The following is a 56,834-nucleotide window of genomic DNA, read 5'->3' as shown; positions in this document are numbered from 1 at the left end:
TTCATCGGGCCGGTCTTGCCTTGCTCGTCCGGAACGATGCCGTCACGGGCCATTTTCAGCATGGCCAGGGCGTGCAGCGGGATGTCGGGACGCGACCAGGCGTCTGGAGCAGGGGACAGGTCGTCGGTGTTGGTTTCGCCGGTTACCTTGAACACACGCAGGCTGATCTTGTCGGCCAGCACCGGGCGCTTCTTGAACCATTCGCCGTCAGCCCAGGACTGCAGCACGGCCTTGGCGTGAACGTTGCCGTTCTTGGCTTTTTCAGCCACGTCGTGGAAGGCATCGAACATCAGCAGGGTGTGCTTGAGTTCTTCGGCGGCTACCGGCGCCAGCTCGGCGTCGTCCAGCAGTTCCACCAGGGTCACGATGTTATAGCCGCCCTGCATGGTGCCGAGCAGTTCAACGGCACGCTTCTTGTCCAGCAGAGGGGATTGGGCCTGGCCCTTGGCCAGGGCGGACAGGAAGCCGGCCTTGACGTAGGCAGCCTCGTCGACTCCAGGCGGAACGCGATTGGTGATCAGGTCAACGAGGAAAGCTTCTTCGCCAGCCGGAGGATTTTTCAGCAGCTCGATCAGGCCTGCGGTTTGTTCGGCGTTAAGCGGCTGGGGAACGATACCCAGGGCTGCGCGCTCTTCGATATGTTTGCGGTAGGCTTCAAGCACAGTTATTACCCTCATCAGTGGTCCCAAATGGGTGTCCGGGACGCTCATCCAGGAACCCACGGTACTCATGCGCGTCGACGGCTTTTTGAGCCATCACGCCAGAGTTTCCGCACGTTCCTCACAGAAGCTGCTTTCAAAGTTTTACGCCTGCAGAACGGGAGCTGATGAGGGTTGGCGTTGGGCTTTCCCCGCTGGAAAGACCCTTCGCCAACACCGCTCTGAAGGAACGACTGTGCTCGTGACGCTTTGAAAACAGCTTCTAACGGACATTGGCGCCTTAAAAGGCTGGCTGATTCTACGGGAAAAAAAAATTAAAGGTAAGTTGGGCCTGGAAGTTTGAGGGGTGATCAATCTTAGACAAAGGGCTAACATGCCGGCCTGTCCTGCTTTTGCGTGTGCGTTTCCTTATGCCCAACCAGCTCATCAAGACCCCCTGCGTCGGCCTTTGCTCCACTGTCTACGGTGACCTGGTGTGCCGTGGCTGCAAGCGATTCCACCATGAAGTGATTCACTGGAACGGCTACAACGAGGACGAAAAGCGCGCGGTGTGGATGCGGCTCGAGCAACTGTTGGTGCAGGTGATGGTGGCCAAGTTGGAGGTTTTCGACCCGGTATTGCTGCGCCAGCAACTGGAGTCGCGCAAGATCCGCTTTGTGCCGCACCAGTCGGAATATTGCTGGGCCTATCAGTTGATCGCCAGGGGGGCGCGGGTGATCAACAACCTGGAAGCCTACGGCATGGTGCTGATGCCGGAGTTTCGCGACTGGGACCTGCCAGACCTGCGCGACGCCATTGATCGGGAATTTTTCCTCCTGTCCGAAGCCCACTACCAGCGCTACATCGCGCCGGGGTTCTTGAAGGATGCGATTGGCGGCTGACTCCCCAGCCATTTATGCAAAGGCGTTTTTGTGCCCGGGAGCTTTTGTGGCGAGGGAGCTTGCTCCCGCTCGGCTGCGCAGCAGACGCCTGGATTTTTCAGGACCGGAAATTTTTAAGATCAAGAGCGAGGGGCGCTTCGCAACCCAGCGGGAGCAAGCTCCCTCGCCACAAAAAGCCCATTTGATCGTTCCCACGCGCAGCAAAGGAATGCATCCCGTGACGCTCTGCGTCACTTTGCAGAAGCGGAACGCGGAGCGTCCCTGGCGGCGTTCCCACGCGGGAGCGTGGGAACGATCGCATCAAGAGCGAGGGTCGCTTCGCAACCCAGCGGGAGCAAGCTCCCTCGCCACAAAAAGCCCATTCGCTTTATTCCTTGACCGCCAACTCCACCAGATGGTCCTCGACCTCCTGCGGCTTGAGCACCAGCACATCGCTTTCCAGCGTATCGAGCACGGCCTCGGCGGTGTTGCCGATCAGCACCCCGGACAACCCCGAACGGGCCACGGTGCCGATCACCGTCACCGCCGCCTGCAGCTTGCGCGCCATGTACGGAATCAATACGTCCGCTGGGCCTTCTTCGATGTGCAGATGCTGGTCGTCGATGTCGAACTCGGCCTGGAATGCCCGGCATTGTTCGCGATAGCGGGCCTCGATGGTTTCCTTGAGCTGGAACGTCGGGTCGGCGGACGAAAGCATCGGTGTGGGGTGGGCACTGATCACGTGCAAGTGGGCCTTGGCGAGGAGGGCGATGTCATAGCCATGATCGATGATGGTGGAGTGCAGGTGGCGATGCTCGCCGTCGGCATTGCCAACGTCGACGGCGGCCAGGATCACCTTGTCTTTCCAGGAACCGGCGGTTTTCACCAGCAGCACCGGGGTTGGGCAGTGGCGGAGCAGCTTCCAGTCCGCCGGGGTCAGCAGGGCTTTTTTCAGCGGGCTGTCGGGGAAGTGCTGCTTGATCACCAGACCGCAACCTTCCGCCTGCTGCACGTCGATGATGGTGTCGTGGAGGCTTTCGTTCCAGGCCTGCTCGGTGGTGACGCTGTAGCCGTCGGCCAGCAGTGCGGCCTTGAGCACGCTGAGCAGGCCGGCATGGTCATGCTTTTTGTCACACACCAGCAGGTGCAGGTGGGCCTGGGTCACTCCGGCGATCAGTTTGGCGCGCTTGAGCGCCAGGCTTTCCGAATGTTCGGGCTCAATAACCACCAGGATGCTGCGAATGGCTTGCATGATCGGCGTTCTCCTGCAATGAAAAGGCTGGCGTTGCTCAACTATAGTTGTTGTGGGGCAGTCTAGTTGCTGTAGGTGAGTCTTTGACTTGATGCATATCAACGGCGGTGGCTGGTGGTCTGGGGGCAGGCCGGTATAATCGGCGCCCTTCGCTCGACTACCTTTTCCCGTGAGCCCCATGAATCTTCCCGAAATTCACGAATTCCTTGGTTGCCGCACCCCCGATGCCTGGGTCCAGGCCGCGTTGGCTGACCAGGAAACGTTGCTGATCGACCACAAGAACTGCGAGTTCAAGGCGGCCAGCACTGCCCTGAGCCTGATCGCCAAATACCATTCCCACGTCGACCTGATCAATCTGATGTCGCGCCTGGCCCGGGAAGAGCTGGTGCATCACGAGCAGGTCATGCGCTTGATGAAAAAGCGCAAGATCGGTTTGCGTCAGCTCTCCGCCGGGCGTTATGCCTCGGGGCTGCGCAAGGTGGTACGCAGCCACGAACCGGTCAAGCTGGTGGACACCCTGGTGGTTGGCGCCTTCATCGAGGCCCGCAGTTGCGAGCGTTTCGAGGCCTTGGTGCCGCATCTGGATGAAGAACTGGGCAAGTTCTATTTCGGTTTGCTGAAAAGCGAAGCCCGGCATTTCCAGGGCTACCTGAAACTGGCTTACCAGTACGGTGACGCCAAGGATATTGCCCAGGTGATCGACAAGGTCCGTGAGGCCGAGCGGGAGCTGATCGAATCGCCGGATGTGGAGTTTCGTTTCCACAGTGGTGTGCCGGCTCGATAGTTCAAAGGGATAGTTCAGAGGGATAGTGCAGAGATGCCGGTCCTGACGTCCTCGCGAGCAAGCTCGCTTCCGCAGGGGATTTGTGAATTTCCCAAGTCCAATGTGGGAGCTTGCTCGCGATGGGGCCTTATGCAGCACTGCATCTCTAAGTGACCAGCCCCAGGCGCTCGTGCCACTGGGCAATGGACTCCTCGGGATAAACCTCGAACTGCCGATCGTCCGGATGCGCCTCGACTTCCACCCACGACGCCCTGGAACCCAGCATCAGGTGGGTGTGCTCCGGCGGTACCGGCAGCGGTGTGTCGATGGCCGAGGCAAAGGGGTGAACCAGCTCCGGCCATTCGGGGCTGAACAGCCATAGCCCCGAACCGCACAAGGAACAGAAATGCCGTTCGGCACTGCTGCGGTGGGCGCGTTTATCGCCTTCGTCCTTGAGTCGTGCGTGGTAGATCGAGATGTGCTTGCGACCGCGCACCTTCAGGCTCTGGGCATCGCCCCCCAGGTTGATCGCAAAACCGCCGCCGCCCTGGGTCTTGCGGCAGATCGAGCAGTAGCAGCGCTGATAAGGGTAGGGGTGGGCGCTGTCGAGGGTGAACGACACGGCGCCGCAGTGGCAGGATCCTTCGAGCTGCATGGGAACCTCCGATTGGGGACTGTAATGACTCTGGACAGCCTGGGCGGCCCGATGTTCTGGGCAGTGAAACGCATGGCTGACATGCGGACGCTATCGCGAGCAAGCTCGCGATGAACGAAGACACGGTCTAACGACCGGGCACTCGCCACAAATACCACGCCGCCACCGTCCGATAAGGGCTCCACGCCAGGCCGATCTCAATCATCTGCTTGCGGCTGGGCTGTCGTTCCAACCCCTTTAGCCGTCGATAACCTTCGCGTACGCCAAAGTCATCGGCCGGCAGGATGTCGGGGCGTTCCAGGCTGTAGATTAGTAGCATTTCCACGGTCCAACGCCCGACGCCGCGCAAGCTGACCAGGCGTTCGATCAACGCTTCATCCTCCATCGCCCGCGCTGTGGCGTAATCCGGCACGATTCCGTCCAGCGTCGCCTGGGCGATGCCCTGGATCGTCGCGATCTTGCTGGCTGAAAACCCGCAGCCGCGCAATTGCGCAACGTCTGTCGCCAGGATCTGTCCGGGATGGGGGAATGTCTGCGCCGGGAACAACGCCAGCAGCCGACCGAGGATGGCATCGCCTGCCTTGGCGTGCAGTTGCTGGTAGGCAATCGCCCGCACCAAGGCTTCATAGGGATCGCGGGCCGGCTTGGGTTGCAGCAGGCAAGGGCCGATCGCCTCGACGTGACGTCGCCAGTCTTCGTCGAGACTTGCCAGCAACGCGCTGGCGTCGTGGTAGGGCACAGGCATCGGGTATTTGTTCTCCGGGGCGCTCAAAACGCCAGGGGCAGCGAAACCTGCACCGCGGCTTTCTCCAGCCGTAGCAGAAATGCCTTGCGCGGCTGTCCGCCACCATAGCCGGTCAACGAGCCATCCGCACCGATCACTCGATGGCAGGGAATGACGATGGCCAAGCGATTCTGCCCGTTGGCCAGGCCCACGGCGCGGCTGGCGCCCGGGCTGCCCAGCGCCGTGGCGATGCCGCCGTAGCTGCGGGTTTCGCCGTAGGGAATCTTTTGCAGTTCAGCCCAGACCCGTACGGCGAAGGCGCTGCCCGGCATGTGCAGCGGAACGTTGAATGCCGTGAGCTTGCCGGCGAAATATTCGGCCAGTTCGGTTTCGATCTGTTGCAAATGAGCGTTGTGCCCCGGCGCAACCGTGTAGCCGTAGCGTAGCTGCAGCTCTTCCAGCTCCTTGGTCAGGGCCGGGCGGTCGAGGAATTCCAGCAGCACCAGGCCTCGTCGTTCGGCCATGGCCAGCATGGGGCCCAACGGTGTGGTCAGGCGGGTGAACAGCAAAGGTTCGCTGAGGGCTGCGCGGCCCGGCGTGATGTGAAAGGATTTCACGAAGGCGTCACGAAAACCGCTCAATGACTCATAACCGGAGTCGAATGCGGCGTTGTCGATGGAGTTGCCGTCCTTGATGCCGCCCAAGGCGATGCCCAGGCGGCGGGTGCGCAGATAGGCGTGAAAGGTCATGCCGAAATGTTGCTTGAACCAGCGGCGCAATTTCAGTGGCTCGATACCTTGTTCCAGCAACAAGGCATCGGTCCAGCGCAGGTCGGGTTCGGCGTCCACGGTTTTGAGCAGGGCCTGGATCCAGTCTGGCGCGATGGCGGCGGCGTCCAGGGGCTTGCAGCGCAGGCAGGCCCGGTAACCGGCCGACATGGCTTCGTCGGCATGGGCGAAGAACTCCACGTTCTCCGGTTTCGGCTTGCGCGCGGTGCAACTGGGGCGACAGAAAATACCGGTGGTCTTGACCGCAGTGAAGAACACCCCCTCGTAGGCGGTGTCTCGTTCGAGCATGGCGCGGACCATCTCGGCATGGGGCGGGAGCAGCGAGTCGTGTAGGTTCATGGGCCTGAGCATAGAGCCGTGCCTGGAACGACTCCACCGAAAAATCGACAGTGAATTTCCGTTCACTTGGTCGGACGGTCACGAACAAAAATTGAACCTGAGAGTCTTAAAGGTTCAACCGTTGTTTTTGTCTTTCGGAGACATCATGTCCAAACATAAGAAATCTCTCATCGCCGTTGCTGTCTGTGCCTTGGCGTTCGGTGCCTCGGCCTTGCTGCCTGCTGAGTTGTCGCCTATCGGTTCGAGCTATGCCGCAGGCAATGGCGGCGGTGGTGGCAATGGTGGGGGTGGCGGTCACGGTGGAGGAAATGGCGGTGGTCACGGTGGTGGCCAGGGCCATGACAAGTCTGGTGATTCCAGCGGCCTTGGCAAAGGATTGGCTAGCGACCACACCGGTACCCGCACCCGCGATCATGGCCTGAGCGGCAAGCACACCGGCACCACCCGCACCGATCGCACCAGCAAGTCCTCGCTGACTTCGACCATCGCCAAGGACCGTGATACCCGTGGCCTGACCAAGGCATCGGCGATTTCCACCGCTACGCCAGGTACCCACAACACCAAGGGCCTGACCAACGCGACCAGCTCTTCGATCAAGAACGACCGCTGATCGCTTGAAAAAAGCCGCGACGCCTGTTCAGGGCATCGCGGCTTTTTTTTGTCTTGTGTCCGATGTCTTCAATACTTCCAGAACACCGGCGTGAACAACACCAGTACCGTCAGGATCTCCAGCCGACCCAGCAGCATGCCTATGGTCAGCAGCCACTTCGCCGCATCCGGCAAGGTCGAGAAGTTGCCGGCTGGCCCGATGATCGTGCCCAGCCCGGGCCCCACGTTGCACACGGCGGTGGCCGCGCCGGTCAGGGCGGTGGTCCAGTCCAGACCGATCAGCGCCAGCCCCAGGGCGATAGCGCCAATGGTGATGGTGAAGAAGAACGAGAAGGTCAGCAGCGAGCGGACGATCTCTTCGTCGATGGGGTGATCGTTGTATTTTTTCTGGATCACCGCCCGGGGATGGATCAGTTGTTTCAGGCTGCCCATCAATAACTCGCCGGCTACCTGGAAGCGGAAGATCTTCAGTCCGCCGGCCGTCGATCCCGAGCAACCGCCAACGAACGTCAAATAGAAGAACAGCAGCAAGGCAAAGCTGCCCCATAGGGTGTAGTCGCCCAGCGCCACGCCCGTGGTGGTGACCACCGACGTCACGTTGACGGCCACGATACGGACAGCATCCCACCAGCTGTAGTCACTGTTCAGGCTCAGCCAGGTCCCCACGATGAGCCAGGTGATGACCAGGAATCCGACGAATCCCTTGACTTGCTGGTCCTTGAGCAACGCGCGTTTGTGGCCGCGCAAGGTGGCGACGTACAAAGTGAAGGGCAGCGCGCCTGCCATCATGACGACCACCGACACCCAGTGAATGGCCGGTTGGGGCCAATGCCCCAGGGAAGCATCCGATGTGGAAAAGCCACCCGTGGAAATCAACGACATCGCATGGTTGATCGCTTCGAAGGGCGTCATGCCGGCCAGCCACAAGGCCAGGGTGGCGAGAGCGGTCAAGCCGACATAGATCCACAGGATGTAGTTCGCCGCGACATGGGAGCGCGGCGTGACTTTCTCTGACCAGTCCGACGACTCGGTCTGGAACAGCCGCATGCCGCCGACCCGCAGCAATGGCAGGATCGCCACCGCCATGCCGATAAAGCCGATCCCGCCGAGCCAGTGCAACATCGAGCGCCAGATCAACAGGCCGGGAGAGGCCGTGTCCAGGCCGGTCAGGATGGTTGAGCCGGTGGTGGTGATGCCCGACATGGTCTCGAAAAAGGCATCGGTGTAGCTGATGTGCTGGATGAACACCATGGGCAGGGCGGCGAAGCTGCAAACGATGACCCAACTGGCGGTGGTCAACAGGTACATGTCCCGCGGGCGCATCTGGGTGTGTGCTGGCCGACCACGCGCCACTAACGCGATGCCGCAGACGAAGGTGATCAGGCTCGACCACAAAAACGCCGAGAGGTCATCGTTGCGCTCGTATATCACCAGCGTCAAAAGCGGGATTGCCATGCTGGCAGCCAGGGTGATCAGGAAAATACCGAGGATGAAGCCAATAAACCGCACTACCGCAATGGACATAGAACACGCCTGGATGAATGAGCCGCACAGTATTGTTTTTGTGAAGGGCTGATGGGTAGCCCCCTTGGGCAGTTTTGTTCAATACCGCCTGCGATTGGCAATTTACCTTGATCGTCCCCTCACAGATATAAAGAAGGTATGCGATGAGTTTGATTCTTTCCATGGCGGCGTTTGCCCTGGTCGCCTCCATTACACCTGGCCCGGTCAATATCGTCGCCCTCAGCTCCGGGGCGCGGTACGGGTTTCGTGCGACGTTGCGCCATGTGGGCGGTGCAACCCTGGGGTTTGTCTTGCTGCTGGTGCTGATGGGGTTGGGATTGCATGAAGTGTTGCAACGCTGGCCTGGCCTCACACGGGTGGTGCAACTGGGCGGCGTGGCGTTCCTGTTGTTCATGGCCTGGAAACTGGTGATGGATAACGGGCACCTGGGAGGCGAGGACGAGGGACGGGCGCCTTCGATGTTCTATGGCGCGTTGATGCAATGGCTCAACCCCAAGGCGTGGCTGGCCTGCGTGGCGGGAATGGGGGCATTCGTGGCCGATGGCGAGGCGCGGCTGGTGTGGCAGTTTGCGGCGATCTACCTGGTGATCTGCTACGTCTCGGTGGGCTGCTGGGCTTACGCCGGGAGTTTTCTGCGCAGCTGGCTGGGTAATCCGGCGACCATGCGCCTGTTCAATCGGACGATGGCGGTGTTATTGGTGGCCAGTGCGGTGTATTTATTGTTGCCGTGAGCAGAAGTGGCGGGCAATCCGGGCTTTTGAGACGAGTGCTATTGTGGCCCTAATCCGCATTTTCGAGGCGGGGATGCTGTTGTGGCGAGGGAGCTTGCTCCCGCTCGACTGCGCAGCAGTCGCCCAGAATCGAGGGCTACTGCGTAGCCCAGCGGGAGCAAGCTCCCTCGCCACAGAGGTCCACCTGTTTTTGGTCCAAACAAGGTGGTGGGGCAGTATCAGCCGCGATACTGGCCGGGCGTGGCCGCCAGGTGTTGCTTGAAGGCACGCTGGAAATGCGCCTGGTCGGCAAACCCGCTGTCCAGCGCCACGTCGGCGATCAGCTTGCCTTCGCGCAATTGGCGCCGGGCAAACTGGATTCGGCGGTTGACCAGGAAGGCGTGGGGCGTCATCCCGTAATGGCGCTTGAAGGCTCGGCTCAGGTAGGACGGCGACAGTTGCGCGGCGGTGCAGATGTCTTCCAGCTTCAAGGCTTCGCTGCAATGGTCGTGGATAAACTGTGCCGCACGCATCAGGCTCGGATGGCTGCCACGATCCGGGCGACCGGCAGGGTTGAGCCGTTGTTGCAGGTCAATGAAAAATGCCTCGGCGGCGGCGTGCTTGTCGCCAGCGTCGAGTTGCTCGTCTACCAATTGTCCATACAGTTTTTCCAACGCGGTAAACAGTTCCACGTCGCGGCTGTGGGTGGTGGCGAAACCCTGGAAATCCAGGCTTTCGTCAAAGCCGACACGGCGCTGCAAGTCTCTGAGCCATTGGGTGTCGACGTACAACATCACGTAGGACCAAGGCTGATCGTCGATTGGGTTGCACGCGTGAACGTCGCCCGGGTTCATCAGCACCACCGTGCCACTTTCCACCTGGAATTTCGATCGTTCGTGAAGGTAGGTGCTGCGCCCAGCGGTGATCGCGCCGATGGAAAAGTGGTCATGGGAGTGGCGCGAATAGCAGACCTTGCGCCCATCGCCGATGGCCCGGGCTTCGATGAAGGGCAGGGCCGCGTCGCGCCAGAAGCGTGGGGCGTCGTCATGGGGGGCGTGCTTCATCGGTCAGCGTCCTCGTCTTGAACTTGAGTGGCAGTGTATTAGTCCTGACCGGCAAATGCCCGTCGGATTTAGCCCGTTCGGTTTGAAGGGCTGGGGTCCTGGGCTAGACTTCATGAAGTCCTGCCAATGGAGTTTCCGATGCTTGCGCCACGCAAACCGGACGACGAAGCCGCTCGCCTCAAAAATCTGCACTCGCTCAAGCTGCTTGATACCGCACCTGAAGAACGGTTTGACCGCCTGACCCGTCTTGCCCGACGTCTGTTTGACGTGCCCATCGCCCTGGTGTCCCTGGTGGACGCCAACCGGCAGTGGTTCAAGTCCAGCGCCGGCCTGGACGCCAGCGAAACCCCGCGGGAAGTTTCCTTTTGCGGACATGCGATCTTGCAGGATCAGATCCTGGAAATCTGCGACGCGGAGCAGGACGAGCGCTTTCACGACAATCCGTTGGTCACGGACAAGCCTGGCATTCGTTTCTACGCCGGGCATCCGCTGGGGCTGGAGGACGGTAGCAAACTCGGTACGTTGTGCCTGCTCGACACCCGGCCGCGCAAACTCAATGATGAGGAGCGCGAACTGCTGCGCGACTTGGCGCGCATGGCCGAGCAGGAAATGGTCGCGGTGCAGATGGCGAGCATGGACGAGCTCACGCTGCTATCCAATCGACGGGGCTTCAGGACGTTGGCCCAGCATGCGCTGAATGTGTGTGATCGCTTGTCGCGACCGGCGACGTTGCTGTTTTTCGATCTCAACGACTTCAAGCCGATCAACGACCGTTATGGCCACGCCGAGGGCGACAACGCGCTGAAAACCTTCGCCGATGTGCTGCGTATCGCCTTTCGCGAAAGTGACGTGATCGGTCGCCTGGGCGGTGATGAGTTCGTGGCGTTGCTCACCGGTTCTTCCCATGTCGAGATAGCGGCAATCATGGCGCGCCTCAAGGAAATCCTCGATGAGCGCAATGCGATGTTGCAGCGTGGCTATGACATTCGTTTCAGCGTCGGCCAGATCGAGTACGACGCCCAGCGTCATCAGTTGATCGACAATCTATTGGCTGACGCGGACGCGGCGATGTATGCGCAGAAACAGGCGCTACGCAGCTAGCACAAGCCAACCCCCGATCACACAGGGATTTATGTTGGTCGAAGAACCGAGACTCCCCCCTCATTCAATGGCGAGGGAGCTTGCTCCCGCTGGGGCACGCAGCGGCCCTGGAGCCCGGCGACGCGGTGGATCAGGTTGATTGAGTGAGCTTGAGAGGGGCTGCTGCGCAGCCCAGCGGGAGCAAGCTCCCTCGCCACAAAAGCTCAAAAGCACAAAAGCACAAAAGCACAAAAGCACAAAAGCTCAAAAACTCAAAAACTCAAAAACTCAAAAACTCAAAAACTCAAAAACTCAAAAACTCAAAAACATCCCGGTCGACCAACCGACTTGCTCTTGAAATTGACACTGATTCGAGGCATTCCCTTAACCCACGCCGTGCCCAATCCCCGTGGCGAGGGAGCTTGCTCCCGCTGGGGCGCGCAGCGGCCCTAGAATCCGGCGACGCGGTGGATCAGGTTGATTGAGTGAGCTTGAGAGGGGGCTGCTGCGCAGCCCAGCGGGAGCAAGCTCCCTCGCCACAAAAGCTCAAAAGCTCAAAAGCTCAAAAGCTCAAAAGCTCAAAAGCACAAAAGCACAAAAGCACAAAAGCACAAAAGCACAAAAGCACAAAAGCACAAAAGCACAAAAGCACAAAAGCACAAAAGCTCAAAAGCATCCCGGTCGATCAACCGATTTGCTCTTGAAATTGAAACTGATTCGAGGCATTCCCTTAACCCACGCCGTGCCCAATTCCCGGGGTGGGAGCTTGCTCGCGAAGGCGTCGGTACATTCATATCAATGCCAGCAGACTCACCGCCATCGCGAGCAAGCTCGCTCCCACAAGGTATTGCGGTGTAATCAGACAATCGGCAATAAAAAACGCCGCTTGGCCTTTCCAGGACGAGCGGCGTTTTTTTACGCGTGGCGCGGGTGAAGATTACTCTTCGAGGCTACCCATGGCGGTGGTGTTGAAGCCGCCGTCCACGTACATGATTTCACCGCTGATGCCCGACGCCAGGTCCGAGCACAGGAAGGCGCCGGCGTTGCCGACTTCTTCGATGGTGACGTTGCGACGCAGCGGGGTCTGCGCTTCGTTGGCGGCCAGCATCTTGCGGAAGTTCTTGATGCCGGAAGCGGCGAGGGTGCGGATCGGACCTGCCGATACGCAGTTGACGCGGGTGCCGTCCGGGCCCAGGGAGCCGGCCAGGTAACGTACGCCGGCTTCCAGGGAGGCCTTGGCCATGCCCATGACGTTGTAGTTCGGCATGGTGCGCTCGGCGCCCAGGTACGACAGGGTCAGCAGGCTGCCGTTGCGGCCTTTCATCATTTCGCGACCGGCCTTGGCCAGGGCCACGAAGCTGTAGGCGCTGATGTCGTGGGCAATGCGGAAACCTTCGCGGGTGGTGGCTTCGGTGAAGTCGCCGTCCAGTTGGTCGCCCGGGGCGAAGCCCACGGAGTGCACGATGCAGTCCAGGCCATCCCACTTCTTGCTCAGTTCTTCGAAGACCTTGGCGATTTCTTCGTCGCTGGCCACGTCGCACGGGAAGCACAGCTCAGGGCTCGAGCCCCAGCCTTGTGCGAATTCTTCGACACGACCCTTGAGTTTGTCGTTCTGATAAGTGAAGGCAAGCTCAGCGCCCTCGCGATGCATGGCGGCGGCGATGCCGGATGCGATGGACAGCTTGCTGGCGACACCGACGATCAGTACGCGCTTACCGGCGAGAAAACCCATGTGTTGCTCCTCTTTCAGGTTATTCGGCAGTTGTTGGGGCCAGGAAGGCGGCCTCCAGCAACTGCTGTGTATAGGGGTGCTGCGGCGCGGCGAATATGCTGCGGGCATCACCTTGTTCGACCACTTGGCCATGCTTGACCACCATCAACTGGTGGCTCAGCGCTTTGACGACAGCCAGGTCATGGCTGATAAACAGGTACGTCAGGTTGTACTTGGTTTGCAACGACCGCAACAGCTCCACCACTTGGCGTTGCACGGTACGGTCCAGGGCCGACGTTGGTTCATCCAGCAGAATCAACGCCGGCTTGAGCACCAGGGCCCGGGCAATGGCGATACGCTGCCGTTGCCCTCCGGAAAATTCATGGGGGTAGCGGTTCCGGGTTTCCGGGTCCAGGCCTACCTCCTTCAATGCCGCGATTATCGCTTGTTCCTGTTCGGCTTCGGTGCCGATCTTGTGGATCCGCAGGCCTTCGCCGACGATCTGGCTCACACACATCCGTGGGCTCAGGCTACCAAACGGGTCCTGAAACACCACTTGCATCTCCCGGCGTAGCGGCCGGACTTGTTGCTGCGTCAGGCTGTCCAGCTGCTTGCCTTCGAAGCGGATCCCGCCCTGGCTGCCGATCAATCGCAGGATTGCCAGCCCCAGGGTGGATTTGCCGGAACCGCTTTCGCCGACGATACCCAGGGTCTGGCCCTGGGGCAGGCTGAAGCGGATACCGTCCACGGCCTTGATGTAGTCTACCGTGCGCTTGAACAGGCCTTTCTTGATCGGGAACCAGACTTTCAGGTCCTCGACCTGCAACAGCGGCGGGCCGACGACGTTACTCGCCGGGGTGCCGCTGGGTTCGGCGCCCAGCAGTTCCCGAGTGTACGGATGCTGCGGTGCGCGGAACAACTCTTCGCACGATGCCTGTTCGACGATGCAACCGCGCTGCATGACACATACGCGATGCGCAATTCTTCGCACCAGGTTCAAATCGTGGCTGATCAGCAGCAGCGACATGCCCAATCGCGCCTGCAATTGCTTGAGTAATTCGAGGATTTTCAGCTGGACGGTGACATCCAGCGCGGTGGTCGGCTCGTCGGCGATCAGCAGTTCCGGCTCGTTGGCGAGGGCCATGGCGATCATCACCCGCTGGCGCTGGCCGCCGGACAGCTCGTGGGGCAGGGCTTTGAGGCGCTTGTGGGGCTCGGGAATGCCGACCAGTTCCAGCAACTCGAGGGTCCGGTGGGTCGCGACCTTGCCGCTCAGGCCCTTGTGGATGCCGAGCACTTCATTGATCTGTTTTTCAATGGAGTGCAGCGGGTTGAGGGATGTCATCGGCTCCTGGAAAATCATCGCGATCCGGTTGCCGCGGATATGACGGATGGTTTTTTCCTTCAAGCCCAGCAAATTCTGGCCGGCATACTGGATGGTCCCGGTGGGGTGATGGGCCAGCGGGTAGGGCAGCAACCGCAGGATCGAGTGGGCGGTGACTGATTTGCCCGAGCCGCTTTCACCCACCAGGGCCAGGGTTTCGCCGCGCTTGATATCGAAACTGACCCCCTCGACCACACGTTGGCGGCGTTCGCCAACAATGAACTCCACCGCCAGGTCACGCACTTCGATCAGATTATCCTGGTTCATTTCATTTCCTCGGATCGAAGGCATCGCGAGCGGACTCGCCGATGAACACCAGCAGGCTCAGCATCACGGCCAGCACGGCGAACGCGCTGATGCCCAGCCATGGCGCCTGGAGGTTGGATTTGCCCTGGGCCACCAGCTCCCCCAGGGACGGTGCGCCGGGCGGCAGGCCAAAGCCGAGGAAATCCAGGGCGGTGAGGGTGCCAATGGCGCCGGTGAGGATGAACGGCATGAACGTCATGGTCGAGACCATGGCGTTGGGCAGGATGTGACGGAACATGATCGCGCCGTTCTGCATGCCCAGTGCCCGCGCCGCGCGGACGTATTCCAGGTTGCGCCCGCGCAGGAATTCGGCACGGACCACGTCCACCAGGCTCATCCAGGAAAACAGCAGCATGATGCCCAGCAGCCACCAGAAGTTGGGCTGGACGAAACTGGCCAGGATGATCAGCAGGTACAGCACCGGCAGCCCGGACCAGATTTCCAGGAAGCGTTGGCCAGCCAGGTCCACCCAGCCGCCATAGAAGCCCTGCAGGGCGCCGGCGATCACGCCGATGATCGAGCTGAGCACGGTCAGCGTCAGGGCAAACAGTACCGAGATGCGGAAGCCATAGATGACCCGGGCCAGGACATCGCGGCCCTGGTCATCGGTGCCCAGCCAGTTCACGGAAGAGGGCGGTGCCGGGGCCGGGACCTTCAGGTCGTAGTTGATGCTCTGGTAGCTGAACGGAATCGGTGCCCACAGCACCCAGGCGTTCTTGGCCGCCAGCAGTTCACGGATGTACGGGCTCTTGTAGTTGGCTTCCAGCGGGAATTCGCCGCCGAACGTGGTTTCCGGGTAGCGCTTGACGGCCGGGAAGTACCAGCCGTCGTCGTAATGCACCACCAGCGGCTTGTCGTTGGCGATCAACTCGGCGCCCAGGCTCAGCCCGAACAGGATCAGGAACAGCCACAGCGACCACCAGCCACGCTTGTTGGCCTTGAACAGTTCGAAGCGGCGGCGATTGAGAGGGGACAGGTTCATCTCAATGCTCCCGGCTTTCGAAGTCGATGCGCGGATCGACAAAGGTGTAGGTCAAATCGCCGATCAGTTTCACCACCAGTCCCAGCAAGGTGAAGATGAATAGGGTGCCGAACACCACCGGGTAGTCGCGGTTGATCGCCGCTTCGAAACTCATCAGGCCCAGGCCGTCGAGGGAGAAGATCACTTCCACCAGCAGGGAGCCGGTAAAGAAGATCCCGATGAATGCCGAAGGGAAACCGGCGATCACCAGCAGCATGGCGTTGCGGAATACGTGGCCATAGAGCACCCGGTGGCGGGTCAGGCCCTTGGCCTTGGCGGTGACCACGTATTGCTTGTTGATTTCGTCGAGGAAACTGTTCTTGGTCAGCAGGGTCATGGTGGCGAAGTTACCGATCACCAGGGCGGTCACGGGCAAGGCCAGGTGCCAGAAGTAATCGAGGATCTTGCCGCCCATGCTCAATTCGTCGAAGTTGTTGGAGGTCAGTCCGCGCAAGGGGAACCAGTCGAAATAGCTGCCGCCGGCAAACACCACGATCAGCAGGATGGCGAACAGGAACGACGGGATCGCGTAGCCGACGATGATGGCCGAGCTGGTCCAGACGTCGAAATGGCTGCCGTGCCGAGTGGCCTTGGCGATCCCCAGCGGGATCGACACCAGGTACATGATCAGCGTGCTCCACAACCCGAGGGAGATGGACACCGGCATCTTTTCCTTGATCAGGTCGATGACCTTGGCATCGCGAAAAAAACTGTCGCCGAAGTCCAGGTGGGCGTAGTTCTTGATCATGATCCACAGGCGTTCGGGTGCCGACTTGTCAAAGCCGTACATACGCTCGATTTCCTTGACCAGCGCCGGGTCCAGGCCTTGGGCGCCGCGGTAGGAGGAACCGGCCACCGACACTTCGGCACCGCCGCCGGCAATGCGGCTGGTGGCGCCTTCGAAACCTTCGAGCTTGGCGATCATCTGCTCCACCGGCCCGCCGGGCGCGGCCTGGATGATGACGAAGTTGATCAGCAGAATGCCGAACAGGGTCGGGATGATCAGCAGCAGTCGCCGAAAAATGTAAGCCAGCATTTCGTTACTCCACGCTCGCAGGGGCGGCGATTTGCTGCTCGATGACCTGCTTCTCTACTTCATCGGCCGGCTTGACCTCCGGCTTGACCCACCAGGTGGTGGTGCCGATGTCATAGGTCGGCGTGATTTTCGGATGGCCGATGTGGTTCCAGTAGGCCACGCGCCAGGTCTTGATGTGCCAGTTCGGGATCACGTAGTAGCCCCATTGCAAAACCCGATCCAGCGCCCGGGCGTGAGCTACCAGGCTCTTGCGCGAATCGGCGTTGATCAGTTGTTCCACCAACTGGTCAACGGCTGGATCCTTAAGGCCCATGGTGTTGCGGCTGCCGGGTTTGTCGGCGGCGGCCGACATCCAGAACTCGCGCTGTTCGTTACCCGGTGAGCTGGATTGCGGGAAGCTGCCCACCACCAGGTCAAAGTCCCGGGAGCGTACACGGTTGACGAATTGGGAGACGTCGACCCGACGGATGATCAGCTCGATGCCCAGGTCGCTCAGGTTGCGCTTGAACGGCAGCAGTATCCGTTCGAACTCGGTCTGGGCCAGCAAAAACTCCAGCACCACCGGTTTGCCTTGGGCATCGACCATCTTGTCGTCGACGATGCGCCAGCCGGCCTCTTGCAGCAATTGGTAGGCCTTGCGCTGCTGGTCGCGGATCATGCCGCTGCCGTCACACATCGACGGCTGGAAGGCGTCGGTGAAGACCTGTTCGGGAATCTTGCCGCGCAGGGGTTCGAGGATCTTCAGCTCGTCTTCGCCGGGCAGCCCGGTGGCCGCCATCTCCGAATTCTCGAAATAGCTGCGGGTGCGGGCGTAGGCGCCGTTGAATAGCTGCTTGTTGGTCCACTCGAAGTCCAACAACAGGCTCAAGGCCTTGCGCACCCGTACGTCCTGGAAGATCGGCCGGCGCAGGTTGTAGACAAAACCCTGCATGCCGGTGGGGTTGCCGTTGGGGATCTGTTCCTTGATCAATCGGCCTTCGGTCACGGCTGGGATGTTGTAGGCGTTGGCCCAGTTCTTGGCGGTCATTTCCAGCCAGAAATCAAACTGCCCGGCTTTCAAGGCCTCGACCGCGACGGTGTTGTCGCGGTAGTAGTCGGTCGCCAGTACGTCGAAATTATAAAAGCCGCGATTGACCGGCAGGTCCTTGCCCCAATAGTCCTTCACTCGCTCATAACGGATCGAGCGTCCGGCCTTCACTTCAGCGACTTTGTAGGGGCCGCTGCCCAGGGGGATCTCCAGATTGCCCTTGCTGAAGTCGCGCTCGGCCCACCAGTGTTTCGGCAATACCGGCAGTTGGCCGAGGATCAACGGCAGTTCACGATTATTGGTGTGCTTGAACTTGAACAAAACCTTGAGCGGGTCTTCGGCGATGACGTCGGCGACGTCGTTGTAATAGCCGCGAAACATCGGCGCGCCGTCCTTGGTCAGGGTCTGGAAGCTGAAGACCACGTCTTCGGCGCGTACCGGATGGCCGTCGTTGAAACGGGCTTCGGGGCGCAGGTAAAAGCGCACCCAGCCATTGTCCGGGGCTTTCTCGATTTTTTCGGCGATCAGGCCATATTCGGTGAACGGTTCGTCCAGGCCCTGCTTGGCCAGGGTGTCGTAGATCAAGCCGATGTCATCGGCCGGCACGCCTTTGCTGATGAACGGGTTGAGGCTGTCGAAGCCCCCAAAACCGCCCTGGCGGAAGATTCCGCCTTTGGGCGCGTCCGGGTTGACGTAGTCGAAATGCTTGAAGTTGGCCGGGTACTTCGGCGGCTCGTTGTACAAGGTCACGGCATGCTGCGGCGCGGCGCAGGCCAGCCCGGTGAATAACAGGCTGCTGGCCTGCAGGAGCAGGGCGCGTAAAGGCTTCATTGATCTTTCTCCGAAGATTTCAGCCACCATGCGCTCAGGCCCAGGGTGTAGGGCGGCGTGGTGACGAAGGCGAACCGGTTTCGATAAGCCAGGCGATGATAATTGAGATACCAGTTGGGAATGCAGTAATGCTGCCACAGCAGCACGCGATCCAGCGCCTTGCCGGCGGCGACCTGTTCGTCGCGGGTCTGGGCGGCGAGCAGCTTTTCCAGCAGATGGTCGACCACTGGGTTGGCGATCCCGGAGTAATTCTTGCTGCCCTTGACCCCGACCTGGCTGGAGTGGAAGTACTGCCATTGCTCGAGACCCGGGCTGAGGGTCTGGCTCAAGGTCAACAGGATCATGTCGAAGTCGAACTGGTCAAGACGCTGCTTGTATTGGGCTCGGTCCACCGTGCGCAGCCGGGCCTGGATGCCGATGCTGGCGAGGTTCTCGACGTAGGGTTGCAGGATGCGCTCCAGGTTCGGGTTCACCAGCAGGATTTCGAAGCTCAGGGGCTGGCTGTCGGCGTTCAGCAGGCGTTGGCCGTTGAGGTTCCAACCTGCTTGCTTCAATAACCCCAGGGCTTTACGCAGGGTTTCCCGGGGAATGCCGCGACCGTCGGTCTTGGGCAAGCTGAAGGGTTCGGTGAGCAGTTTGGCCGGCAATTGTTCCCGGTACGGCTTGAGCAGCAGCCATTCATGGCCCACCGGCAGGCCAGTGGCGGAAAACTCGCTGTTGGGGTAATAACTGAGGGTGCGCTTGTAGGCGCCGCTGAACAGGGTGCGGTTGGTCCACTCGAAATCAAACATCAGCCCCAGGGCTTCACGTACCTTGACTTCGGCAAACGTGCCGCGCCGGGTGTTCATGAACAGGCCTTGGGTCTGGGTCGGGATCTGGTGGGGAATCTGCGCCTTGATTATGTCGCCGCGCTTGATCGCCGGAAAGTCATAGCCATTGGCCCAGTTCTTGGCCTGGTGTTCGATGTAGATATCGAACTCGCCAGCCTTGAAGGCTTCGAAGGCAACTTCGCTGTCACGATAGAACTCCACGTCCATGCGGTCGTAGTTGTACTTGCCGCGATTGACCGGCAGTTCCTTGCCCCAGTAATCCTTGACTCGTTCGAACACCAGCTGGCGGCCTGGTTGCACTTTGGTGATGCGATACGGCCCGCTGCCCAGGGGCGGTTCGAAGGTCGTCGCCTTGAAATCGCGGTCTTTCCAGTAATGTTGGGGCAACACCGGCAGTTCCCCCAGGCGCAGGATCAGCAGCGGATTGCCCGCGCGCTTGAAGACAAAGCGGATTCTCCGTGGGTTGAGAATGTCGACCCGTAGCACTTCCTGCAGGTTGGTACGGTATTGGGGGTGCCCATCCTTGAGCAGGGTCCTGTAGGAGAACGCCACGTCATAGGCGGTGATGGGCACGCCATCGTGGAAGCGCGCTTCGGGGCGCAGGTTGAACACCACCCAGCTGCGGTCCTCGCTGTACTCCACCGACTGGGCGATCAGGCCGTAGCTCGACGTCGGTTCATCACCGGACGGTGCGTACTGGCCTGTGCCGACCATCAGTGGTTCGTTCAGCTCATTGATGCCGTATTGCAGGAAATTGGGCGTGGAAACCGGGCTGCTGCCCTTGAACGTGTAGGGATTGAGCGTATCGAAGGTGCCGAATGCCATGACTCGCAAGACACCGCCCTTGGGCGCTTGCGGGTTGACCCAGTCGAAGTGGGTGAATCTGGCCGGGTACTTGAGCGTGCCGAACTGCGCATAGCCATGGCTTTCGCTGATGGTTGCGCTGGCGGGAGAGCTCAAGGCCAGGCTGATCAGGAGCAAGAGGAGGGGACGTATCAAGTCTGAGATCCGATCCAGGCGGCTTGGGCTTTTATGGCCTGTACAGTAACAGCTTGTATGGGCAGGAAAAAGGCGGGGGCTCAAAGCTTCAGGGTTTGCTTGAACTGTGGCGAGGGAGCTTGCTCCCGCTGGGTTGCGAAGCGACCCCGAATCTGGCACCTCGGTGTGACAGGTGGATTGAGTCGCTGCTTTTGGGGCTGCTGCGCAACCCAGCGGGAGCAAGCTCCCTCGCCACAGGGCCGTCAGTGCGGGGAGTAGACCGTCAGCATCTGCCCAGGCTTGAGTGCCTTGCCCATCCGCGGGTTCCAGCGCTTGAGGTGCTGCATTTCCACGTTGAAGCGCTTGGCGACGACGTACAGCGAATCACCTTGCTTGACCTTGTATTGGGTCTGCTTCTTCTGGTCCTTGCTGTTGGCGGCCACCACGGTGCTGATGCGCTTGCCACGGGCCTTGCTGGCCTTGGCGTCCTGCATCACCAGGGTCTGGCCGACCTTGAGCTTGTTGCCACTGAGCTTGTTCCAGCGTTGCAGGTCCTTGGTCTGGACGTTGTTGGCCTTGGCGATCTGAGCCAGGTTGTCGCCGCGTTTGACGCGGTAGGTGCGCCTGGCACCTTCCACTTCGCTGTCGTCGGCGGATTCGAAAACCGGCTTGAGCGCGCGCTGGCTGATCAGCTCTTCCGGGCGCATGGTCGACAGGCTGGCGGTCAGCAGCTGGGCCTTGGACGTGGGCACCAACAGGTGCTGGGGGCCGTCGATGGTGGTGCGTTGCTTGAAGGCCGGGTTGAGCTGGAACAGCTCGTCTTCGTCGATGTTGGCCACCGCCGCGACCTTGGACAGGTCCATGCGCTGGTTGATCTCGACGACCTGGAAATAGGGTTCGTTGGCGATCGGGTTGAGGTTCACGCCATAGGCATCGGGCGAGAGCACCACCTGGGACAGCGCCAGCAACTTTGGCACATAGGCCTGGGTCTCGCTGGGCAGCGGCAGGTTCCAGTAGTCGGTGGGCAGGCCAAGCTTTTCGTTGCGCTCGATGGCGCGGCTGACCGTACCCTCGCCGGCGTTGTAGGCCGCCAGCGCCAGCAACCAGTCGCCGTTGAACATGTCGTGCAGGCGCGTCAGGTAGTCCAGGGCGGCCGTGGTGGAGGCGGTGATGTCGCGACGTCCGTCATAGAAGCGGGTCTGACGCAAGTTGAAGTAACGCCCCGTGGACGGGATGAATTGCCACAGGCCCACTGCGTTGGCCCGGGAATAGGCCATGGGGTTGTAGGCACTCTCGATCACCGGCAGCAACGCCAGTTCCAGCGGCATGTTGCGCTCTTCGAGGCGTTCGACGATGTAGTGGATGTACAGGCTGCCGCGCTCACCGGCGTTTTCCATGAAGGAAGGGTTGCTGGCGAACCACAGGCGCTGTTGCTCGATACGCGGGTTGACGCCGGCCGTTTCCTGCAACTGGAAGCCCTGGCGCATGCGCTCCCAGACGTCCTGGGGGACTTGAGGGCTGGGTTTCTCGGTGAGCCATACCGGCTTCTGTTTGGCGCGAGCGGCGATATTCGGTGTGTGTGCCGCGTCGGTCTGCGGCAGCTGGCTCGTGCTCTGGCAGCCCGCCAAGGTGGCGGACACAGCCACCGCGATGGCTTGAGCCAAGCGGGTCAATGTGTCTGACTGGACGGACCTGCGTATGGATGACGACATTGGCTGGAAGTAAGTTCCGGGCAAAAATGTCGGCCGATTCTAGGAAGCGCACCCCAACAGGTCAACCTTTCAGAATTTTTGTATCAATCGATAGCTGCCTTAGAACGTATCTTTCCAAGCCCTCAAGGCCGCAAAAACCTCACTCGGCGTCTGGTTTCGCTGGCCGTTCCGTTCGTCTGCTTTTTGTTTAACGGATGTTTCAGTCGTGCGCAGGAACGGATTGGTGAGTTTTTCCAGGGCCAGGGTCGAGGGCAGGGTCATGATGCCTTCGTTGCGTTGCCGGCTGACTTTTTCCAGGCGGGCAGCGACGTCCGGATTGCCGGGCTCCACGGCGGCCGCGAACTTCAGGTTGCTGAGGGTATATTCATGGGTGCAGTAGACCAGCGTATCTTCAGGCAGGGCGGCGAGGCGACTGAGCGAATGGTGCATTTGCGCAGGCGTGCCTTCGAAGAGCCGGCCGCAACCGGCGGCGAACAGGGTGTCGCCACAGAACAGCAGGCCATGGCGGTAGTAGGCAATGTGCCCGAGGGTATGGCCAGGCACGGCGTAGACATCGAAGTCCCAGCCGAGCACGCTGACCTTGTCGTTGTCATGCAGGGCCTTGTCCCGCGCCGGGATGTTTTCGCTGGCCGGGCCGTAGACGGTGGCGTTCGTCGCATTCTTCAGCGCCTGGACGCCGCCGACATGATCATGGTGATGGTGGGTGATCAAGATGTCGCTCAGGACCCAGCCCGGATGGGTCTCGAGCCAGGCCTGCACCGGAGCGGCGTCACCTGGGTCGACCACGGCGCAGCGCAGGGTGGCGTGGTCCTGTAACAACCAGATGTAGTTATCGGTGAATGCGGGCAGGGCACTGATCTGTATCATCGTGGAATTCGCCAAGCGGAAAACAAAGGCGCATCTTAGAACTTCCTGACGCGTTGGAGAATGCAATGACCGATGAAGCGTTCGCTCAGGCTGATCCTGACTGGCTGGCGTTGATCAGCGCCGCCCGTGAATGGCTGTCCGGCCCTGTCGGGCAATTTTTGCTGGAAGAAGAACGGCGCATGCTCGAAGACGAGTTGGGCCGGTTCTTCGGCGGCTATCTGGTGCACTACGGCCCTTCGGCGCAAATGCCGCCGTCGGCACCGCAAGTCCAGCGCAACGTGCGCCTGGGGGCGCCGTTGCCCGGGGTGGAAATCGTCTGCGAGGAGCAGGCCTGGCCGTTGAGCGAACATGCCGCCGACGTGGTGGTCATGCAGCACGGCCTGGATTTCTGCCTGTCGCCCCACGGTCTGTTGCGTGAGGCCGCCAGCAGCGTGCGTCCCGGCGGCCATCTGTTGATCATCGGCATCAACCCCTGGAGCGCTTGGGGCTTGCGTCATGTGTTTGCCCACGATGCCTTGCGCCAGGCCCGCTGCATCTCGGCGTCGAGGGTCGGCGACTGGCTCAACCTGCTGGGCTTTGCGCTGGAGAAACGCCGCTTCGGGTGCTATCGTCCGCCGCTCGCGTCGCCCAAGTGGCAGGCGCGCCTGGCCGGCTGGGAGCGCAAGGCCGGTGATTGGCAGCTCTCCGGTGGTGGTTTCTACCTGCTGGTGGCACGCAAGATCGCGGTCGGTCTGCGCCCGGTGCGCCAGGCGCGACGCGAGCCGATGGGCAAGCTGATTCCTTTGCCAATGGCCAAGGTCAATCGTCGCCACATCGAGCCGTAACCTTTTTCAATGGTGCTTGCCGGCATTGGGCTGCGGGTGTTGTCGGGCCTGATCGGCGGGCCTTTGCATTTTTTCCTGGATAGATTGGCATGAGCGATAACGTAGAACTCTTCACTGATGGCGCCTGCAAGGGCAACCCCGGTCCGGGCGGCTGGGGCGCGTTGCTGGTGTGCAAGGGCGTGGAGAAGGAGCTCTGGGGCGGCGAAGCCAATACCACCAACAATCGCATGGAGCTGATGGGCGCCATCCGTGGCCTGGAGGAGCTCAAGCGGCCCTGCGATGTGCTGTTGGTGACCGACTCTCAGTACGTCATGAAAGGCATCAACGAATGGATGGCGAACTGGAAGAAACGCGGCTGGAAGACGGCGGCAAAGGAACCGGTAAAAAACGCCGACCTCTGGAAGCTGCTGGATGAACAGGTCAACCGCCACAACGTCACCTGGAAATGGGTGCGCGGCCACATCGGCCACCACGGCAACGAACGGGCGGACCAGTTGGCCAATCGTGGGGTGGATGAGGTGCGGGGCTACAAGCAGGCTTGATAGAGACGTTGTCATGATCTGGAGAGGATGACACCTGTGGCGAGGGAGCTTGCTCCCGCTCGGTTGCGCAGCGACCGCCCGAAGGGGCCTGCTTCGCAGTCCAGCGGGAGCAAGCTCCCTCGCCACAGGTGCGGCACCGCGTTCCGTGAGCGTGTTAAGATCCGCGCTTTTGCAAGACTGCCCGCTGAGAGCTGAACACTGATGGCCAACAGATCTGTAGTACTGGATACCGAAACCACCGGCATGCCGGTGACCGATGGTCACCGGATTATTGAAATCGGTTGTGTCGAGCTGATCGGCCGGCGCCTGACCGGTCGCCATTTCCACGTTTACCTGCAACCGGACCGCGAAAGCGACGAAGGCGCCATTGGCGTGCACGGCATCACCAACGAATTTCTGGTGGGCAAGCCGCGTTTCGCCGAAGTGGCCGACGAGTTCTTCGAATTCATCCAGGGCGCGCAGTTGATCATCCACAACGCGGCGTTCGACGTCGGGTTCATCAACAACGAATTCGCCCTGATGGGCCAGCACGACCGGGCTGACATTACCCAGCATTGCACCATCCTCGACACCTTGATGATGGCCAGGGAACGTCACCCCGGGCAGCGCAACAGCCTCGATGCCTTGTGCAAGCGCTATGGCGTCGACAACTCCGGTCGTGAACTGCACGGCGCCTTGCTCGACTCCGAGATCCTGGCCGACGTCTACCTGACCATGACCGGCGGCCAGACCAGCCTGTCCCTGGCCGGTAACGCCTCGGACGGCAATGGTACCGGCGAAGGCTCCGGCAACCAGGCCACGGAGATCCGGCGTTTGCCCGCTGACCGCCAGCCATCGCGGATTATCCGCGCCAGCGAAAGCGACCTGGCCGAACATGCCGCGCGTCTGGAAGCCATCGCCAAGTCTGCAGGCGCTCCGGCATTGTGGACGCAGTTGGCCGAGGCACAGGCCGCCACGCACTGATGAAACCCTGTGAGAGCCATGCTGTTCATTCAAGGTAAGTAAAGAGCCTGTGGCGAGGGAGCTTGCTCCCGCTGGGCTGCGTAGCAGCCCATTTTGTGAGCGCTTCGCACTCAAGCGGGAGCAAGCTCCCTCGCCACAATGATCCAGGCAATCCTTGTGTGAGCTACTGCATCCATCGTTCATTTCTCGCCACAATCGCCACGACCTTCTACCCTGAGGTAACGGGCAGGCTACGGATCCCGCTTGATGTGTGAAGATTTGAAAGGCAAGGGCAATGGATGGCACCACGCCGTTGGTTGTCTCAAGGAATGAGGACCTTCCCCAGTATGCAACCGGTCATGAATCCCAAGCACCCCGGGTTGTCGGTGCGCGTCGTCGATGACGGCTTTGCCGCTTATATCTGGGGCAGTGACTTCAGCTTCGAAGTCAGCGACTACGCGACGGCGCAGATCGGCCGGCCCGTCAGCCAATGGCCGGTGACGCCCATTGTTCCCTATCGCAAGTGCTATGGCATCGATCCCGAGGAATTCAGCAGCTTCCGCAATGCCCCGGACAGCGAGATTTTCATGGCCTATCTCGACGACCAGCCCGTGGGGCATCTGGTCGTCAGTACCAACTGGAACGGCTACGCCCACATCGACGAGTTGGCGGTGCACGCCCCAGCCCGTCGCCACGGGGTGGCCAAGGCATTGCTCGATGTCGCCCAGTTCTGGAGCCGCAAGAAAAAACTGCCGGGCATCATGCTCGAAACCCAGAACAACAATCTGGGTGCATGCCGGCTCTATGAACGTTGCGGCTACGTGCTCGGTGGTATCGATCACCTGCGCTATCGCGGCATTGACCGACATACCGCCGAAGTGGCGTTGTTCTGGTACCGGCTGTTCGACGATCCGCTGGGCATGTCGATCAGTGGCTCAGCAACGCCTCGGCTTGTTCCGTAACCCGTTCCAGCAGCGATTGGACAGCGGGTGAGGGCGGCGTGCCGTTCAGGCTCAAGGCATAGAGGCTAATCGCAATGGCGGGCGATACCGGGCAGACGTCCAGGCCACTGCCCTTGGCACCCGAGGCAGTGAACGGGTCGACGATGGCAAGGCCTTCGCCGGCCTCGACCATCGCGCGCATCATCTGATGGGTCTGGACGCGGATCTGGATCATCGGCGCCGGACGCAGCGCCGCCAGTTTATGCTCGAACGCCGGGCTCAGCGGGTCATGGCCATCCAGGCCTACCAACGGCTGGCCTGCCAGGTCCTGGAGCGAAATGTATTTCTGTCGTGGTTGCAGCCAGCCGTGAGGTGCCAGCAATTGCAGTTTGCCCTGGGCGATCATCTGGCAATGGATGTCGGGGTGTTCGGGGTCGTGCAAGCTCAGGCCCAGGTCACTTTCACGCAACAGCAGGCTGTGGACGATGTCGCGAGTCGGTTGGCTGAGCAGGGTGCAGGGCGCATCCGGATGGCGGCGACGCAGGGCGGCGATGCTCTGGGGCAACAACTGCTGGGCCAGCGGCGGGGTGCAGATAATGCGCAAGGGTGGCGCCTGATAGTGTTTCAGGCTGCTGGCCAGGCGCTGCACCGGTTCGAGGGTGTCGTACACCCGCGTGATGCCGTCGCGCAGTTCAAGGGTTTCCCGGGTGGCCTGCAGGCGCCCGCGCACGCTGGCAAACAGCATGAAGCCCAACTGGGCCTCGGCATCGCGCAGGATCGCCTCGACCTCCGCCACCGGCAGTTGCAGCCATTCGGCCGCCGTGCCGAGGTGACCGGTCTGCAGCAGCGCCTGGATCACTTCGATGTGGCGTAAACGCATGCAAGAAGTCCATGTTCGGCGGGTGAGCCATTGAGTGGCTGAATCCTAACCCAAGTCCGGGCACGACTTCTGCTCATAACTGCCGGTTATGAAGCTATTTGCGTTTCAGTGGGTGTTTGAGCTTGCAGTGGCGTTTCCGGTTCGCGCGTCAGTTCGATTTGAGATTGCACTAGAATAAATTTTCCGTCTTCGAGTTTGTTGACTCGATCACCGATAGCCAACTTATAGGTGGTGACAGGCTCCTTGCCGTTTCCGTCGGGCGACGGGGTCGATTCCTGAAACTCATGCACCGAATAGACGCGACCTTCGGCGTCCCGCGCATGAAATTGTCCGACAAGTACTGCTGCCATCGCTTAGAACCTCTGGAAATAAATCACTCGATTTGCGGTTCTGTAGACCCTGGTCAAGCGCGGTAAGTTTTCCTACATGAAAAAAATAGTCCAGCCGCCAGGTTTTCGTCGCTCCACTGGTCCAATTGTCACCCCGATCATCTATAACTACAGGCTCCTTTGAGCCGATAGTCGAGAAGCCTCTCATGAGTAATGTCTACACAGTGGCCGTTTTGGTGGGCAGCCTGCGCAAGGCATCGATCAACCGCAAGGTGGCGCTGGCACTGGCTGACCTGGCGCCAGCGAACCTCAAGCTGAACATCGTCGAGATCGGCGAGCTACCACTTTATAACGAAGACATTGATGTAGCGCCGCCGGCAGCCTACACCACATTCCGCCAGCAGGTGGGCGCGGCCGACGCCTTGTTGTTCGTCACGCCAGAGTACAACCGCTCGGTACCGGCACCGCTGAAAAATGCCATCGATGTCGGCTCGCGTCCCTATGGCCAGAGTTGCCTGAGTGGCAAGCCGGGCGCGGTGATCAGTGCATCGCCGGGCGCCATCGGTGGTTTTGGTGCCAACCATCATTTGCGCCAGTCCCTGGTGTTCCTCAATGTGCCTTGCATGCAGCAACCGGAAGCCTACCTGAGCGGCGCCGGGACGGCGTTCGACGAGGCGGGCAATCTCTCGGAGTCCGTGCGGCCGTTCCTGCAGACATTCATCGATGCCTATGGCAAGTGGGTCGAGCAGCACAAGAAGGTCTGATGTTCCGAGGCTCCAGATAACCCCGTGGCGAGGGAGCTTGCTCCCGCTCGGTTGCGCAGCAACCGCCCGAAGGGGCCTGCTTCGCAGTCCAGCGGGAGCAAGCTCCCTCGCCACAGGTGCAACTTCAAATCCCCGCTTTACTGGATATTCGAATTTCCATATATTCGCCCCTTCGTACCTCCAGGCCGTCCTTAGCCATGTCTGATTCCCACAATCCCGTCGATGTCTTCAAGGCGCTGGCCGACGACACCCGTACGCGCATTGCGCTGCTGGTGGCCCGTGAAGGCGAGTTGTGTGTCTGTGAGCTCACCGCCGCGCTGGACCTGAGCCAGCCGAAGATCTCCCGGCACCTGGCGCAGTTGCGTAACGCCAGCCTGCTCAGCGATCGGCGCCAGGGGCAATGGGTCTACTACCGTCTGCATCCGCAGTTGCCGGCCTGGGTCAGCAATTTGCTGGAGCAGGCGTTGGCAGCCAACACGGCGTGGCTGATGGCGGATGTCGAGCGTTTGGGGGCCATGGCTGATCGTCCGGTGGCGCGTTGCTGCTGATTTCGTCTTTTCAATCCTCCTTCCAAGGCTGTTGCGCATGCTGATCGCGTCATTGATTTTCCTGCTGACCATTACGTTGGTGATCTGGCAGCCCAAGGGGCTTGGCGTCGGCTGGAGCGCGACGCTCGGCGCGCTGCTGGCGTTGTTGAGCGGGGTGGTGCAGGTCGGTGACATTGCACTGGTCTGGCAGATTATCTGGAACGCCACCGGTACGTTTGTCGCGCTGATCATCATCAGCCTGCTGCTGGACGAGGCCGGCTTCTTTGCCTGGGCGGCCTTGCATGTGGCCCGTTGGGGAAAGGGCAGCGGGCGCAAGCTGTTTGCCTTCATGGTGCTGCTGGGGGCGTTGGTGTCGGCGTTGTTCGCCAATGACGGGGCGGCGTTGATCCTGACGCCGATCGTGATCTCGATGCTGCTGGCGCTGCGTTTTTCCCCGGCGGCGACCCTGGCATTCGTGATGGGCGCCGGTTTCATTGCCGACAGCGCGAGCCTGCCGCTGGTGGTGTCGAACCTGGTGAACATCGTCTCGGCGGACTTCTTCGGCATTGGCTTCAACCGCTACGCGGCGGTCATGGTGCCGGTGAACCTGGTCAGCGTGGCGGCCAGCCTGGCGATCTTGCTGTGGTTCTTTCGTCGCGACATCCCGGGTAACTACGACCCCGATCAACTGGACGATCCGGCGACGGCGATCCACGACAAGGCAACGTTTTATGCCGGCTGGGTGGTGCTGGTGATCCTGCTGCTGGGCTGCTTTGCGCTGGAGCCGCTGGGGATTCCCATCAGCGCGATCTCAGCGGTCTGCGCTGCGTTGCTGCTGGCGGTCGCGGCCCGCGGTCACAAGATTTCCACCCGCAAGGCGATGAAGGAAGCGCCCTGGCAGATCGTGATCTTCTCCCTCGGCATGTACCTGGTGGTCTATGGCCTGCGCAATGCCGGGCTGACCGGCTACCTGGCCCATTGGCTTGACGGCTTTGCCGAATATGGCGTGTGGGGGGCGGCCATGGGCACCGGCGTGCTGACGGCGTTGCTCTCGTCGGCCATGAACAATTTGCCGACGGTGCTGGTCGGCGCCTTGTCCATCGATGCCAGCCAGGCCACCGGGGTGGTGAAGGAGGCGATGATCTACGCCAACGTCATCGGCAGCGACCTGGGCCCGAAAATCACCCCGATCGGCAGCCTGGCGACTTTGCTGTGGTTGCATGTGCTGGAGCGCAAGAACATCCGGATCGGCTGGGGGTACTACTTCAAGGTCGGGATCGTGCTGACGGTGCCGGTGTTGCTGGTGACGTTGGCGGCGCTGGCGGTGCGGTTGTCCTTCTAGGCCAGACCGAATTGACGTCGAGCAAGCTCGCTCCCACATTGGAGTGCAACTTCCTCTAGGAATGTGACCCCTTGTGGGACAAGCGAGCTTGCTCGCGATGAGGCCCTGACAGGCAGCACAAGGCTCAGCTGTTACCCGGCACATCCGGCCAAAGATCGGCCACCAGGAATAGCCGCTCAGCTTCTTCCCACTCGCCCTCGGCATTTTCAGTCAGGCGCACCATCAGTTGCGCCGGCGCCATCGGGTCGAGGGCCATTCGCCAGGCCTCCAGTTGCTCGGTGCTCCAGGTCTGCTCCGCCGGATAATGGGCCGGGGCCAACCAGGCGGCGCGGGGCAGGGGTTGCCAGCGCCCAGGTGGACGCTGGGCGATGAATGCAGGCCAATCCCGCTGATGCAGCCAACTGCCCCGCAAATGCCGGGGGTGCGCACCGGTCGGCGGGTCGGCGTGGCCCGGCCAGGGGTAGAGCAGGTAGCCGCCGAGCCAGAGCTCGGAGCGGAATACCTCGAGGCCGGTCGGCTCAATACCCAGTGCCGCCAGGGCCTCACGGCTTTCCGGGCGGGCCGAGATCGGCAACTGGTGTTCGCGCAGATGGGCCAGCTTGCGGTCAAGCCGGTCATGGCAACCCGGACCCAGCCATTGCGCGGCGTCCCGCCCGTGACCTTGTTGCGGGCCGAGGTACAACTTGATCGCCAACTCCAGATGATGGATGCCGTCACGATCGCGTAGCAGCAGGTCCAGTTCGCCCAGGGTATGGCCTTCGTGGCGGATCGGCAGGTTCGCGGCAATCAGCTCGATGCCGGGAGCGTGCTGCACGGCGAACTGCCACAGCCTTTCGTAATACAGGCCCAGGCGTCGCGTCCGTCCCAGGGACAGGCAGTGCAGCAGCGGGTAGCTGTCGCGGTCCAGTTGTCGCAGCCAGTGTTCCAGTCGATGGGGATCCTGCACCCAGTCACTGCCGGCCAGGGGATGGCGCTGGGGCCAGGGCGTGTCGATGAGCATCGGCGGGGCGATGATCGCCCACGCGAGGTCGCGCACTTCGGGATGGCGCAGGCGGCGGGGCAAGTCCAGCAATTCAGGGAACAGGATCATTTTGCGAGCATAGCCGCTATGCGGCCAATGCTGTCAATTCAGGAAGGTAAAGACCCTGTGGCAAGGGAGCTTGCTCCCGCTGGACTGCGAAGCAGGCCCCTTGGGGCGGTTGCTGCGCAACCGAGCGGGAGCAAGCTCCCTCGCCACGGTGATTCAGGTACCCCTTGAATAACAGCATTGCGCCACGGTGAAGGCTTAAAGAATTTTGTCTATGGAGCGCTTTCGCCCATAATCGTGTTTTTCGCCCGCCGCAGACCCTCGCAGGAGCCTCATGGAGCAATTTCGCAATATCGGCATCATCGGTCGCCTGGGCAGTTCGCAGGTGTTGGACACCGTTCGCCGTCTCAAACGTTTCCTCCTGGAGCGACACCTGCATGTGATCCTCGAAGACACCATCGCCGAAGTCTTGCCGGGCCATGGCCTGCAGACGTCGTCGCGCAAGATGCTGGGCGAGGTCTGCGACATGGTCATCGTGGTCGGCGGCGACGGCAGCCTGCTGGGGGCTGCCCGGGCCCTGGCGCGGCACAACATCCCGGTGCTGGGGATCAACCGGGGCAGCCTGGGGTTCCTCACCGATATCCGCCCTGACGAGCTGGAAACCAAGGTCGCCGAGGTGCTGGACGGCCACTACCTGGTGGAAAACCGTTTCCTGCTGCAAGCCGAGGTCCGTCGTCACGCCGAGGCCATCGGCCAGGGCGATGCCCTCAATGACGTGGTGCTGCACCCCGGCAAGTCCACGCGCATGATCGAATTCGAGCTGTACATCGACGGCCAGTTCGTCTGCAGCCAGAAGGCCGACGGCCTGATCGTCGCGACCCCGACCGGTTCCACGGCCTACGCACTGTCGGCCGGCGGACCGATCATGCACCCCAAGCTCGACGCTATTGTGATTGTGCCCATGTACCCCCATACCTTGTCTGGGCGACCGATTGTGGTCGATGGCAACAGTGAGCTGAAAATCGTCGTGTCCAAGGATATGCAGATCTACCCGCAAGTGTCCTGTGACGGCCAGAACCATTTCACCTGCGCGCCGGGTGACACCATCACCGTCAGCAAAAAAGCGCAGAAGCTGCGCCTGATCCATCCGCTGGATCACAATTACTATGAAGTCTGCCGGACCAAACTCGGCTGGGGAAGTCGGTTGGGGGGTGGAGGCGACTGATGCTCGATCCTGCGCGCAGTTACGATTTGATCGGTGACGTGCACGGATGCGCCCTGACCCTGGAACACCTGCTGGACCGACTCGGTTACCACAAGCAGGGCGGGGTCTGGCGGCATCCGTCGCGCATGGCTGTGTTCCTGGGGGACATCATCGACCGTGGCCCGCGGATCCGCGAGGCGCTGCACATCGTCCACGACATGGTCGTGGCCGGCCAGGCGCTGTGCATCATGGGCAACCACGAGTTCAATGCCCTGGGCTGGAGCACACCGGCATTGCCGGGCAGTGGCCAGCGCTACGTGCGCGAACACACGCCACGCCATGCCCGCCTGCTCAACGAGACCCTGACTCAGTTCGAGCAGCATCCCGGCGACTGGCATGACTTTCTCAAGTGGTTCTATGAGCTGCCGCTGTTTGTCGACGCCGGCCGGTTCCGGGTGGTGCATGCCTGTTGGGACTCCGGCCTGATCGAACCGCTGCGTGGCCTGTTCCCGGATGGTTGTGTCGACGAACATTTCCTCCAGGCCTCGGCGCAACCGGGCAGTTTTGCCTGCACGGTATTCGATCGTTTGCTGCGCGGCACCGACATGCGCCTGCCCCATGGCCTGACGCTGACCGGTGGCGATGGCCTGACCCGTTCGTTTTTCCGCACCAAGTTCTGGGAAGACAACCCGCAGACCTACGGCGACATCGTCTTCCAGCCCGACGCCTTGCCGGAACCGGTGGCCCGTACGCCGCTGTCGCCGGATGAAAAAAACAACCTGCTGCGCTATGGCGTCCACGAACCGCTGTTGTTCGTCGGCCACTACTGGCGCAGCGGCAAACCCGCGCCGATCCGCCCGAACCTGGCCTGCCTGGATTACAGCGCGGTGCTCTACGGCAAGCTGGTCGCCTATCGCCTCGACCAGGAAACCCGCCTGGATCCGCACAAGTTCGTCTGGGTCGATGTCGAGCGGCCGGAGGTGCTGCAATGAGTGTCGTCGCGGTATTGCGCCTGCCCCTGGCAGCGGACTTGAGTGGCTTCGTCAAGCTGCTGCAACGCATGCAGGTACCCCATCGTGTCAGCGAAGAGGCCGGCGAGCAGGTGCTTTGGGTGCCGGATGAAATCAGTGAGGATGTGCGTTCGTTGTACGCACGTTTTCCCGCCGGCGATCCCGATCAGCAGTTGGAACTGCCCAACACGGGTGGCACTTCCCGGCGAGCGGGGTTCGTCCAGCAACTGACGCGCAGTCCAGTGACGGCCGTGGTGTTGTTGCTGAGCCTGAGCGTCAGCGCGGTCACCCTGCTGGGGGAGAATCTTGAGATCCTGCGCTGGCTGACCTTCCTCGAGTTCCGCGTCGTTGGCGACTACATCCAGTTCACGCCGTTGGCCGATAGCCTGGCGGCGGGGCAGTGGTGGCGCCTGGTGACGCCGATGCTGATTCACTTTGGCTTTCTGCACATCGCCATGAATGGCATGTGGTACTGGGAACTGGGACGGCGGATCGAAGCGCGCCAGGGCGGCATCAACTTGTTGGGGCTGACGCTGCTGTTCAGCCTCGTCTCCAATTTTGCCCAGTACTTTTTCAGCGGCCCGACACTGTTCGGTGGGTTGTCGGGGGTGTTGTACGGCTTGCTGGGCCATTGCTGGATCTACCAACTGCTTGCACCGAACCCGGCCTATCACTTGCCCCGCGGGGTGTTGGTGATGATGCTGGTGTGGTTGCTGCTGTGCCTGTCCGGGCTGGTTTCGCTGATCGGTTTCGGTGAAATCGCCAATGCGGCTCACGTCGGCGGGCTGCTCGTCGGGTGCTTCACGGGGTTGTTGGGCGGGCTGTTCGCTCGCCGTAAAATGGCCCTTTGACCGGCACCTGTGCCTTTTGAGAATGCGCAATTGCGCGGAGAACCCATGGCTTCCTTCAACGAAATGATCCAGAACATCACTCCCGACATCTACCGGAGCCTGAAACTGGCGGTGGAAATCGGTAAATGGGCCGATGGCAACAAGCTCACCGCCGAGCAGCGCGAGCTGTCGCTGCAGGCGATGATCGCCTGGGAAATCCAGAACCTGCCCGAAGACGAGCGCACCGGTTACATGGGGGCGCAGGAATGCCATTCGAAGTCCACTGAAGTGCCGAATATCCTGTTCAAGTCGGACGCCATCCATTGATCGAGATTGGCCGCGGTGCAATCAGCAAGATGTCGGCGCGCCTTGACGGGCCGACCGTTCAATACGCCTTTCGCCTGGGCGATGTCGAGGTGCCGGTCAACCCGTTGATCGGCAGCACGGTGCGCCTGGAGTACCTCGGTGCGATCCACTGCACCCACTGTGGACGCCGGACCAAGACCAGCTTCAGCCAGGGATATTGTTACCCCTGCATGACCAAGCTGGCCCAGTGCGACCTGTGCATCATGAGCCCCGAGCGTTGCCATTACGAGGCGGGCACCTGCCGTGATCCGGCTTGGGGCGAGCAGTTCTGCATGACCGATCATGTGGTCTACCTGGCCAATTCCTCGGGCGTGAAGGTCGGCATCACCCGTGCCACGCAATTGCCGACCCGCTGGTTGGACCAGGGGGCAAGCCAGGCGCTGCCGATCCTGCGGGTCGCCACCCGTCAGCAGTCGGGGTTTGTCGAGGACCTGTTCCGCAGCCAGGTGGCGGACAAGACCAACTGGCGCGCCTTGCTCAAGGGTGACGCCGCGGCGGTGGACCTGCCTGCGATCCGCGACGCGCTGTTCGAAAGCTGCGCCCAGGGATTGCAGGGCTTGCAGGAACGATTTGGCTTGCAAGCGATCCAGACCATAGCGGACGTCGAACCCATCGAGATCCGTTATCCGGTGGAGCAATACCCGGCCAAGATCGTCAGCTTCAACCTGGACAAGAACCCGATTGCCGAAGGCACGCTGCTGGGAATCAAGGGCCAGTACCTGATTTTTGACACCGGCGTGATCAATATTCGTAAATACACGGCCTACCAGCTCGCCGTGCATCAGTAGAAGGATTCGACCCATGCGCACCGAACAGCCGAAGATGATTTACCTGAAGGACTATCAGGCCCCTGAATACCTGATCGATGAGACGCACCTGACCTTCGAGTTGTTCGAGGACCACAGCCTGGTCCATGCGCAACTGGTGATGCGCCGCAACCCCGAGCGTGGTGCCGGGCTGCCGCCGCTGGTGCTTGATGGCCAGCCCCTGGAACTGCTCTCGCTCAAGCTCGACGACGCCGACCTGGGGCAGGGCGACTATCAGTTGGACGACAGCCACCTGACCCTGCACCCCAAGGCCCAGGCCTTCACGGTCGACACCTCCGTCCGGATCCACCCGGAAACCAACACCGCCCTGGAAGGTTTGTACAAATCCGGCAGCATGTTCTGCACCCAGTGCGAGGCCGAGGGTTTCCGCAAGATCACCTATTACCTGGACCGCCCGGATGTGATGAGCAAGTTCACCACCACCGTGGTGGCCGAGCAGCACAGCTATCCGGTGCTGCTGTCCAACGGCAACCCGATTGCCAGCGGCCCGGGCGAAGACGGTCGGCACTGGGCGACCTGGGAAGACCCGTTCAAGAAGCCGGCCTACCTGTTTGCCCTGGTGGCCGGCGACCTGTGGTGCGTCGAGGACACCTTCACCACCCTGAGCGAGCGCACCGTGGCGCTGCGTATCTATGTCGAGCCGGAAAACATCGACAAATGCCAGCACGCCATGACCAGCCTGAAGAAGTCGATGCGCTGGGACGAAGAGGTATACGGGCGTGAGTACGATCTGGACATCTTTATGATTGTCGCGGTCAACGACTTCAACATGGGCGCCATGGAGAACAAGGGCCTCAATATCTTCAACTCCAGCGCCGTGCTGGCCCGCGCCGAAACCGCCACCGATGCTGCGCACCAGCGGGTCGAGGCGATCGTGGCCCACGAATATTTCCACAACTGGTCGGGCAACCGCGTGACCTGCCGCGACTGGTTCCAACTGTCGCTCAAGGAAGGCTTCACGGTGTTCCGCGACGCCGGGTTCTCGGCCGACATGAACTCTGCCACGGTCAAGCGCATCCAGGACGTGGCATACCTGCGCACCCACCAGTTCGCCGAAGACGCCGGTCCCATGGCCCACCCGGTGCGTCCGGACAGTTTTATCGAAATTTCCAACTTCTACACCCTGACCGTGTACGAAAAGGGCTCGGAAGTGGTTGGCATGATCCACACCCTGTTGGGGCCTGAAGGTTTCCGCAAGGGCAGTGACCTGTACTTCGAACGCCACGACGGCCAGGCCGTGACCTGTGACGACTTCATCAAGGCCATGGAAGATGCCAACGGCGTCGACCTGGCCCAGTTCAAGCGCTGGTACAGCCAGGCCGGTACACCACGGCTGGCGGTGAGCGAGTCTTATGACGCCGCCGCCAAGACCTACAGCCTGACCTTCAGCCAGAGTTGCCCGCCGACCCCGGACAAGATGGAAAAGCTGCCGTTCGTGATTCCCGTGGAGCTTGGCCTGCTGGACAGCAAGGGGGCTGAAATCCCTCTGCGCCTGGTCGGTGAAGCCGCGGCAGACGGCACGTCCCGAGTGATCTCGGTGACCGAAGCCCAGCAGACCTTCACTTTCCTCGATGTCGCCGAACAGCCGCTGCCTTCGTTGCTGCGTGGTTTCTCGGCGCCAGTGAAGCTGAGCTTCCCGTACAACCGCGACCAGTTGATGTTCCTCATGCAGCACGACAGCGACGGCTTCAACCGCTGGGATGCCGGCCAGCAGTTGTCGGTGCAGGTGTTGCAGGAATTGATTGCCCAGCATCAGCAGGGTGCCAGCCTGGCACTGGATCCACGTCTGGTCAGTGCACTGCGCAGCGTGCTGTCGGACGAATCCCTGGACCAGGCCATGGTCGCCGAAATGCTCTCGCTACCAAGCGAAGCCTACCTGACGGAAATTAGCGAAGTGGCTGACGTCGAGGCGATCCATGCCGCCCGTGACTTCGCCCGTCAGCAGTTGGCCGAGAACCTGTTTGAAGCCCTGTGGCTGCGTTACGCAGCCAACCGCGACCTGTCGAAGAAAACGCCTTACGTGGCTGAGGCCGAGCATTTCGCCCGTCGCGCGTTGCAGAACATCGCGCTGTCGTACCTGATGCTCACCGGCAAGCCTGAGGTGCTGAGTGCGACTTTGGAGCAGTTCGACACCGCCGACAACATGACCGAGCGCCTGACTGCGCTGGCGGTGCTGGTCAATTCGCCATTCGAAGCCGAGAAGGCCAAGGCCCTGGAAGTCTTTGCGGAAAACTTCAAGGGCAACCCATTGGTCATGGACCAATGGTTCAGCGTCCAGGCTGGCAGCCCGCTGCCGGGTGGCCTGGCGCGGGTCAAGGCCTTGATGGAGCACCCGGCGTTCAATATCAAGAACCCGAACAAGGTGCGGGCGCTGGTGGGAGCGTTTGCCGGGCAGAACCTGATCAACTTCCACGCCGCCGACGGTTCGGGTTATCGCTTCCTGGCGGACCTGGTCATTCAGCTCAATGGCCTCAATCCGCAAATCGCTTCGCGGCAACTGGCACCGTTGACCCGCTGGCGCAAATACGACAGCGCCCGCCAGGCGTTGATGAAAGGCGAACTGGAACGCATCCTGGCGTCCGGCGGGCTGTCGGCCGATGTGTTCGAAGTGGTGAGCAAGAGCCTGGCGTAAACCGGCACTGCCTTACCTTTGTGGCGAGGGAGCTTGCTCCCGCTGGCCTGCGAAGCAGGCCTGATCCTGGTTCACTTTTGCTGCGAATGGCGGGTGGACCAAGCTCAGGGAGTCCTTCGGCCTCCAGCGGGAGCAAGCTCCCTCGCCACATTCATCACCCTCACGAATGTCTTCTTATTCGCCGTTGGCCTATATCCCCCTGGTTAACAAAAGATAACGCGGCGTCGATTGTCAGACCTTTCGAAAGCCCGATAGGATAGGTCAGCTTCCGAAGTGGCTCTAGATTGCAGGTTTCAGGACTATGCTCCAGGACTGGCAACCTTCCAGAGCCTGCTTACGGCGCCCTGAAAGGTTGAATGACCTAACAATAATAATGGGGGAAAGGTCTATGAATGAGCCTGTCATGGCTGTGGGCCGCAGCCGGCCGCCGATGCTGCGCAGAGTGGCGTTGCTGGCTTCGGCGCTCTCGCTGCTGGGCTCTGCGGTGTTGTCGGCACCGGTGATGGCTGTTGCGGCGTCGACGTCCGATGTCATCTATTCCGTCGAATCGGCCAAGGCCAGCAAAACCCTGATGCTCGATGTGGTCCACGCCGGCCAGCGCCTGGTGGCGGTCGGTGATCGGGGGCACATTGTCTATTCAGACGACCAGGGCAAGTCCTGGACCCAGGCCAAGGTGCCGACTCGTCAACTGCTCACGGCGGTATTTTTCGTCGATGACAAACACGGCTGGGCCGTGGGGCACGACGCGCAGATCCTCGCCAGCGATGACGGTGGCAGCACCTGGACCAAGCAATTCGAAGACCTTACCCGCGAAGCACCGCTGCTGGACGTCTGGTTCAAGGATGCCAGCAACGGTTTCGCCGTGGGTGCCTACGGCGCATTGCTGGAAACCACCGACGGCGGCAAGCACTGGGAAGACGCCAGCGACCGCCTCGAAAACGAAGACCAGTTCCACCTCAATGCGATAGCCGCCGTGAAAGATGCCGGGCTGTTCATTGTCGGCGAGGCTGGCAGCATGTTCCGTTCCGCCGACTGGGGCCAGACCTGGGAAAAGGTCGAAGGCCCTTATGAAGGCTCGCTGTTCGGGGTCATCGGCACCGCCCAGCCTTCGACGCTGCTGGCCTATGGCTTGCGCGGCAACCTTTATCGTTCCACTGATTTCGGCGGCACTTGGGATCAGATCGAGCTCAAGGCCGCGCGCGGTGCCCTGGAGTTCGGCCTGTCAGGCGCCACGCTGCTGGCGGACGGTTCCATCGTGATTGTCGGCAACGGCGGCAGCGTCGTGCGCAGTACCGACGACGGCGAGACCTTCAGCGTGTTCAATCGCCCGGATCGAATTTCCGTGGCAGCCGTCACGACCGCCGGCAACGGCAACCTGATCCTGGCGGGGCAAGGCGGCGTACGCGCCACCACGTCCACCGGCGCCGAACTGAGCAAATGAGTCACGCCTGCAAGACGGGCACAAAAACAAGAAGGCGGACCCCATGAGCAGTCATCACCAAGACAAGGCGACGTTCCTCGAGCGCCTGATTTTCAACAACCGCCCGGCAGTGATCATCATTTGCCTGCTGGTCAGCATTTTCCTGTTTTGGCAGGCCACGCTGATTCGGCCGTCCACCAGTTTCGAAAAAATGATCCCCCTCGAGCACCCCTTCATCCAGAAGATGCTCGAGCACCGCAATGACCTAGCGAACCTGGGCAACACGGTGCGCATTTCCGTGGAGGCCACCAACGGCGATATTTTCTCCAAGGAATACATGGAGACCCTGCGCCAGATCCATGACGAAGTCTTCTACATCTCCGGCGTCGACCGTTCTGGACTGAAGTCGTTGTGGAGCCCGAGCGTGCGCTGGACCGAAGTGACGGAGGAGGGCTTCGCTGGCGGTGAGGTGATTCCCCAGAGCTATAACGGTTCGGCCGACAGCCTCGACCTGCTGCGCAACAATGTGCTCAAGTCCGGCCAGGTCGGGCGCCTGGTGGCCAACGATTTCAAGTCGAGCATCATCGATATCCCGCTGCTGGAGTCCTATCCCGACCCGCAGGACCAAGGCAAATTGCTCGCCCTCGACTACCGGAAATTTTCCCACGAGCTTGAAGACAAGATCCGCAACAAGTTCGAAGCCCAGAACCCCAACGTGCAGATCCATATCGTCGGTTTCGCCAAGAAAGTCGGCGACCTGATCGACGGCCTGGTCATGGTGGTGCTGTTCTTCGGCGTGGCCTTCGTCATCACCCTGATCCTGCTTTACTGGTTCACCAACTGCATGCGCAGTACCGTTGCGGTGTTGACCACCACCCTGGTGGCCGTGGTCTGGCAACTGGGGCTGATGCATGCGGCCGGTTTCGGCCTCGATCCGTACTCGATGTTGGTGCCGTTCCTGATCTTCGCCATCGGCATTTCCCATGGTGTGCAGAAAATCAACGGCATCGCCTTGCAGTCCAGCGAGGCGGACAACGCCCTGACAGCGGCGCGGCGCACCTTCCGGCAATTGTTCCTGCCGGGAATGATCGCGATCCTGGCGGACGCCGTCGGCTTCATCACCTTGCTGATCATCGACATCGGCGTGATCCGCGAACTGGCCATTGGCGCCTCTATCGGCGTGGCGGTGATTGTGTTCACCAACCTGATCCTGCTGCCGGTGGCGATCTCCTACGCCGGCATCAGCAAGCGTGCGGTCGAGCGCAGCAAGAAAGACGCGACCCGTGAGCATCCGTTCTGGCGCCTGTTGTCGAATTTCGCCAGCGCCAAAGTCGCCCCGGTGTCCATTGCCCTGGCCGTGATCGCCTTTGGCGGTGGCCTCTGGTACAGCCAGAACCTGAAGATCGGCGACCTGGACCAGGGGGCGCCGGAACTGCGTCCGGACTCGCGCTACAACCAGGACAACAACTTCATCATCAGCAATTACTCCACCAGCTCCGACGTACTGGTGGTGATGGTCAAGACCAAGGCCGAAGGCTGCTCGCGCTATGAAGCCATGGCCCCCATCGATGAGCTGATGTGGAAGATGCAGAACACCGAGGGCGTGCAGTCGGCGATTTCCCTGGTGACCGTGTCCAAGCAAATGATCAAGGGCATGAACGAGGGCAACCTGAAATGGGAGACCTTGTCGCGCAACCCTGACGTGCTGAACAACTCCATTGCCCGGGCCGATGGCCTGTACAACAACAGCTGCTCCCTGGCGCCGGTGCTGGTGTTCCTCAACGACCACAAGGCCGAGACGTTGGACCGGGCGGTGAAGGCGGTGCAGGACTTCGCCAAGGAAAACAACCGCGACGGCCTGGAGTTCATCCTTGCCGCCGGTAACGCGGGTATTGAAGCGGCCACCAATGAAGTGATCAAGGCGTCGGAACTGACCATCTTGGTCCTGGTGTACATCTGCGTGGCGACCATGTGCATGATCACCTTCCGTTCCTGGGCGGCGACGTTGTGCATCGTGCTGCCGCTGGTGCTGACCTCGGTGCTGGGCAACGCCCTGATGGCATTCATGGGCATCGGCGTGAAGGTCGCGACCTTGCCAGTGGTGGCACTGGGCGTGGGCATCGGCGTGGACTACGGCATCTACATCTACAGCCGCCTGGAAAGTTTCCTGCGGGCCGGGTTGCCGTTGCAGGAGGCTTACTACCAGACACTGAAATCCACCGGCAAGGCGGTGCTGTTCACCGGTTTGTGCCTGGCCATCGGTGTGTGCACCTGGATCTTCTCGGCCATCAAGTTCCAGGCGGACATGGGGTTGATGCTGACGTTCATGTTGCTGTGGAACATGTTCGGTGCACTGTGGCTGCTGCCGGCGCTGGCACGCTTCCTGATCAAGCCGGAGAAACTGGCGGGGCAGAAGGGCAATTCGTTGTTTGCGCACTGACTGCCGGCTGAATGGCAATGCTGCAACCTTGAGACTATCCGCTCAAGGGGCTTGGAATGATCTGTGGCGAGGGAGCTTGCTCCCGCTGGGCTGCGAAGCAGCCCCCAAACCAGGCACCTCGGTATAACTGGCTGATCGCATCCAACCTTTTTGGGGCTGCTGCGCAGCCCAACGGGGATAAATCCCCTCGCCACAAGAAGTCCTCAGTTCGGGCTCATGTGGCGAGGGAGCTTGCTCCCGCTGGGCTGCGAAGCAGCCCCCAAACCAGGCGCCTCGGTGTAACGGGCTGAATGCTTCCAGGCTTTTTGGGGCTGCTGCGCAGCCCAGCGGGAGCAAGCTCCCTCGCCACGGGGTTTGTGTTTGGCGATGGGCTGGGTGAGTCAGGTAGTTCAAGCAGCTATTACCAACCCCGATCCTGTGGCGAGGGGATTTATCCCCGCTGGGCTGCGAAGCAGCCCCCAAACCAGGCGCCTCGGTGTAACGGGCTGAATGCTTCCAGGCTTTTTGGGCTGCTGCGCAGCCCAGCGGGAGCAAGCTCCCTCGCCACGGGGTTTGTGTTTGGCGATGGGCTGGGTGAGTCAGGCAGTTCGAGCCACTGGTCTCACGTGAGCAGCGTCTTGCCCTTTCACCGCGATCAAGGCGCCAACGGCAAAAATTTGCTTTGTGCCAACGGCCTGCCGATCTGTCCTCGATGCACATTCACCACCGCGTAAGGGCTTTTAGCCTTGGCCAGCATTGAATGGTAGTGCTCCTTGCGCTGTTCCTTGGTTTTCAAATGCGCCACGCTAAAGTCGGCCTTTGGTGTGTCGGCGGTTTCGTAATGAAAATGCGCGTACCAGAGCGGCCAACCGTCCCGGTCATTGATGGCGTACTCCTGGAGGAAATCCTTGCGCTCTCCTTTCAAGGCTATGCGTTCGCCGAGCCTCGCGACTTGCACCAGGTTTTTCTCGAACAGGTAGCGAAGGTTGCTGTCGGTGGGAGGCAGTTTCAGACTCAATTCGGTGCGCAGTTCACTGCCTCGGGTGGTCAGACGCGAAACAGCGTTTGACAGCTGCTCGGTCAGTGTCTGATCGGCTGCGGTGCGCGGATTTTTCGAGGCCGTGAAGGCTCGTTCGAGTTCTTCGGACAGCTTGCGGTAGCGACTTGCTTCATTACTCAGGATTTCCTCGATTTCCTGAGGGAAGCGGCACTGGGTTTTATAGCGCTCGGCGTTCGCCAGACTGTTGTCTAGTTGCCCGAGCAGCTTTCGTGCATCGGCCTTGATCGCTTTGACCGAGCGTGTGCGGGGTGCCGGGGCCGGTCGTTGGACCTCGACGAGGTCCCAGACGTCGTCGTGTTGCGAGTAAGTGGCGAGCAACCTGTCGTCGACTTCTGAGCGCAGCTCGACGACCTCGATCGGCAGCGACGTGCCGGCCGGCTTCAAGTCACCGATCAACACGCCGCTCTTGCGCGTCTTGATCACCTTTTTCTGCGGGCGTCCGGCAACTGTCCTGCTGCGTTTCGGCGGGCGTTTGCGCGGCTGCGGCTCGGGCTTGATCTCGGCGGCCAGTTTCGTGGACGCCTCTTCATAAAGACCCTCGACCAGCCTGAACAGCCTGCCGAAATAGGACGTGTCCATGTCAGCGGCATTGAGGGCTTTCATGCCCTGCATGGCATCGAGTGCCGCGCCATAGTGTTCGACCAGGCTTTCCAGGACCTCGATCTGTTCCGATGGGGTCAGCTCGTAGGTGCTCAGGTCGGATTGGGAGCGCGCCTGTTCCATCAACAGCTTGGTGACGCTGTGCAGGTTCTCGGGAAGATTGGAGTCGGGATCCTTGAATATCAGTGACGCCAGCGTAGGCAGTTGCAGGGCCTTGGTAGCCAATGGCGTTCGTTCACCCAATGGACGGTCCCGGGTCAGGCGTTCGAACACTTGCGCGCCGGCGGCACCCAGGTTCAACAGCGCTTCCAGGTAACGATCCCTGAGTTCCAGCCAATAGATCGAGCGATCGTTGATGTCACTCAAGGCGTCAAGGTAGTTGAAATAGTCGAGAACGTTGCCAGCGACATTCGCTTGCAGGGTCGAATAATCTTGCGTGAATTGGCCATAGGCGGCATCCAGCGCCGTCAGCTCGAATTCGTTGATCAGGAAGCCCTTGCGGGCGTTGTTGACCACGTTCTCCATCAAGACCCGAATGATGCCGGGGGGTAATTGCATGTCGTGGCTGGCATATTCGGTGACGTTGTCCAGCAGCTTCAGATAAGTGTCAGTCTGCTTCTCAAGGAGCTTGTAGAACCGCGCCCGCTTGTCCGCGCGTTGCGCCTCGGTAAAGTTGCCTGCCTGGGTCCTGGTCATGACTTCCTGGGCAGTGTCGAGGGCGCGTTGCTCATCGGCCTCGCCCTTGTAGTAATTCTTCAGAAGCTCGCTCAGTTCGGCCGCGCGTTGGGTCTTGATGTCCCGCAGTTTGGCCAGGCGCTTGGGCGGCATGCCCCCACGCAGGCGCAGACGCAGGTCGATGGACCAGTTGCCGCGGGTATCGGATTGCAACACTGGGCCATTCTGGGCCGAATCCCGCGGGGCGAGCGGGTTGACGATGATCGCGCTGCCGTCCGATTCAGGGGTCACCTGATACATTTTTCCATCCACCAGGGCGTGCCAGGTGTTTCGAATGACGTACAGGCCCGTGTAGGGGCCGTATTTTGTCGGCTCGGGCAGGGACGCCGGACGGCTTACCTGAAAGCGCTGCAGGCGGGCGAGTTGCTCCGCTGTCAGCCGGCGGCGGGCGCTGGCGAAACTGAGGTCAAGGCTTGCGCCGCTGTCCCCAAAGCGTTCCCCTGGCAAGGCCACCGACCCTTCATGAATGCTCGGTGGCGCGGGTGCGGGCCACTGCTCGGGGATGATGCGCGGCGCGGGAGGGCGCATCGCCTGTTCTTTGAGCGTCTCGGGCAAGGGGGCATGAGGCGGTGCACTGATGGAGGGGAATTGAAGCAGGAGCATGCCGAGGTTGAGCAGCAGATCGACGGCGGCGAGTTCCCGCGTCACCGCGTCTTCGCTGCTCAGCGACGGAATGTCCTGACTGGCGCTGGCCATCAGGTTCCATAGCCAGGCCGTGGCCATGGCTGGGCCGCGTAGCAAGGGCAAGAGCAGCGTGTTGAACAGCAGGCTGCCGCCATGCAGCAGAACGGCCCAGCGACTTTCGCTGTTGGAAACCGAATCCCGGTCGGCCTGGGTGACCAGGGCCCGCGCGTTGCTGCCATAGAGGTATTGCATCAGCTCGCCGTTGCGCAGGAACTGCCGCAACTCGTCGTTGACACTGTCGACCGCCAGGGTGGCCGGGGCTGGCTTCTCAGGCAGGCTGAATTCATCGCCCTGGTAGAAGCGCACGATATGGGGCTCCTGGAAGCCGCCATTGGCATAGATCGGGCGGGCGGCGTCGGACATCCAGGCCAGGACGCTCTGCTGCAGGTCTCCGGGGGCGACGATGGCTTGCAGCAAGGCCTGGCGCGTCGGGTATTGCTGCAGCGAAGGTGTATAGAGCGGTCGGTACAGCACATGCGGGCCCGTCGCGACGTCCTCCGGTTCGATGATGAACATGTTCGTCACGGTATCGGGGTGGGCTTCGGGCTTGCGCAGGAACGCCAGGTGGCGAATGACGACGGGGCGGCCTGCGACCCGCTGCTCATCGGCGTCGTGCTTGAGGAGGGCTTCGATCAGCGCCAGGCCTTGGCGGGTCATGCCGTTTTCCTGGTTGAGCAACTGCTTGAGGGCATCCAGCGGCAGTTGGGCGGGCATCTCATCGGCAAACATGCGTTGGCGCTCCTGGGTTCGAGGCCCACCGTCCAGCAGGTTTTGTTGCAGGTAGCGTGGGTAGCTCGTGCCGATGTCCACCTGTTCGATCAAGCCGCCCTTGCGGGTGATGAAGTCCGCCGTCAGCCACACCGGCAGCGCCAGGCCCCGGCGATGGCTGAGCACCGGATCCACGCCAGGTCGGGCGACGAGGTTGTTGATCGCCAGTTCGGTCAGGCTCATCGTTCTTTTTTCGACGATGCCGATGGTTCCGGGATAGCCCGCCGCCGCGCTGAAGGTCAGTTCCACATCGTCGGGCTGGTATTGGTTGGCTTGCGCCTTCGCCGGACTGCTGTCGTTGGCTTGTCCCATGCACTTGAGCAAGGCATCGGCGGCAAAGGCCCTGATGTCCTGGATGCCGCTGAGAAAGGTGCGTCCCTGGTTGCGTTTCTTGGCGCTGGCCAAGGCGAGGCTGTATTGCTGGATTTTCGTCCTGTCGAGGACCGACGCCTGCTTCAACCAGTCAGGGATCAGGGGCGCGATCCGCGCCGACGTTACCGGCATCGGACGCGGTGCATCGAGCAGATAGCGGGCAGGGTCGCTCAACTCGTTATAGAGCGCCTGGAGGTCGGGCAGGCCAATGCGCGCGGGCAACTGCACGGCCTGCAGGTCGGCCAGTTGCTGCTCCAGGATCAGGGCCGCCTGGGTCTCGAAGGCATTGCCACTGATCTCGTTACGCTGGCAGGTGACGCTGTCGACGATGTACTGGCTGGCGATCAGCGTGCCCCAGTGCTGAGTGAACGCTTCCAGGGAGTCAAAGACCTGGACCGCACCCGCAGGGCTGCAAAGCAGCCAGAGCGTCGCGTTGTTCTTGCACTGGATCAACAGGATGTTGCTGCTGGTCAACAGACTGCTGGAGCCGTCCCGAGTGAGTCGGGTCTCCAGGCTGTAGGCATAGACGGCCGATTGGCCGTGGCGCCGAAAGCGTTGTTCCCGATCGGGCCATTGGACAATCTGGCCCAGGGCTTCCCGGGCCTGCCCAGTGAGGTCCTGTTGTTGCAGGCTGCGGATCTGCGCAAGGTTGCGCAGTACCTCGCTGAGCCACTGCCAACGGCTGGTGCCGTCCTGCTTGTCGTCCTGCGGGCCGGTGTCGATGTTGGCGTTCCAATAGCGGGTCAGCGCGTCCTCCAGTCCGATGGGTACGGTCCAGGGCAATTCGAGCAGCAGCTTTTCAATGACCTTCATCTCCAGTTTCCCGTCATCTGGCGCAAGAAGGCGCGGTGGCGAGTCGGACAGGAAACTGCGACGTCCGTTGCGATCCTTGAATTCAACGGGGGTGCCCAGCGCCAGGTAATCGAGGACGCGAGGCATGAAGGGTTCAAGCAAGTAGCCGCGAGAGGCCGGATCGGGCGTCGCCAGCCGAGTCTTGGAAAGATCGAAGACCAGTGTGGGGTACTTTTCCTGGATGGCTTGTTCAAGCATGCGTTGTGCGAACTGCTCGAAGGTCGGACGACTGGAAAATTGCAGGCTGACGCTTTGTGCAAGCGCAGAGGGACTGTCAGCCGGGGAGGGTGAGGTCATGGGAAATCCTTTTCATGGGGCGTTGGAAATGACGCCGGAAAAGTATCGACCCCTGGGCTCGCGCGGGCGGTATATAGATACCGCCGCGGCGGCTGGAATGTGTGCCAGGCCACGGATGGGCCGGGCTAGATATCAGGAAGGATCGGCGCCCAACACCACATTCAGGGCACTGCGGGCATCGTCCAGTTGCACCAGGGTGGCATGGCGCGCACCGAGGGCATCGCGGTTCTCGATGGCGGTGAGGATCGCCTTGTGCCGTGGCATCGCCAGCTCATGGAGGTTAGGCCGCTGGTTGGAATGCTTGAGCGCTTCGGCGATGGCGACCGACAACATGTTGCACAGGTTGGCGAGCAGGTCGTTGTGGGTGGCGTCGGCGATGCGGCTGTGGAAGTCCAGGTCCGGCTGGAGCACGGCCTCGGGGGTCGGTGCCGCTTCCATGCGCTGGTAGGCCTCGCGGATGGAAGCGATGTCGTCCTCGTTGGCGAACTGGGCGGCGAGGGCCGCGGCGGCCGGCTCGATGATGCTGCGTACGCTGGTCAGCAGGTTGAAGAATTCATTCTGCGGGCTGCTCTGCATCAACCAATGCAGCACGTCCGGATCGAGCATGTGCCATTCCCGCCGGGCCTTGACCACCGTGCCCACCCGTGGTCGCGAATACACCAGACCCTTGGCGACCAGCACCCGCGTGGCTTCACGCAGCACCGGACGGCTGACCGCGTACTCTTCGCACAACAAGGCTTCGGCGGGCAGTTTATCGTCCGGTTTGAAGCGCCCGGAAACGATCTGCATGCCCAGTTCCTGGACGATGCGCGCGTGCATGCTCTTGCGGTCGGAGGGTTTACGGTAATCCATGGGATGCGGCGCGATCCTGTGCGAGGGGGTGCTGCGCATGATAGCAGGCGCGGCGGATATTCATCAGGCCAAACCCTTGGGCGTGGTGACCTGTTTGGTCCGAGGACATGGTTACCTTGTGGCGAGGGAGCTTGCTCCCGCTCGGTTGCGCAGCGACCGCCGAGGGGCCTGCTTCGCACTCCAGCGGGAGCAAGCTCCCTCGCCACAGTCGGTGTGACAGCCAACTTTGGATGTTGTCTGTTACACCGCTATCGCGAGCAAGCTCAGCTCCCACAAAAGCTCGCTCCCACAGGGGGATGGATGGGGTCAGTGGGAATGACGCGGCACCTCGGCCCCACGGCAACCGACCAGGAAGTCGAAGTCACAGCCCTGGTCGGCCTGCAACACATGGTCGATGTACAGCTGGCGGTAGCCGCCCACCAGCAGTTGCTGCGGGGGGACGATGTCGGCGAGGCGGGCGGCGAGTTCGGCGTCCGGGATGTCCAGGTGCAGACGCCCGCTGGCGCAGTCGAGCTCGATCCAGTCACCTTCCTTCACCGCCGCCAGGGGCCCGCCGGCGGCGGCTTCCGGTGCCACGTGCAAGACCACGGTGCCGTAGGCGGTGCCGCTCATCCGCGCATCGGAAATCCGCACCATATCCGTCACGCCCTGGGCCAGCAGCTTGGCCGGCAGCCCCATGTTGCCGACTTCGGCCATGCCTGGGTAACCCTTGGGCCCGCAGTTTTTCATCACCAGGATCGAGCTGGCGTCCACGTCCAGTTCCGGGTCATTGATCCGGGCCTTGTACTCGTCGAAGTTCTCGAACACCACGGCGCGACCGCGATGCTGCATCAGTTCGGCGGTGGCGGCGGACGGCTTGAGTACCGCTCCCAATGGCGCCAGGTTGCCGCGCAGCACGCAAATACCGCCGTCGGCGCGGATCGGGTTGTCCAGGGTGCGGATGACTTCGTCCTGGCCGTAGATCGGTGCGTCCTTGGTGTTCTCGCCGATGCTCTTGCCGTTGACGGTCAGGGCATTCGGGTGGGGGATCAGGTTGGCTTCGCCGAGACGCCGCAGTACGGCGGGCAGGCCACCGGCATAGTAGAACTCTTCCATCAGGAAGCGTCCGGACGGTTGCAGGTCGACAATGGTTGGCATGCCGCGACCGATGCGGGTCCAGTCGTCCAGGTCCAGTTGCACGCCGATGCGTCCGGCGATGGCCTTGAGATGGATCACCGCGTTGGTGGAGCCGCCGATGGCCGCGTTGACCCGGATGGCGTTTTCGAAGGCTTCCTTGGTCAGGATCTTCGACAGCTTGAGGTCTTCGCGGACCATTTCCACGGCGCGCATGCCGGACATATGGGCCAGCACATAACGCCGTGCATCCACCGCCGGAATGGCCGCGTTGTGCGGCAGCGACGTGCCGAGGGCTTCGGCCATGCAAGCCATGGTCGAGGCGGTGCCCATGGTGTTGCAGGTGCCGGCCGAACGGGACATGCCGCCCTCGGCCGCGAGGAAGTCGTCGATGGTGATGGTGCCGGCCTTGACCTGTTCGCTCAATTGCCAGACGACGGTGCCGGAGCCAATGTCCTGGCCTTTGTGCTTGCCGTTGAGCATCGGCCCGCCGGTGACGACGATGGCCGGCACGTCGCAACTGGCGGCGCCCATCAGCAACGCAGGGGTGGTCTTGTCGCAACCGGTGAGCAGCACGACGCCGTCAATCGGGTTGCCGCGAATCGCTTCTTCCACGTCCATGCTCGCCAGGTTGCGGGTCAGCATGGCGGTGGGGCGAAGGTTCGATTCGCCGTTGGAGAACACCGGGAATTCCACCGGGAAGCCCCCGGCTTCGATCACGCCGCGCTTGACGTGCTCGGCGATCTGCCGGAAGTGCGCGTTGCACGGCGTCAGCTCCGACCAGGTGTTGCAGATGCCGATGATCGGCTTGCCGTGGAACTGATGGTCGGCGATGCCCTGATTTTTCATCCAGCTGCGGTACATGAAGCCGTTCTTGTCGGCGGTGCCAAACCATTGGGCCGAGCGCAGGGAGGGTTTCTTATCAGACATGATCGATTCTCTTATTGTATGACTATATTGTTCTAGCGTGAGCCTAACATAAGCGCAATTTACGCGGTTTGGAAGTGTTGTTGGGTAAATAGTATTACTATATAGTCCAATTCAACGGAGGGATTGTCCTGGCGGTCATTCGCGAGAGAAATCCCCCGAGGTTCCATAACAACAACAATCGGAGACCGGTCCCATGAGCCAGGAATTGCGGCTTATTCGTCGCATCACGCTGAAACTGATTCCCTTCCTGATCCTGCTGTACCTGATCGCCTACGTGGACCGCTCTGCCGTGGGCTTTGCCAAGCTGCACATGGGCGCCGACCTCGGCATCGGCGACGCCGCCTACGGCCTTGGCGCAGGGCTGTTTTTCATTGGTTATTTCCTGCTGGAGATCCCCAGCAACCTGATGCTGGAACGCTACGGCGCCCGGCGCTGGTTCGCCCGGATCATGATCACGTGGGGCGCCATCACCATCGGCATGGCGTTCGTACAAGGCCCGCATAGCTTCTATGTGATGCGCTTTTTGCTCGGCGCGGCCGAGGCCGGGTTCTTCCCGGGCGTGCTGTACTACATCACCCAGTGGTTCCCGGTGCGCCATCGCGGCAAGATCCTGGGCCTGTTCATTCTGTCCCAACCTATTGCAATGATGATCACCGGCCCGGTGTCCGGCGGTTTGCTGGGCATGGACGGGATCCTGGGCCTGCACGGCTGGCAGTGGCTGTTCATCGTCATCGGCCTGCCGGCGGTGCTGTTGACCTGGCCGGTGCTGCGTTACTTGCCGGACGGCCCGCAACAAGTGAAATGGATGGACCAGGCCGAGAAGGACTGGCTGACCGGTGAACTGAAAAAAGACCTGCAGGAATACGGCCAGACCCGCCACGGCAACCCGCTGCATGCCCTGAAGGACAAGCGGGTCTTGCTGCTGGCGCTGTTCTACCTACCTGTCACTTTGAGCATCTACGGCCTGGGACTGTGGCTGCCGACGCTGATCAAGCAATTCGGTGGCAGCGACCTGGTGACCGGTTTCGTGTCGTCGGTGCCGTACATCTTCGGCATCATCGGTTTGCTGATCATTCCCCGCAGTTCAGACCGCTTGAACGACCGCTATGGTCATCTGGCCGTGCTCTATGTGCTGGGCGCCATCGGCCTGTTCCTCAGCGCCTGGCTGTCGGTGCCGGTGTTGCAACTGGCGGCGCTGTGCCTGGTGGCGTTCGCGCTGTTTTCCTGCACGGCGGTGTTCTGGACCTTGCCTGGCCGTTTCTTCGCCGGAGCCAGTGCGGCGGCGGGTATTGCGCTGATCAACTCGGTGGGCAACCTGGGCGGTTATATCGGCCCGTTTGTGATCGGTGCGCTGAAGGAGTACACCGGCAACCTGGCCTCGGGGCTGTATTTCCTGTCCTGCGTGATGCTGTTCGGCCTGGTGCTGACCGGGGTGGTGTATCGGTTGCTGGAGCGCAAGCACGTGCTGCCGGCGGATCAGTTCGCGGCCAGTGCCCGGGGAGCGACGCGTACCTGAGGTCACTGTGGGAGCGAGCTTTAGTGGCGAGGGAGCTTGCTCCCGCTGGGGTGCGAAGCGCCCCCCAATATCAGGCGCCGAGTTTATTCAGGCAAAACACAATCGCCTGTTTTGCGACTGCTGCGCAGTCGAGCGGGAGCAAGCTCCCTCGCCATAAGAGCTTGCAAGAGGGCCCCACAGTTCACTGCATATTCATGTTTTGTTTCACAGGAGAAAATTCATGCGTTTAGTTCAGTTCGAATTGCCTAACGGCGAACGCCGCGTCGGTGTGGTCGACGGCGACCAGGTGCAGGAAGTGCAGGGCGCCGGTAGCGTGCGCGACCTGGCGCTGGCGGCCATCGAGGCGGGCGTGAAGCTTGAAGAGCAGGTCAACAGCCTGGGCCTGGGCGCTGGCCATGACTATGCCCGGTTGATCAGTGAGCTGCGCATCCTGCCTCCGCTGGATCACCCGGACCCGGCGCACCTGCTGGTCAGCGGCACCGGCCTGACCCACTTGGGCAGCGCCTCGGCCCGGGACAAGATGCACCAGCAGGCCGGCGACGAAGCGACCATGACCGACACCATGCGCATCTTCAAGTGGGGCGTGGAGGGCGGTAAACCCAAGGCTGGGCAGGCCGGCGTGCAACCGGAATGGTTCTACAAGGGCGATGGCAGCATTGTGGTCCGTCCGGGCCATCCGTTCCCGCTGCCACCCTTTGCCGAAGACGCTGGCGAAGAGCCGGAAATCAGCGGCCTGTATGTCATCGGTCACGACGGCAAGCCCTATCGCCTGGGCTTCGCAGTGGGTAACGAGTTCTCCGATCACGTCATGGAACGCAAGAATTACCTGTACCTGGCCCACTCGAAATTGCGCAGCTGCAGTTTTGGTCCGGAACTTCGCGTCGGTGAACTGCCTCAACATCTTTCCGGGACCAGTCGTATCCTGCGCAATGGCGAAGTGCTGTGGCAGAACGAATTCCTCAGCGGTGAGGCGAACATGTGCCACAGCCTCGAAAACCTGGAGTTCCATCACTTCAAGTACAGTCAGTTCCTGCGCCCGGGGGACGTGCACGTTCACTTCTTCGGCACCGCGACCCTGTCGTTCGCCGACGGCATCCGCACCCAGCCGGGGGATGTGTTCGAAATCAGCCAGGCTGAATTCGGTGCGCCGCTGGTCAATGGCATTGCCCCGGTGGACGCGGTGTTCAACCCGGGTACTATCGGCACACTTTAAAGGAGACTTGCGATGAACCAGATCCTTGGCCACAACTACATCGGCGGGGCGCGCAGCGCGGCCGGCCAGACCCGCCTGCAAAGCGTCGACGCCAGCACCGGCGAAGCCTTGCCCCATGATTTCATCCAGGCCACGGCCGAAGAAGTCGATGCTGCCGCCAAGGCCGCGGCTGCGGCTTATCCGGCCTACCGGAGCCTGAGCGCGGTGCGCCGGGCCGAGTTCCTCGAGGCCATTGCCGATGAACTGGACGCCTTGGGCGATGCGTTCGTGGCTGTGGTCTGCCGTGAAACGGCGCTGCCGGCGGCACGGATCCAGGGCGAGCGCGGTCGCACCAGCGGCCAGATGCGCCTGTTCGCCAAGGTTCTGCGTCGTGGCGATTTCTACGGTGCGCGTATCGACCGCGCCTTGCCGGAACGCACGCCGTTGCCACGTCCGGACCTGCGGCAGTACCGCATCGGCCTGGGGCCGGTGGCGGTGTTCGGTGCCAGTAACTTCCCCCTGGCGTTTTCCACCGCCGGTGGCGACACGGCGTCGGCCCTGGCCGCCGGTTGCCCGGTGGTGTTCAAGGCCCACAGCGGTCACATGGCGACCGCCGAGCACGTGGCCGATGCGATCATCCGCGCGGCGGAAAAAACCGCGATGCCGGCGGGTGTGTTCAACATGATCTACGGCGGTGGCGTTGGCGAGTGGCTGGTCAAGCATCCAGCGATCCAGGCCGTGGGTTTCACCGGTTCCCTCAAGGGCGGGCGTGCCCTGTGCGACATGGCGGCCGCACGGCCCCAGCCGATCCCGGTGTTTGCCGAGATGTCGAGCATCAACCCGGTAATCGTGTTGCCCCAAGCCCTGGAAAACCGCGCCGAGAGCGTCGCGCGCGACTTGACCGCTTCGGTGGTGCAGGGCTGCGGTCAGTTCTGTACCAACCCGGGCCTGGTGATCGGCATTCGTTCGCCGCAGTTCACTGCCTTCACCCAGCAGGTAGCCGCACTGATCGGCGACCAGGCGCCCCAGACCATGCTCAACGCCGGCACGCTGCAAAGCTACGGCAAGGGCCTGCAGAAGTTGCTGGCTCACCCCGGTATCGAGCATTTGGCCGGGCGCGAGCAGCAGGGCAACCAGGCCCAGCCGCAGTTGTTCAAGGCTGACGCCAGCCTGCTGATCAACGGTGACGAGGCGTTGCAGGAAGAAGTGTTCGGCCCGACCACGGTGTTTGTCGAAGTCGCCGATCAGGCGCAACTGACCGCTGCGCTGAACGGTCTGCACGGCCAGTTGACCGCGACGATGATCGGCGAGCCGGCGGATTTCGAACGGTTCAGCGAATTGACGCCGCTGCTGGAACAGAAGGTCGGCCGCATCCTGCTCAACGGTTATCCGACCGGGGTCGAGGTGTGTGATTCGATGGTGCACGGTGGGCCTTACCCGGCGACGTCCGATGCCCGCGGCACTTCGGTGGGGACCCTGGCGATCGATCGTTTCCTGCGCCCGGTGTGCTTCCAGAACTATCCCGACAGCCTGCTGCCGGAACCGCTGAAGAACGCCAACCCGCTGGGGATCCTGCGGTTGGTGGATGGCGTGCCGGGGCGCGAGGCGGTCTGAGGATCGCGGTCAGGCCGTTACGTTGAGGTGGAATGTACCGGCCTCTTTGCGAGCAAGCTCTCACATTGGAATGCGCTCCCATGTGAGAGCTTGCTCGCGAAGTCAATCGCCCAGTCAACATCGAGTCTGAAGTTATGGCCCAAGGCCCACTCCCACATTGGGTTATCATGGCAACTTTCCCAACGACCGACTGATCACCATGACTGCCGTTACCGAGACCCTGCTGGATGCCCTTCAAAAATGCGACATGCTGATCATCGACAATATGCACGCTTTCGATTTTTTCCTCGATGATCAGGACCAGTTGCACGTCGAATGCATGAACGGCCGCACCCTTGAGCATTGGCGTTTCACGCCGGCGCAGATGAAGGCCGCGACCTTCGATAAAACCCGGAACAAATGGACCATTACCAGCGATTCGGGTGACCACCACCTGGAGTGCGTGGAAGCGGCCAGCGGCCACGACGATGATGAGGACGACGAACATGAAGATGCGTAGTCTCTGGCCGTTGCTGATGGCCGGCAGCCTGGGCGCCATGGGCGTCCAGGCAGACACCGATGAACGCCATCAACTGCTGGTGGGTTCCTACACCGCCGGCCAGAGCCAGGGCATCTACCGGTTGCAATTCGACAGCCGCACCGGCCAGCTCGATGCCAACCCATTGCAAGTGATCAAGACAGACAACCCGTCGTGGCTGACCCTTTCCAAGGACATGACCCGGCTGTTCGTGGTCAATGAAAACGGGCCGGGCCAGAAAGACCCGGTGGGCAAGGTCAGCAGCTACGCCATTGACCCGAAGACCCATGAACTGAGCCTGATCAATCAGGTGCAGTCCCTGGGCAACGAGCCGACCCATTCCAGCCTCAGCGGTGATGGCCGGCATTTGCTGGTCAGTAACTACTCGGTGGTGGAAGACCCGGGCGGCACCCTGGCGGTGTTGCCGGTGGGCGCCGATGGCAAGCTGGCGCCGGTGGTGCAGTTGAGCAGTCATCAGCCGAGCAAGGTCAACCCCGAGCGGCAGATGTCGGCCCATGTCCACGCCGCAGTGTCCTCGCCCGATGGCAAGTACGTGTTCGCCAACGACCTGGGGGCGGACAAGGTATTCATCTACCGCTACGACCCCAAGGCCAATCCAGAGCTACCGTTGACCGCTGCCGATCCAGCCTTCGTGCAGTTGCCACCCGGCAGCGGCCCGCGTCACCTGCTGTTCAGCGCTGACGGCAAGCACGCCTGGCTGACCATGGAAATGAGCGCGCAAGTGGCGGTGTTCGACTATCAGGACGGCCGATTGACCCAGCGTCAACTGGTCGACCTGGCCGCCGGCAAACCCCAGCCGGGCAGGGCGGCGGCTGCGCTGCATGCGTCCAGGGATGGAAAGTTCCTCTACGTCAGCAACCGTGGCACCACCAACGAAGTGCTGGTGTTCGCTATCGACCCGGCCGCTGGTACGCTCAAAGAGCTGCAGCGGCGCTCGGTCGAAGGCGATCATCCACGGGAATTCAGCCTCGACCCGAGTGGAAGATTCCTGCTGATTGCCAACCAGAAGAGCAACCAGATCGTGGTGATCGAGCGCGATCCGAAGACCGGCCTGCTGGGTAAAACCGTGCAGAAAATGCCGATGGATGCGCCCAGCGATTTGAAGTTCATGGTCCGTCAATAGCCCACAGGCCCCGTTTTTCGGGGCCTGCGCCGTTGTATCAACGAGACTGATATTCGCAAGTGATGTAAAGCATTTCAACGCGGGACGCCTCGGCGCGTAAGTTTGCTTCACGGCCCAACCGGGCAAGTCAGCCAACTGAATCCGAGGTCTACCGCCATGAATCTGAATCTCTTCTCCGTGATCGCCGCTTCCGCCATCTCTGCCACCGTGGCGCTGCCCGCCAGTGCCAGCGTCGAAATCAGCGACAAGAAAAATCGCACCCAGAGCTATACCGAGAAATACCTGCAACAAAGTGCCAACTTCTATGCGGCGCTGGACCACAAGACCCAACACTGAAATAGCGCGCAACGACTGAAGCCTGCGATCTTTTCATCTTCACTGCCCCCCAGGTGCAAGAGAAAAGATCGCAGGCTTCGCCGTTTCTGGAAAAAACCAGCTGTAATATCATTTGGCCATGTGCTTAAATTTGACGCTGACAAATTGACTCCTTCGCAGATAAGGATGGACACCATGGCGATGCGTCTGGCAGTGATGCTGCTGTTTCTCTACTCCACGCCGATAGTCTCGGCGGCGCAGCCGGATTCCGGCGAGTTGGAAGTGGCGCGTGAGCGATTATTGAGTCTGCTGAGCGACTGATCGGATCGGCAACAATCGGGTTGCAGGATTGCCTTTGTGGCGAGGGAGCTTGCTCCCGCTGGGCCGCGCAGCGGACCCTTTTTGCGATTGCTGCGCAATCGAGCGGGAGCAAGCTCCCTCGCCACAAAAGCATCCCGGTCGACCAACCGATTTGCTCTTGAAACCGACACTGATTCGAGGCATTCCCTTAACCCACGCCATGCCCAATTCCCCGTGGCGAGGGAGCTTGCTCCCGCTGGGGCGCGCAGCGGCCCTAGAACCCGGCGACACGGTGGATCAGGTTGATTAGTGGTCCTTGAGGGGGGCTGCTGCGCAGCCCAGCGGGAGCAAGCTCCCTCGCCACAAAAGCATCCCGGTCGACCAACCGATTTGCTCTTGAAACTGACACCGATCCGA

Annotated in this window: 50 protein-coding genes (1 of these 50 only partly in view); 29 read left to right on the top strand and 21 right to left on the bottom strand. The window is 61.4% G+C overall.

The features are described 5' to 3' along the window. A protein-coding gene (gene acnB / locus BLT00_RS04980) for a bifunctional aconitate hydratase 2/2-methylisocitrate dehydratase (protein ID WP_003202783.1) crosses the window boundary here: on the bottom strand, positions 1-662 show its 5' end (the start). The gene continues 1,948 nt to the left of window position 1, outside the view; the window shows 662 of its 2,610 coding nt (coding positions 1-662); the start codon lies at positions 660-662; its stop codon lies off the left edge, out of view. A 407-nt stretch (positions 663-1,069) separates the two neighbouring features. On the opposite strand from acnB, the gene BLT00_RS04975 reads away from it, so the two are divergent. Beyond that, positions 1,070-1,540, top strand: a complete 471-nt coding sequence (locus tag BLT00_RS04975; RefSeq protein WP_003202781.1) for a DUF1289 domain-containing protein — start codon at positions 1,070-1,072, stop codon at positions 1,538-1,540. A gap of 367 nt (positions 1,541-1,907) precedes the next feature. Here the strand turns inward: BLT00_RS04975 and BLT00_RS04970 are convergent, their stop codons facing one another. Then, positions 1,908-2,771 carry a universal stress protein gene (locus BLT00_RS04970; RefSeq protein ID WP_072341820.1) on the bottom strand — a complete coding sequence of 288 codons (864 nt, stop codon included), beginning with the start codon at positions 2,769-2,771 and terminating at the stop codon, positions 1,908-1,910. A gap of 178 nt (positions 2,772-2,949) precedes the next feature. On the opposite strand from BLT00_RS04970, the gene BLT00_RS04965 reads away from it, so the two are divergent. Next, complete coding sequence (locus BLT00_RS04965; RefSeq protein ID WP_060741958.1) at positions 2,950-3,555, top strand: MiaE family protein; 606 nt, start codon at positions 2,950-2,952, stop codon at positions 3,553-3,555. A gap of 145 nt (positions 3,556-3,700) precedes the next feature. On the opposite strand, the gene BLT00_RS04960 is transcribed toward BLT00_RS04965, so the two are convergent. The 3 genes from BLT00_RS04960 to BLT00_RS04950 form a co-directional block, all read right to left on the bottom strand. Continuing rightward, on the bottom strand, positions 3,701-4,189 hold the full coding sequence (locus BLT00_RS04960; protein ID WP_092145963.1) for a GFA family protein: 489 nt from the start codon (positions 4,187-4,189) through the stop codon (positions 3,701-3,703). Between the two features lie 127 nt (positions 4,190-4,316). Next, positions 4,317-4,934 (bottom strand): DNA-3-methyladenine glycosylase family protein, encoded by a 618-nt coding sequence (locus tag BLT00_RS04955; protein WP_063320723.1) that lies wholly within the window; start codon positions 4,932-4,934, stop codon positions 4,317-4,319. Positions 4,935-4,957: 23 nt separating this feature from the next. Beyond that, entirely contained in the window at positions 4,958-6,040 is a 1,083-nt protein-coding gene (locus BLT00_RS04950; RefSeq protein WP_092145961.1) for a bifunctional transcriptional activator/DNA repair enzyme AdaA, read from the bottom strand. Positions 6,041-6,185: 145 nt separating this feature from the next. Between BLT00_RS04950 and BLT00_RS04945 the strand changes: the two genes are divergently transcribed. Next, entirely contained in the window at positions 6,186-6,650 is a 465-nt protein-coding gene (locus tag BLT00_RS04945; protein ID WP_092146059.1) for a hypothetical protein, read from the top strand. Between the two features lie 68 nt (positions 6,651-6,718). Here BLT00_RS04945 and BLT00_RS04940 read toward each other — a convergent pair whose 3' ends face one another. Continuing rightward, a complete protein-coding gene (locus BLT00_RS04940; RefSeq protein WP_063320725.1) occupies positions 6,719-8,173 on the bottom strand; it encodes a TrkH family potassium uptake protein in 1,455 nt (484 codons plus the stop codon). A 143-nt stretch (positions 8,174-8,316) separates the two neighbouring features. On the opposite strand from BLT00_RS04940, the gene BLT00_RS04935 reads away from it, so the two are divergent. Next, positions 8,317-8,904, top strand: coding sequence for a LysE family translocator (locus BLT00_RS04935; RefSeq protein ID WP_092145959.1), 588 nt, complete (start codon positions 8,317-8,319; stop codon positions 8,902-8,904). A 218-nt stretch (positions 8,905-9,122) separates the two neighbouring features. Here the strand turns inward: BLT00_RS04935 and BLT00_RS04930 are convergent, their stop codons facing one another. Further along, positions 9,123-9,947, bottom strand: coding sequence for a helix-turn-helix transcriptional regulator (locus tag BLT00_RS04930; protein WP_072341797.1), 825 nt, complete (start codon positions 9,945-9,947; stop codon positions 9,123-9,125). A 138-nt stretch (positions 9,948-10,085) separates the two neighbouring features. Between BLT00_RS04930 and BLT00_RS04925 the strand changes: the two genes are divergently transcribed. The 3 genes from BLT00_RS04925 to BLT00_RS31775 all read left to right on the top strand — a co-directional run bounded on the left by BLT00_RS04925 (position 10,086) and on the right by BLT00_RS31775 (position 11,961). Next, positions 10,086-11,048 (top strand): GGDEF domain-containing protein, encoded by a 963-nt coding sequence (locus BLT00_RS04925; RefSeq protein WP_063325048.1) that lies wholly within the window; start codon positions 10,086-10,088, stop codon positions 11,046-11,048. A 139-nt stretch (positions 11,049-11,187) separates the two neighbouring features. Further along, the gene (locus tag BLT00_RS31780) at positions 11,188-11,385 is read left to right on the top strand and encodes a hypothetical protein (RefSeq protein ID WP_158265825.1); all 198 of its coding nucleotides are present in this window, start codon (positions 11,188-11,190) and stop codon (positions 11,383-11,385) included. A gap of 123 nt (positions 11,386-11,508) precedes the next feature. Then, positions 11,509-11,961 (top strand): hypothetical protein, encoded by a 453-nt coding sequence (locus tag BLT00_RS31775; protein WP_175456229.1) that lies wholly within the window; start codon positions 11,509-11,511, stop codon positions 11,959-11,961. Positions 11,962-11,964: 3 nt separating this feature from the next. Here the strand turns inward: BLT00_RS31775 and fabI are convergent, their stop codons facing one another. From fabI to gloB, 8 genes are all read right to left on the bottom strand, one after another. Continuing rightward, positions 11,965-12,759: an enoyl-ACP reductase FabI gene (gene fabI / locus BLT00_RS04920; protein ID WP_007988438.1), complete on the bottom strand. Its 795-nt coding sequence runs from the start codon at positions 12,757-12,759 to the stop codon at positions 11,965-11,967. Between the two features lie 19 nt (positions 12,760-12,778). Beyond that, complete coding sequence (locus BLT00_RS04915) at positions 12,779-14,389, bottom strand: ABC transporter ATP-binding protein (protein ID WP_092145957.1); 1,611 nt, start codon at positions 14,387-14,389, stop codon at positions 12,779-12,781. Between the two features lies 1 nt (position 14,390). Then, positions 14,391-15,410 (bottom strand): ABC transporter permease, encoded by a 1,020-nt coding sequence (locus BLT00_RS04910; RefSeq protein WP_092145955.1) that lies wholly within the window; start codon positions 15,408-15,410, stop codon positions 14,391-14,393. A gap of 1 nt (position 15,411) precedes the next feature. Further along, the gene (locus BLT00_RS04905) at positions 15,412-16,485 is read right to left on the bottom strand and encodes a microcin C ABC transporter permease YejB (RefSeq protein ID WP_063320733.1); all 1,074 of its coding nucleotides are present in this window, start codon (positions 16,483-16,485) and stop codon (positions 15,412-15,414) included. 4 nt (positions 16,486-16,489) lie between these two features. Then, positions 16,490-18,343, bottom strand: coding sequence for an extracellular solute-binding protein (locus BLT00_RS04900; RefSeq protein WP_063320734.1), 1,854 nt, complete (start codon positions 18,341-18,343; stop codon positions 16,490-16,492). Beyond that, the gene (locus BLT00_RS04895; RefSeq protein ID WP_092145953.1) at positions 18,340-20,172 is read right to left on the bottom strand and encodes an extracellular solute-binding protein; all 1,833 of its coding nucleotides are present in this window, start codon (positions 20,170-20,172) and stop codon (positions 18,340-18,342) included. Before BLT00_RS04895 ends, BLT00_RS04900 begins: the two co-directional genes overlap by 4 nt. A gap of 242 nt (positions 20,173-20,414) precedes the next feature. Continuing rightward, positions 20,415-21,863 carry a transglycosylase SLT domain-containing protein gene (locus BLT00_RS04890; protein WP_063320736.1) on the bottom strand — a complete coding sequence of 483 codons (1,449 nt, stop codon included), beginning with the start codon at positions 21,861-21,863 and terminating at the stop codon, positions 20,415-20,417. Between the two features lie 99 nt (positions 21,864-21,962). Continuing rightward, a complete protein-coding gene (gene gloB, locus BLT00_RS04885) occupies positions 21,963-22,730 on the bottom strand; it encodes a hydroxyacylglutathione hydrolase (protein WP_092145951.1) in 768 nt (255 codons plus the stop codon). 65 nt (positions 22,731-22,795) lie between these two features. Between gloB and BLT00_RS04880 the strand changes: the two genes are divergently transcribed. The 4 genes from BLT00_RS04880 to BLT00_RS04860 all read left to right on the top strand — a co-directional run bounded on the left by BLT00_RS04880 (position 22,796) and on the right by BLT00_RS04860 (position 26,000). Then, positions 22,796-23,554 (top strand): class I SAM-dependent methyltransferase, encoded by a 759-nt coding sequence (locus BLT00_RS04880; RefSeq protein ID WP_092145949.1) that lies wholly within the window; start codon positions 22,796-22,798, stop codon positions 23,552-23,554. Between the two features lie 89 nt (positions 23,555-23,643). Beyond that, positions 23,644-24,096 carry a ribonuclease HI gene (rnhA, locus tag BLT00_RS04875; RefSeq protein ID WP_092145947.1) on the top strand — a complete coding sequence of 151 codons (453 nt, stop codon included), beginning with the start codon at positions 23,644-23,646 and terminating at the stop codon, positions 24,094-24,096. 201 nt (positions 24,097-24,297) lie between these two features. Beyond that, positions 24,298-25,059 carry a DNA polymerase III subunit epsilon gene (dnaQ, locus tag BLT00_RS04870; protein ID WP_060741972.1) on the top strand — a complete coding sequence of 254 codons (762 nt, stop codon included), beginning with the start codon at positions 24,298-24,300 and terminating at the stop codon, positions 25,057-25,059. A gap of 326 nt (positions 25,060-25,385) precedes the next feature. Then, the gene (locus tag BLT00_RS04860) at positions 25,386-26,000 is read left to right on the top strand and encodes a GNAT family N-acetyltransferase (protein ID WP_092145943.1); all 615 of its coding nucleotides are present in this window, start codon (positions 25,386-25,388) and stop codon (positions 25,998-26,000) included. Here the strand turns inward: BLT00_RS04860 and BLT00_RS04855 are convergent. Both BLT00_RS04855 and BLT00_RS04850 read right to left on the bottom strand, forming a co-directional pair. Beyond that, a complete protein-coding gene (locus BLT00_RS04855) occupies positions 25,966-26,859 on the bottom strand; it encodes a LysR family transcriptional regulator (RefSeq protein WP_092145941.1) in 894 nt (297 codons plus the stop codon). The genes BLT00_RS04860 and BLT00_RS04855 overlap by 35 nt on opposite strands. Positions 26,860-26,945: 86 nt before the next feature. After that, the gene (locus BLT00_RS04850) at positions 26,946-27,209 is read right to left on the bottom strand and encodes a hypothetical protein (protein WP_063320740.1); all 264 of its coding nucleotides are present in this window, start codon (positions 27,207-27,209) and stop codon (positions 26,946-26,948) included. A 185-nt stretch (positions 27,210-27,394) separates the two neighbouring features. Here BLT00_RS04850 and BLT00_RS04845 point away from each other — a divergent pair, with 185 nt between their 5' ends. The 3 genes from BLT00_RS04845 to BLT00_RS04835 all read left to right on the top strand — a co-directional run bounded on the left by BLT00_RS04845 (position 27,395) and on the right by BLT00_RS04835 (position 29,821). Beyond that, complete coding sequence (locus BLT00_RS04845) at positions 27,395-27,952, top strand: NADPH-dependent FMN reductase (protein ID WP_092145939.1); 558 nt, start codon at positions 27,395-27,397, stop codon at positions 27,950-27,952. A 197-nt stretch (positions 27,953-28,149) separates the two neighbouring features. Further along, complete coding sequence (locus BLT00_RS04840) at positions 28,150-28,500, top strand: metalloregulator ArsR/SmtB family transcription factor (RefSeq protein ID WP_063320742.1); 351 nt, start codon at positions 28,150-28,152, stop codon at positions 28,498-28,500. Positions 28,501-28,537: 37 nt separating this feature from the next. Further along, positions 28,538-29,821 (top strand): arsenic transporter, encoded by a 1,284-nt coding sequence (locus tag BLT00_RS04835; RefSeq protein WP_092145937.1) that lies wholly within the window; start codon positions 28,538-28,540, stop codon positions 29,819-29,821. Between the two features lie 124 nt (positions 29,822-29,945). Here BLT00_RS04835 and BLT00_RS04830 read toward each other — a convergent pair whose 3' ends face one another. Continuing rightward, positions 29,946-30,911: a DUF1853 family protein gene (locus BLT00_RS04830; RefSeq protein ID WP_092145935.1), complete on the bottom strand. Its 966-nt coding sequence runs from the start codon at positions 30,909-30,911 to the stop codon at positions 29,946-29,948. A gap of 271 nt (positions 30,912-31,182) precedes the next feature. Here BLT00_RS04830 and BLT00_RS04825 point away from each other — a divergent pair, with 271 nt between their 5' ends. The 8 genes from BLT00_RS04825 (at position 31,183) to BLT00_RS04790 (ending at position 41,577) form a co-directional block, all read left to right on the top strand. Continuing rightward, the gene (locus BLT00_RS04825) at positions 31,183-32,073 is read left to right on the top strand and encodes an NAD(+) kinase (RefSeq protein WP_003202709.1); all 891 of its coding nucleotides are present in this window, start codon (positions 31,183-31,185) and stop codon (positions 32,071-32,073) included. Beyond that, positions 32,070-33,044 carry a metallophosphoesterase gene (locus BLT00_RS04820; RefSeq protein ID WP_170862103.1) on the top strand — a complete coding sequence of 325 codons (975 nt, stop codon included), beginning with the start codon at positions 32,070-32,072 and terminating at the stop codon, positions 33,042-33,044. Before BLT00_RS04825 ends, BLT00_RS04820 begins: the two co-directional genes overlap by 4 nt. Beyond that, positions 33,041-33,913, top strand: coding sequence for a rhomboid family intramembrane serine protease (locus BLT00_RS04815; RefSeq protein ID WP_092145933.1), 873 nt, complete (start codon positions 33,041-33,043; stop codon positions 33,911-33,913). The genes BLT00_RS04820 and BLT00_RS04815 overlap by 4 nt, the downstream gene beginning before the upstream one ends. A 45-nt stretch (positions 33,914-33,958) precedes the next feature. Next, the gene (locus tag BLT00_RS04810; RefSeq protein WP_063320747.1) at positions 33,959-34,219 is read left to right on the top strand and encodes a YeaC family protein; all 261 of its coding nucleotides are present in this window, start codon (positions 33,959-33,961) and stop codon (positions 34,217-34,219) included. Next, positions 34,216-35,046, top strand: a complete 831-nt coding sequence (locus tag BLT00_RS04805) for a DUF2797 domain-containing protein (protein ID WP_072341749.1) — start codon at positions 34,216-34,218, stop codon at positions 35,044-35,046. Before BLT00_RS04810 ends, BLT00_RS04805 begins: the two co-directional genes overlap by 4 nt. A 13-nt stretch (positions 35,047-35,059) precedes the next feature. Continuing rightward, on the top strand, positions 35,060-37,717 hold the full coding sequence (pepN, locus tag BLT00_RS04800; protein WP_092145931.1) for an aminopeptidase N: 2,658 nt from the start codon (positions 35,060-35,062) through the stop codon (positions 37,715-37,717). A 388-nt stretch (positions 37,718-38,105) separates the two neighbouring features. Next, positions 38,106-39,158 carry a WD40/YVTN/BNR-like repeat-containing protein gene (locus BLT00_RS04795; protein WP_092145929.1) on the top strand — a complete coding sequence of 351 codons (1,053 nt, stop codon included), beginning with the start codon at positions 38,106-38,108 and terminating at the stop codon, positions 39,156-39,158. Between the two features lie 43 nt (positions 39,159-39,201). Next, on the top strand, positions 39,202-41,577 hold the full coding sequence (locus BLT00_RS04790; RefSeq protein WP_063320751.1) for an efflux RND transporter permease subunit: 2,376 nt from the start codon (positions 39,202-39,204) through the stop codon (positions 41,575-41,577). A 634-nt stretch (positions 41,578-42,211) separates the two neighbouring features. On the opposite strand, the gene BLT00_RS04785 is transcribed toward BLT00_RS04790, so the two are convergent. The 3 genes from BLT00_RS04785 to BLT00_RS04775 form a co-directional block, all read right to left on the bottom strand. Beyond that, positions 42,212-46,924 carry a dermonecrotic toxin domain-containing protein gene (locus BLT00_RS04785; RefSeq protein ID WP_092145927.1) on the bottom strand — a complete coding sequence of 1,571 codons (4,713 nt, stop codon included), beginning with the start codon at positions 46,922-46,924 and terminating at the stop codon, positions 42,212-42,214. A 132-nt stretch (positions 46,925-47,056) separates the two neighbouring features. Next, positions 47,057-47,776, bottom strand: coding sequence for a FadR/GntR family transcriptional regulator (locus tag BLT00_RS04780; RefSeq protein WP_092224782.1), 720 nt, complete (start codon positions 47,774-47,776; stop codon positions 47,057-47,059). A 306-nt stretch (positions 47,777-48,082) separates the two neighbouring features. Beyond that, positions 48,083-49,819: an IlvD/Edd family dehydratase gene (locus BLT00_RS04775; RefSeq protein ID WP_072341734.1), complete on the bottom strand. Its 1,737-nt coding sequence runs from the start codon at positions 49,817-49,819 to the stop codon at positions 48,083-48,085. Positions 49,820-50,012: 193 nt separating this feature from the next. Here BLT00_RS04775 and BLT00_RS04770 point away from each other — a divergent pair, with 193 nt between their 5' ends. The 7 genes from BLT00_RS04770 (at position 50,013) to BLT00_RS32055 (ending at position 56,438) form a co-directional block, all read left to right on the top strand. Continuing rightward, positions 50,013-51,335, top strand: coding sequence for an MFS transporter (locus tag BLT00_RS04770; RefSeq protein WP_092145923.1), 1,323 nt, complete (start codon positions 50,013-50,015; stop codon positions 51,333-51,335). Between the two features lie 220 nt (positions 51,336-51,555). After that, entirely contained in the window at positions 51,556-52,548 is a 993-nt protein-coding gene (gene araD1 / locus BLT00_RS04765) for an AraD1 family protein (RefSeq protein ID WP_092145921.1), read from the top strand. 12 nt (positions 52,549-52,560) lie between these two features. Continuing rightward, positions 52,561-54,141, top strand: coding sequence for an aldehyde dehydrogenase (NADP(+)) (locus BLT00_RS04760; RefSeq protein ID WP_092145919.1), 1,581 nt, complete (start codon positions 52,561-52,563; stop codon positions 54,139-54,141). 199 nt (positions 54,142-54,340) lie between these two features. Next, positions 54,341-54,640, top strand: coding sequence for a DUF5629 family protein (locus tag BLT00_RS04755; protein WP_170862102.1), 300 nt, complete (start codon positions 54,341-54,343; stop codon positions 54,638-54,640). Further along, the gene (locus BLT00_RS04750) at positions 54,627-55,802 is read left to right on the top strand and encodes a lactonase family protein (RefSeq protein ID WP_063320758.1); all 1,176 of its coding nucleotides are present in this window, start codon (positions 54,627-54,629) and stop codon (positions 55,800-55,802) included. Before BLT00_RS04755 ends, BLT00_RS04750 begins: the two co-directional genes overlap by 14 nt. Before the next feature lie 156 nt (positions 55,803-55,958). Then, entirely contained in the window at positions 55,959-56,138 is a 180-nt protein-coding gene (locus tag BLT00_RS04745) for a hypothetical protein (RefSeq protein ID WP_003202673.1), read from the top strand. 174 nt (positions 56,139-56,312) lie between these two features. Continuing rightward, positions 56,313-56,438, top strand: a complete 126-nt coding sequence (locus tag BLT00_RS32055; RefSeq protein ID WP_003180680.1) for a hypothetical protein — start codon at positions 56,313-56,315, stop codon at positions 56,436-56,438. Positions 56,439-56,834: the final 396 nt, after the last annotated feature.

The sequence above is a fragment of the Pseudomonas sp. NFACC51 genome (genome assembly GCF_900103575.1).
Classification (GTDB): Bacteria; Pseudomonadota; Gammaproteobacteria; order Pseudomonadales; family Pseudomonadaceae; genus Aquipseudomonas; species Aquipseudomonas fluorescens_Q.
Note: the sequence above shows the minus strand (reverse complement) of the source record. Positions and strands in the feature narration are given on the sequence as shown.

What these genes read in the sequence shown, in the direction of transcription:
- BLT00_RS04950 (WP_092145961.1), bottom strand. Translation starts at nt 6,040, where the DNA reads ATGAACCTACACGACTCGCTGCTCCCGCCCCATGCCGAGATGGTCCGC.
- BLT00_RS04780 (WP_092224782.1), bottom strand. Translation starts at nt 47,776, where the DNA reads ATGGATTACCGTAAACCCTCCGACCGCAAGAGCATGCACGCGCGCATC.
- BLT00_RS04890 (WP_063320736.1), bottom strand. Translation starts at nt 21,863, where the DNA reads ATGTCGTCATCCATACGCAGGTCCGTCCAGTCAGACACATTGACCCGC.
- BLT00_RS04880 (WP_092145949.1), top strand. Translation starts at nt 22,796, where the DNA reads ATGACCGATGAAGCGTTCGCTCAGGCTGATCCTGACTGGCTGGCGTTG.
- BLT00_RS04745 (WP_003202673.1), top strand. Translation starts at nt 55,959, where the DNA reads ATGAATCTGAATCTCTTCTCCGTGATCGCCGCTTCCGCCATCTCTGCC.
- BLT00_RS04830 (WP_092145935.1), bottom strand. Translation starts at nt 30,911, where the DNA reads ATGATCCTGTTCCCTGAATTGCTGGACTTGCCCCGCCGCCTGCGCCAT.
- BLT00_RS04840 (WP_063320742.1), top strand. Translation starts at nt 28,150, where the DNA reads ATGTCTGATTCCCACAATCCCGTCGATGTCTTCAAGGCGCTGGCCGAC.
- BLT00_RS04810 (WP_063320747.1), top strand. Translation starts at nt 33,959, where the DNA reads ATGGCTTCCTTCAACGAAATGATCCAGAACATCACTCCCGACATCTAC.
- BLT00_RS04785 (WP_092145927.1), bottom strand. Translation starts at nt 46,924, where the DNA reads ATGACCTCACCCTCCCCGGCTGACAGTCCCTCTGCGCTTGCACAAAGC.
- rnhA (WP_092145947.1), top strand. Translation starts at nt 23,644, where the DNA reads ATGAGCGATAACGTAGAACTCTTCACTGATGGCGCCTGCAAGGGCAAC.
- BLT00_RS32055 (WP_003180680.1), top strand. Translation starts at nt 56,313, where the DNA reads ATGGCGATGCGTCTGGCAGTGATGCTGCTGTTTCTCTACTCCACGCCG.
- BLT00_RS04760 (WP_092145919.1), top strand. Translation starts at nt 52,561, where the DNA reads ATGAACCAGATCCTTGGCCACAACTACATCGGCGGGGCGCGCAGCGCG.
- BLT00_RS04775 (WP_072341734.1), bottom strand. Translation starts at nt 49,819, where the DNA reads ATGTCTGATAAGAAACCCTCCCTGCGCTCGGCCCAATGGTTTGGCACC.
- BLT00_RS04965 (WP_060741958.1), top strand. Translation starts at nt 2,950, where the DNA reads ATGAATCTTCCCGAAATTCACGAATTCCTTGGTTGCCGCACCCCCGAT.
- pepN (WP_092145931.1), top strand. Translation starts at nt 35,060, where the DNA reads ATGCGCACCGAACAGCCGAAGATGATTTACCTGAAGGACTATCAGGCC.
- araD1 (WP_092145921.1), top strand. Translation starts at nt 51,556, where the DNA reads ATGCGTTTAGTTCAGTTCGAATTGCCTAACGGCGAACGCCGCGTCGGT.
- BLT00_RS04910 (WP_092145955.1), bottom strand. Translation starts at nt 15,410, where the DNA reads ATGAACCTGTCCCCTCTCAATCGCCGCCGCTTCGAACTGTTCAAGGCC.
- BLT00_RS04955 (WP_063320723.1), bottom strand. Translation starts at nt 4,934, where the DNA reads ATGCCTGTGCCCTACCACGACGCCAGCGCGTTGCTGGCAAGTCTCGAC.
- BLT00_RS04850 (WP_063320740.1), bottom strand. Translation starts at nt 27,209, where the DNA reads ATGGCAGCAGTACTTGTCGGACAATTTCATGCGCGGGACGCCGAAGGT.
- BLT00_RS04755 (WP_170862102.1), top strand. Translation starts at nt 54,341, where the DNA reads ATGACTGCCGTTACCGAGACCCTGCTGGATGCCCTTCAAAAATGCGAC.
- BLT00_RS04975 (WP_003202781.1), top strand. Translation starts at nt 1,070, where the DNA reads ATGCCCAACCAGCTCATCAAGACCCCCTGCGTCGGCCTTTGCTCCACT.
- BLT00_RS04845 (WP_092145939.1), top strand. Translation starts at nt 27,395, where the DNA reads ATGAGTAATGTCTACACAGTGGCCGTTTTGGTGGGCAGCCTGCGCAAG.
- BLT00_RS04835 (WP_092145937.1), top strand. Translation starts at nt 28,538, where the DNA reads ATGCTGATCGCGTCATTGATTTTCCTGCTGACCATTACGTTGGTGATC.
- BLT00_RS04795 (WP_092145929.1), top strand. Translation starts at nt 38,106, where the DNA reads ATGAATGAGCCTGTCATGGCTGTGGGCCGCAGCCGGCCGCCGATGCTG.
- BLT00_RS04790 (WP_063320751.1), top strand. Translation starts at nt 39,202, where the DNA reads ATGAGCAGTCATCACCAAGACAAGGCGACGTTCCTCGAGCGCCTGATT.
- BLT00_RS04770 (WP_092145923.1), top strand. Translation starts at nt 50,013, where the DNA reads ATGAGCCAGGAATTGCGGCTTATTCGTCGCATCACGCTGAAACTGATT.
- BLT00_RS04825 (WP_003202709.1), top strand. Translation starts at nt 31,183, where the DNA reads ATGGAGCAATTTCGCAATATCGGCATCATCGGTCGCCTGGGCAGTTCG.
- BLT00_RS04905 (WP_063320733.1), bottom strand. Translation starts at nt 16,485, where the DNA reads ATGCTGGCTTACATTTTTCGGCGACTGCTGCTGATCATCCCGACCCTG.
- BLT00_RS04855 (WP_092145941.1), bottom strand. Translation starts at nt 26,859, where the DNA reads ATGCGTTTACGCCACATCGAAGTGATCCAGGCGCTGCTGCAGACCGGT.
- BLT00_RS04915 (WP_092145957.1), bottom strand. Translation starts at nt 14,389, where the DNA reads ATGAACCAGGATAATCTGATCGAAGTGCGTGACCTGGCGGTGGAGTTC.
- BLT00_RS04960 (WP_092145963.1), bottom strand. Translation starts at nt 4,189, where the DNA reads ATGCAGCTCGAAGGATCCTGCCACTGCGGCGCCGTGTCGTTCACCCTC.
- BLT00_RS04970 (WP_072341820.1), bottom strand. Translation starts at nt 2,771, where the DNA reads ATGCAAGCCATTCGCAGCATCCTGGTGGTTATTGAGCCCGAACATTCG.
- BLT00_RS04900 (WP_063320734.1), bottom strand. Translation starts at nt 18,343, where the DNA reads ATGAAGCCTTTACGCGCCCTGCTCCTGCAGGCCAGCAGCCTGTTATTC.
- fabI (WP_007988438.1), bottom strand. Translation starts at nt 12,759, where the DNA reads ATGGGTTTTCTCGCCGGTAAGCGCGTACTGATCGTCGGTGTCGCCAGC.
- BLT00_RS04750 (WP_063320758.1), top strand. Translation starts at nt 54,627, where the DNA reads ATGAAGATGCGTAGTCTCTGGCCGTTGCTGATGGCCGGCAGCCTGGGC.
- BLT00_RS04925 (WP_063325048.1), top strand. Translation starts at nt 10,086, where the DNA reads ATGCTTGCGCCACGCAAACCGGACGACGAAGCCGCTCGCCTCAAAAAT.
- BLT00_RS04935 (WP_092145959.1), top strand. Translation starts at nt 8,317, where the DNA reads ATGAGTTTGATTCTTTCCATGGCGGCGTTTGCCCTGGTCGCCTCCATT.
- BLT00_RS04930 (WP_072341797.1), bottom strand. Translation starts at nt 9,947, where the DNA reads ATGAAGCACGCCCCCCATGACGACGCCCCACGCTTCTGGCGCGACGCG.
- dnaQ (WP_060741972.1), top strand. Translation starts at nt 24,298, where the DNA reads ATGGCCAACAGATCTGTAGTACTGGATACCGAAACCACCGGCATGCCG.
- BLT00_RS04860 (WP_092145943.1), top strand. Translation starts at nt 25,386, where the DNA reads ATGCAACCGGTCATGAATCCCAAGCACCCCGGGTTGTCGGTGCGCGTC.
- BLT00_RS04940 (WP_063320725.1), bottom strand. Translation starts at nt 8,173, where the DNA reads ATGTCCATTGCGGTAGTGCGGTTTATTGGCTTCATCCTCGGTATTTTC.
- BLT00_RS04815 (WP_092145933.1), top strand. Translation starts at nt 33,041, where the DNA reads ATGAGTGTCGTCGCGGTATTGCGCCTGCCCCTGGCAGCGGACTTGAGT.
- BLT00_RS04945 (WP_092146059.1), top strand. Translation starts at nt 6,186, where the DNA reads ATGTCCAAACATAAGAAATCTCTCATCGCCGTTGCTGTCTGTGCCTTG.
- gloB (WP_092145951.1), bottom strand. Translation starts at nt 22,730, where the DNA reads ATGATACAGATCAGTGCCCTGCCCGCATTCACCGATAACTACATCTGG.